Here is a 57,671-nt window from a genome sequence, read left to right as displayed (position 1 = left end):
CAATCTTGCTCTGTACCATTAAATTGAATTTTACCGTCAGGAGCATTGTGCACAGAATATTTTTTTGCGCCTTTATTATCACGTAAAACGTGAGGTGTAACGTGAGAGCCTTTGTTCGCAGTAATTGCTACAGCCATCGCAAGTTGTAATGGGGTAGCAGTAAATGCGCCTTGTCCAATACTCACAGAAATCGTTTCACCTTTTAACCATTTCGATTTACGTGTACGCATTTTCCATTCTGGACTTGGATATAAGCCTGTGCTTTCACTTGGTAAATCTACACCTGTTTTTGCGCCGAAGCCAAATTGTCGCATCCAGTCATTCATTTTTTCGATACCCATACGATAAGATAGGATATAGAAATAGGTATCACAGGATACAACTTCAGCTTTGTGTAAATTTACAGCACCATGACCTGTCTTTTTATGATCACGGAAGCGGTGGCTATCTCCTGGTAAATTAAAATAACCAGGATCAGAAATTGCTGTGCCCCAATCGACAAGTCCGTAATGAATTCCGCCAAGTCCGAACATCGGTTTAATTGTCGAACCCGGTGGATAAACGCCTTGTACGGCACGGTTATAAAGTGGTTGGTCTAAGTTGTCACGTAAACCACTATAATCTTTTGAACTGATGCCTGTAACAAATAAATTTGGATTAAAACTTGGGCTAGATACCAGTGCTAAAATTTCTCCAGTTCGAGGATCCATGGCTACAATTGCACCACGACGATCTGCCAACTGTTGAGCTGCAATGGTTTGAAGACCATAATCTATCGATAAATAAAGATCATTTCCGCGCGTTGGGTTTTGACGACCTAAATGACGGAGTACATTACCATGTGCATCGGCTTCAACGGATTCATAACCTGGTGTTCCATGTAATAACTCTTCATAGCTTTTTTCTGCACCAATTTTTCCAATCAGGTTGGTACCTGCATATAAATCTTTATCAATAGATTTTAATTCTTTGTCATTAATTCGCCCCACATAACCGATCACATGGGCAAACAATTCGCCATGAGGATAGTAACGTGTCATTTGTGTTTCAATTTTCACACCCGGGAAGTCGTATTTAACTTCGCTGAATTTCGCAATATCTGCCTCAGTCAGATTTAACTTGATGGCAATTCTTTCCGTTTTACGTGCAGTTTTTACGCGACTTTTAAAACGATCGACATCTTCTTGGGTTAAGCTCAGTACTGGAATTAAACGTGCAATGGTTCCATCAATATCTGTGACATCTGTACGACTGAGTGTTGCTGTAAAAACAGGATAATTATCCGCTAAGAGTACGCCATTACGATCATAAATATAACCACGTGCGGGTGGAAGAGGCTGTAAACGAATTCGGTTTTTATCAGAGGCTGTTGTAAAGTCGTCGTAATGAATAATCTGTAAATATGCATAACGGCAAATTAATAAAAGTAGAAAAGTAGCGACGACAAATATAGCAAAGAAGATTCGACCCTTGTAAATGCGCTTTTCTTGCTGCATGTTTTTTAAAGGAAAGTGCTGTTTCATAGGGTGTCGACTTAAATTAGAAGGGAGAAAATATAAAAGGCGCACTATTTTAACGTAAGTTGCATGATCATACTGTAGTATTTTCAATACATCATCTGAATGATGATGCGACAGTTTTTGACTTTGCAGACATTAAAATTGTAGGGACTTGTATATTAGATGCAAAATAATTCTGTTAAAGTCTGAAGCTGTTTGAAATAGGATTGTCCAAGATACACTCTTAGGGAAAATGGAGAAAATAATGAAAAAATCTTACCTTTTACTAGCGGTTTTAGCATTCAACGGCGTTGTCCATGCTGAAGAAAATCCATATATGCCTGAAGCAAAATTAAAAGGGGCAAAAGACGTAGCAACTTGGAATATTGGTGCTGGTTTTACTAAAAAATTACTACATGCCAATCTTGAATGGGTAAATCCCTACGGTATTGCTTATGCAAAAATAGGCGCTTTTTTAAATGATGATAATGAACCTGGTGCGCAAATTGGCTTTCGTTATCCATATTATTTAACAGGTACAGATAAAAATGGTTATTACCTTGGTCTTTATGCTGGTCATATAGATAGTAAAAACTATGGCGGTAAACAAAAAGGGAATTTAGGTGTTGGTACTGATTTAGCATTTGTTTGGTTAAATAGTGATCGAATTAGTACGTTTAGTGTGGGAGCGGGACTGCGTGACAAGATAGAAGATGGAAATGGGAATACTGTTAAAAAAGTAGAGCCCCTTTTTCAGATTTCTTACACGTTAAGTTTTGGCTTATAGGGGCGTGACTGATTGTTCATTCTTTTATAAGTCTAAATGTATCAATAATTCTGAGAGTCATGCATGTTTGATTACGTCAATGAATTGTGGCAGATTTTTTTAAATCGGCCTGACCATCTGGCGGTCCTAAGTATTATTCCAGTGACAGCCCTAGTAACATGGGCTCATGTATGGATGGCTTTAAAAATGGTGTTTTACCCAATTAATTTTTGGGGATTCCATTTAGGACCATTACCTGTAGGTTGGCAGGGGATTGTGCCGCGTAAAGCAGGGCGTATTTCGGGCATCATTACCGATAATACATTATCTAAGTTGGGTTCATTGCGTGAGTTTTTAGAGGCAATGGATCCAGAAGATATGGCAATGATCATTGGTGAGCAAGTTGGTTTTGAGCTTGAACACTTAATTGATGAAGTCATGGTTGATCGTAATGCTGTGTTGTGGGAGAACTTACCATACTCGATTAAACGTCGAATTTATGTGCAAGCCCATAAACAGTTGCCAAATACATTAAAAGAACTTGTGACTGAGCTGACCATGAACGTCGAGTCACTTGTGGACATGCGGGAAATGGTGGTCAGCCAAATGGAAGGTGATCGCCGTTTAATGGTACGTATGTTCCTTAAAGTTGGTCAGAAAGAAATTAATTTTATTTGGCATATCAGTGCGTTAATTGGAATGTTCTTTGGGATTTTCCAAATGATCGTTTGGTTTGTGGTACCTTGGCATTGGACCGTTCCTTTTTGGGCATCAATCTGGGGCTTTTTAACCAACTGGATTGCGATTTGGATGGTATTTAACCCAATTGAACCGCATTATATCCGTTACCCACAGATTTTTCGTTTGACCAAAGACCGTAAGTTTCCATGGGTCGTTCCTGTGCTAAGGATTGGTACATATAACGTTCAAGGTGCATTTATGAAACGCCAAGAGGAAGTTTCAGATGTATTTGCAAGCGTGGTAACTGAAGATTTAATTACTCTGAAATCCATCATGACTGAAATGATGTATGGTAGTAAAAAAGATAAAACTCGTCGGATTGTCAAGCGCCATATTAATGAAATTATGGAAACTCCATTGGTCAGAACTTCACTGCAACTTTCATTAGGGCCAAGAGAATATGCTAGACTCAAGACCGACTTGATTGATCGCTCAATTGAAATTACTATGGGTCCAGTATGTGACCCAGCTCTGAATGCAAGTCGTGCGCAGAAGATCTTTCAAATGTTTAGAGACCGCATCCGTGAACTAACACCGAAAGAGTTCCAGAATTTATTGCGACCTGCGTTCCAAGAAGATGAGTGGATCCTAATTGTATTGGGTGGTGTGACTGGTTTTTTTGCAGGTTTAATCCACTTATTTGTTGCTTTCTTATAATTAATTTGATGTTGGTTGAGCAATAAATCTGTATCATATTGCTCAATTTAAGATTTATTGTTTTTAAATGAGGATGTTCTTTTATGCGCATTATTTTACTCGGACCACCTGGGGCAGGTAAAGGTACTCAAGCTCAGTTGATCTGTAAGCGCTACAATATCCCACAAATTTCAACCGGTGATATGCTCCGTGCTGCAATTCGTGAAGGAACTGAACTAGGTCTTAAAGCGAAAAGTGTTATGGAGTCTGGTGGTTTAGTATCAGACGAACTCATTATTGGTTTGGTTCAAGAGCGTATTGCTCAACCAGATTGTGTGAACGGTTGTATTTTTGACGGTTTCCCACGTACGATTCCACAAGCTGAAGCTTTGGAAACGGCGGGTATTTCAATTGATCATGTGATCGAAATTGATGTTCCTGATGAAGAGATTGTTCAACGTCTTTCAGGTCGTCGTCAGCACCCAGCTTCTGGTCGTGTTTATCACCTTGTTTATAATCCACCTAAAGTAGAAGGTAAGGATGATGAAACTGGTGAAGACTTGGTACAACGTCCAGATGATCAAGAAGAAACGATTCGTAAGCGTTTAGGTTCATATCATAGTGAAACTGAACAATTAGTAGGTTTTTATCAAGGTCGTGCTGCTTCAGGTGAAGATGCACCAACTTATGATAAATTGAATGGCTTACGTGCAATCGAAGACGTTCAAAAAGAATTATTTGCTATTTTAGATAAATAATTTAGTTTTGATAGAACTGTCTTATGTAGCCATAAGACAGTTTTTTTATACCTATAATTATCTACGACATAAAATGTCGCTATGTCAGATTAAATGATATAAAAACTAAACAAAAAACGTTATATTCTATTCAAGCGTACAATTTAAAAATACTGAAACTTAGAATTATTTTAAAGGGTTAACTATGTTGCTGACGATTCAATCTGATCAAGTCGAGCAAATTATTCCAGACGCAAGTTCGGCAAAATCAGCCAAGAAACTCGCAAAATTTGAAGCATGGAACAATATCTCGGGTTCGACTGATCAGTGGATTTGGGGAGAAATTCAGGGTAGTGCGATTTATCAAAGCGCAGTTTTTTTACCTGAACTTAAATGCGAATGTAGTTGTCCAAGTTTTAAACGACCTTGTAAACATGCTTTAGCATTATTGTTTGTCTATACCGAGTATCAAGATAAATTTACTGTGCAATCAGATGAACAAAGCATACCTGATCGAGTACAAAAATGGCGAGATAAAAAAACTAAAACACTTGAGAAGAAAGAAAACAAGATTGATAAACCGATTGATGAAGAAGCACGTGCGAAACGCCAATTGGCACGTGAGAAAAAAATGGATGCAGGCATTGAGGCATTACAAACATGGTTGAATGATATTGTCACGATGGGACTTGGGAGATTACGTCAGCAACAACATGAAAAGTTCCGCGATATTCAAAGTCGTTTGGTCGATGCTCAAGTTGCAGGTTTAGTTAGTTATTTAGATGAGTTTTCGAGTGCGCTATATCAAAGTAATTGGCAAATGCAGAGTTCATTTTGGTTAGCTAAATTACAAACAGCCGTTCATTTATGGCAAAACCGTCAACAGCTCAAACCAGAACTATATGAAGAACTAAAACAGCTTTTTGGTGTGAATTTACCCACTGATGCGTGGGATAACATATCTGCTCAGATACTTCATATTTATGCCTTAGGACAAGTAACTCAGGAGTTGGTCAATACCCGTGGACGTTATCGTCGTCAATGGCTGTGGGATAGTCAAAATTTACGCGACTATTTGCTATTAGATTTTGAAATTCCACCTTATTCGAACTTTGGCTTAACGTTGCCTTTCCAGAAACAACTGGCTCTAAATGCCAAACTTTATCCAGTGGTAAGCCAACAACGTCTTCGTTTAGAAGATAATTTAATGTCATTCAATGATTTGAGCCTAACGCTGGTTGCGCCAAAAGGCTTTGAAAATTTTGATCAAGCATTTACTCAATATGCGAATGGATTAAAACAATATCCTTTGCAGCTAGTACGATTTTTCTGGCTAGAGCAATTGCGTTTGGTCAAGCAGGATAAAGTAATTTATTTGGTCGATCAGGATCAAAAAATGTGTGAAATTGAGATTAAACAATTTGTTGAGTTATGGTTTTTAGTGGGGAATGAGCCATTTAGTGCAGGCGTTGAATGGAATGGATTGCAACTTAAACTGGTGAGTATTTGGCAAGGAGGGCACTTTGAATGTCTTTAAGCACATCATACAGTGAGTTTAATCAGCAGTTATTACTCAAACTGACGCTAGGGCAGCAGTTTAAACAGACTGTAAAAGTACCAAATGAATTGCAAGTCTATGCACCTAAACAGATTGATTCAGCTCAAGATTTATTAGTCTTGAATCAATATTGGGTGCTCATGCAACAAGCAGGTTATCAAGCACAAGGTGTACCTGAAACCTTACAAAAGAATATTGCTGAGATTGATCAGATAGAAAATGAAAAGCAATTGGATAATCAACTTGTGCAAATTTTGAAATGGGTTGTTGCACAAGAGTCGCCATTTTTATATCAAGATTGGGTTATTCAAATTTTCAAACTTGCTCAACTACAGCAGCGAGTGATTCCTCGTTATTTGGTGTTGAAAGTTCTACCACTGTGTCGAAACCCGGTGTTATTGGCATCAGTCTTACCTGAGTTTGCATTTCAGGGCGATGTGACAACACGTTTGGATGATGCAAAAAGGGTGTGGAAATATGTGAAACAACAAGACGCAGCACCATTGATTCGTCAATTACAGAAATCAAAAAGTAGCGAATGGTCTTTGTTGATGAGCCAGTTATGCGGTCAATTGCCGAACTTTATTCATCAACATATAGCAGAGTTTTGGTCACAATCGATTCAGAGAAATCATTTGCAAAGTCATGCTGAAAGTCTTGTGATGTATAACATGCCAGTGACTCAATTTGAAGCTTTATACCAGCATGTAAAAACATTAGAACCACAGAATGCAGCGACAGTAAGTAGTAATGCTGCATTAGCTTTCTATTTATATTATCAAGATAATGCACTGTACAACGAAGTTATGGCGTTAATGCGTGTATGTTTGAGCTACGATGCCCAAGCTGAAAAAGTTAAATTCAACATTAACTTAGATCAAGATGATGCACTCAATGATTATGGCTTTTTTGATCGAGAAGCTAATTTGGTTGAAAGTCGTAAAAGTTTAAAAACAGCTTACCAAAGTGCTCAAGTCGAGCAAGCTTATCAGGCATTTTGTGCAAGTTCACAGGGCGTACTTTATCTCAAAAGAATTTTAATCCAATTGCCACTTGCGTATTGGTTAGAATTATTTGGTACTTGGGATCATTTACTTTCATTGCATTCACAGCAAAAAGATTCACTTTGGAGTGCGTTTATTATGTGTTGTTATCGAGAGCAACGACATGATTTAGCTTTATGGTTTTACCAACATCAAGTCAAATGGTGTGAAGCTGTAACGACATCAAGTGGGAACATGTTTGAACGTGAGTTACTCTTTACTTTGCTAGACCGAGAACCAGCAACTGGATTGTTATTAAAGCAACTTGAATCCCATTACCAAAATCAAGATTTAGAACATTTTTGGTTGTTGTTTCAGCGTGCTAAAGCGCTGCATGATGTTCAAAATATCTCAGAAATGGCAGTCGTATTATTACAACATGCATATGCGAACTTAGATTTGCAGCAGGATCAGAAGAAATTTGCATTATTAAAAGAGCAGGCTCAATGGTTGATTTTGCAAGCTTATCCAATCGACATCAGTAGTTTACAAGCTCTTTTTTCTATTTCTGAATGGAAACAGCTCATTCAATTGAATCAGTACAAACAAAAATTTATTGCTTAATGATCAATAAATCATAAATTAGGATAATCAACATGTCTCAACAAGTTTTACGTGCGCGTGCAGAACAACAGTTTTCTCATGAATTAGATGCATTAAAAGCACATGACAGTTTAGTAAAACCTCCACAATGGCAACTTTCGCCTAAAGCAGTCGTAGATTACTTATTGGGTACAACACTGCCAGATGGAACAGAAATTTCACCAAAATATATTGGTAATCGCCGTTTGATGGAAATTGCTGTTGCGACATTGGCGACTGATCGTGCCTTGTTGTTATTAGGCGTACCAGGCACAGCAAAATCATGGGTATCAGAACATTTAGCAGCGGCGATTTCAGGTAATAGTGCTTTATTGATTCAAGGTACGGCAGGTACGAGCGAAGATACTCTACGTTATAGTTGGAATTATGCCCAACTTTTATCCAAAGGTCCGAGTGAAGATGCTTTGGTGAAAAGCCCGATGTTACGTGCGATGCAAGAAGGCAAGATCGCACGTGTGGAGGAACTGACTCGTATTCCTGCCGATGTCCAAGATACGTTGATTACTTTACTTTCAGAGAAAAATTTACCTGTTCCTGAGTTGGGAATTGAGTATCAAGCGGTACAAGGTTTTAGTGTGATTGCCACCGCCAATAATCGTGATAAAGGGGTGAATGAACTCTCTTCTGCTCTCAAGCGTCGTTTTAATACGGTAATTTTACCGCCGCCTGCTACCATTGCTGAGGAAGTGGAAATCGTACAAAAACGTGTTCAATCTTTGGGCAAGAGTTTACAACTACCTGAGATTCAGCCTTTGGATGCTCAAATTCAAAAACTGGTGACGATTTTTAGAGAGCTGCGTCATGGGCAAACCTTAGATGGCAAGCAAAAACTCAAAACCACCACGGGAACTTTATCAACGGCTGAAGCCATTTCAGTGATGAGTCATGGTTGGGTGATGGCAGGGCATTTTGGTTCGGGCAATCTCACTGATCATGAGTTGGCGGCAGGTCTGCAAGGTGCGGTATTAAAAGATCCTGTGCAAGATATCGTACCTTGGAAAGAATATGTTGAAACGGTGATTAAACAACGTGAGGGTTGGCAAGACCTGTATCGTGCTTGTCGTGATTTAGAATAAAACCAAATAATAAAAACCTCATCCCAATCTTCTCCTTGAAAGGGAGAAGTTGTGATCGGAATAAAGGATAAAAAATGCTGCATATTCTCGGTATTCGTCATCATGGGCCTGGTTCGGCGCGTAGTGTCTGTAATGCTTTGGCTTCGATTCAACCTGATTGTATTTTGATTGAAGGGCCACCTGATGCCAATGCAATCATTGCTCAATTGCAACATGCAGATTTTAAGCCGCCTGTGGCGTTGTTGTTGAATACCCCTGTACAAAAAGAAGTGCGATCACAGGCAGTGTTCTATCCTTTTGCTGAATTTTCGCCTGAGTGGCAAGCTTTGCAATATGCGTTGCGTCAGCAAATTGCAGTAGAGTTTATGGATCTGCCTTTGCAACATCGTTTTGCGTTGGAAAAACAATGGGCAGAGCAACGTTTACAGCAAGCTTCAGCAGACGAGCAAGAGATTGAGTCTAATCAGCAAGGTGATGTTGAGCCAGAACAGAATTTGGAGCAGCATTATCTTTCGATTCGCCGAGATCCAATTCAATTACTGGCAGAGCAGGCAGGCTATCAAGACAGCGAACGTTTTTGGGAGCATTTGGTCGAGCAGCAGCCACACACTGGACAAATGTTTGCCGCAATTAGCGATGCCATGTCAGCTTTACGTGATTATTTGCTAAGCCAGCAACCTGAAAATTATAGTAGTGAAGACCAACTGCTGGAGCAGTATCGCGAAGCCTACATGCGCAAAGTGATCAAGCAGGCACAAAAGCAAGGCTACCAAAATATTGTGGTGATTTGTGGTGCATGGCATGCACCTGTATTGGCGGATTTAAAAGCGCAAAATAAAGCAGATACCGCCTTGCTCAAAGGCTTACCTAAAGTCAAAGTTGATGCTGCATGGATTGCATGGACACATGGGCGTTTGAGCAGGGACAATGGCTATGGTGCAGGTGTACAAGCGGTTGGATGGTATACCCATCTTTGGAAGCATTACCAACAAGCCTTAGATGCAGAGGTTGATGGTGAAAAAATTACGATTGATTGGTTAAGCAAATTTGCCCATGCCTTACGCCAAGCAGGTCATGATGCTTCTAGTGCTCAGATTATTGACGCGGTACAACTGATTCAATCTTTATTGCAATTACGTGGACGACGTATTCCTGATTTGGAAGATTTATTTGAGGCAATTCGTTCGGTCTTAAATCACGGCTTAGATATTCCGCAACCGATTTTAGCTAAATTGCTTGAAGACGAGCAATTGGGGCAAGTGCCTGATGAGTTGATTGAGTTGCCCATTCAAAAAGACTTTTTACAGCAAGTGAAGCATTTTCGCCTGAAACTCGAAGCACCGCATCGTGACATTAGTCTGGATTTACGTGAAGCCTTCGACTTGGCAAAAAGTCAATTTTTACATTGCGTGAAATTACTGGGTCTCGCTTGGGCAGAGTTAGTTGGTGCAGGCTCAAAGCAAGGTAACTTTAAAGAAGTTTGGCAGTTGTCTTGGCAGCCTGAAACTAGTTTATATCTGAATGAAATGTCGTTGTGGGGAAATAGCATTCAGCTTGCCACACAAAGTTATGTCGAACATCAGATTAGACAATGTGAAGATGTGGCGCAAATTGCACAACTGATTGAGAATATTTTATTGTCTGGTTTGGATCAAAGCTTAAATTTGGCTTTGGATAAATTGAATGAGCTCACCACTCAGCATCAAGACCCAAGCATTATTTTGGCAACATTAAAGCCGCTTATTACGGCAATTCGTTATGGCAGTGTGCGTCAATTTTCAATGCAACATTTACATCAAGTGGTAGAACATTTAGCGATTCGTTTGATGTTGAGTTTGCCAAGTTATTGTGTACAACTGAATGCCGAAATGGCTCAGCAATTTGCCCAACAACTACAAAATTTATATGAGCTTTTAGAACAATTACAACAAGATGAATTGTTACGGCTCTGGCAAGAGACCTTACATCAGTTATTGCAGTTGGAACATATGCAAGGTTATTTGCATGGTTGTTGTGTGCGTTTAGCTCGAGAACAGCAGTTGATTGATGTGGAGCAAACACAGGGATTTCTATCTCGTGCTTTATCGCTTGGGCAGACGGCGGATTATAGTGCAGCTTGGTTTGAAGGTTTCTTGACCCATCAAGCTTTGTTATTGATTCATGAGCAAAGTCTTTGGGACACCGTGAGCCAATGGGTCAACCAATTACAAGAGCAGCAATTCATTGAGTTATTGCCAATTTTGGCCAGAACAGCTTCAAGTTTTAGCCCTGCTGAAGCACAGCAATTAATTCAGAAAGTGACGCAGAAAGCGACCGCAGTCAAACAGGAGGTCGGTACTTTAGATATTGCACGTGCTCAAAAGGTATTAGATGAAATTTACGTATACTTACAGCCTGTTGCTGTCGAGGTTTAAGTGATGAATATGAATGAAGAACTGATCACTTTAGAGCAACCTGATCTTGCGGAACAAGAACGACGTTGGCGATTAATTTTAGGGCAAGTCCCCAATTCGACCTCGCATTTACCGAATTGGTCGGTGCAAGATACCAAAATGCAAGAATGTCTGAATGAGCTTTATCAGGCACAACAGCCTAATCGCCGTGGTGGTTTGGGGCATTCTAGTCCTAGAGTGGCACAATGGTTGGGGGATATTCGCCAGTATTTCCCATCTTCTGTGGTAAAAGTTATTCAAAAAGATGCTTTAGAGCGTTTGAATTTACAACAAATGTTGTTAGAGCCTGAATTGTTGGCAAGTGTAGAAGTCGATATTCATTTAGTTTCTACCTTAATTTCACTCAATCATTTGATGCCTGAAAAAACCAAAGAAACCGCGCGCATCGTGGTACGTCAGTTGGTAGAACAGCTTGAAAACCGTCTAAAACAACCATTACAGCAAGCGATTCGAGGCAGTATTAATCGCTCAGCGCATACACGCCGTCCTAAACGCACGCAAGACATTAACTGGAAGCGCACCATTCAGTCCAATTTGAAACATTGGCAGGAAGATTTTAAAACGATTGTCCCACATGAGTTACATGGGCATCCACGTCAACAAACGGCTTTAAAAGACATTGTACTCTGTGTTGATCAGAGTGGATCGATGGCACCTTCCGTGATTTATTCCAGTGTTTTTGCGGCAGTGATGGCAAGTATTCGTGCAGTCAGTACACAAATGATCGTGTTTGATACGGAGCTAGCCGATTTAACCCCTTTGCTCGAAGATCCTGTGGATGTGTTGTTCGGCACACAGTTGGGTGGGGGAACCGATATTGCGAAAGCAATTAAATACTGTCGTAGTAAAATCACTCGCCCAGAAGATACCATTTTTATTCTTATCAGTGATTTGTGTGAAGGTGGAGATGCTAAGCAAATGCTCAAGCAAGTGGCTGAAATGCTAGATAGTGGGGTACAAGTGATTACGCTACTGGCATTGTCTGATGACGGCGCACCTTGGTACGATACTCAACATGCACAGATCTTTGCGGATATGGGGATTCCAACGTTTGCTTGCACACCTGATCAATTTCCAGAACTCATGGCAACTGCAATTGAAAAACGAGATATTCATGCATGGTATGCAACCCAGCAAAATCTGACATAATAGAACATGAAGATGAAGTTTCGGTATGCAAGTCGAAACGTGTGAGCTGATTGAGGATACTTCGTTGCTGAAAATTATTTTGATTGTGGTGGTAATTTTAAGTTTAGCTTTACTGTTGTTTTTATTGTATCAAAGTCAAAAAATGCTGCGTCATGTGCAGAAACAACAGGCTTTGGAAAATAAGAAAAATGGTCGAGAACGTCAGCTACACCCCAAATTACAGCAGCGTAAAAAACCTCAGGATTAACTGAGGTTTTTTGTTGGAATTGTTTTTACTGCTCCAAATTCAAAACGATCAGGCCAGTTGCAGACATCGGATACGATACATTCAGCACATTTAGGTTTACGTGCTATACAACAATAACGTCCATGCAAGATCAGCCAATGATGAGCATCGATAATAAATTCTTTAGGAATAACCTTAATTAATCGATCTTCGACTTCTAAAACATTTTTACCTACTGCCAAACCAGTACGATTGCCAACACGGAAAATATGGGTATCGACTGCCATGGTAGGGTGGCCAAAGGCGGTATTGAGCACGACGTTTGCCGTTTTACGCCCTACACCTGGTAAAGCTTCTAGTTCTTTTCGCGTTTCTGGAATTTGTCCTTGATATTGGTCAACTAAAATCTGACAAGTTTTGATCACATTTTCAGCTTTAGCGTTATATAAGCCAATCGTCTTAATATATTCTTTTAAGCCATCAACCCCAAGATTTAAAATAGCTTGTGCAGTATTCGCAACGGCATAGAGTTTATCAGTGGCTTTGTTGACACTGACATCGGTTGCTTGCGCAGAAAGTAAAACAGCAATCAGTAACTCAAAAGGAGAGTTATAGTTCAGCTCAGTTTGGGGATGTGGTCTTTGCGTACGTAAACGTTCAAAAAAGGTCTGAATTTGTTTTTTGGTCATATTTTTGACAGGCATTTAGATTCCCTGTAATTCATTTAAACGTTGTTGTAAATCAAGTAATTGTGTTTGCTTGGATTCATCTGCACGTACACTTAACTGCTTTTCTAACTTTTTGATTTGCGTTCTAATTTTCGCAAGTTCAATTGTCGTTTTTGCATCTAATGCAGGATTTTCTTTTGGTTTATCCATGAGTGTGATCAAGGGTACATTGTTAAGTGCTTGAGAAAATTGAGCAAAAAATTCGGTATCAATTTCAGCACGAACAATCGGTCCTTTACGACTCAAACGACGTTTTTCTTCTCGTTGAATATGCGCATAGTAACGATGTCTTAGATCATCTTGTTCAAGGGTACGTTGTTGAACTGTAGGTAATGGATTGGAATCTTCGACCAGATCAATACAATCTACAGGACAGGGTGGAATACATAACTCACAACCTGTACATAGATCAGTCAAGATACTATGCATTAATTTTCCGCTACCGATAATGGCATCAACAGGGCAGGCACTAATACATTTAGTACACCCGATACATTCATCTTCACGAATTATCGCTTTCATTTGTTGCGGTCGACCATCTGCTTGAATATCCCAAACACTCGGTTCCGCAATCATTGTTGGTCTTTTTAATAATGCTGCAAGTGCATCTGCAACGGGTTGCCCACCAGGAACGCATTTGTTTGCATCTTCACCTTCCACGATCGACTTCGCATAAGGTAAACAACCATCACGATGTCCACATAAACCACATTGCGTTTGTGGTAAAAGTTGGTCTACTTGAACGATAAGAGAGAGTTGTTGTGCTGAAACTGACATGAAAGAAGATAGGATAAAAACAATGTCGTTATTATAGCAAAGAATAGTTTAATCGGCGGCAATCGTTGCTTAAATCTACTTTTTATAGATTTTTATTTTTGCAATTTTATAGTGCTAATATTGTTTTATTTTAGTGCTAAATCTTGTATTTCGAATGATTTCTAATGCCTTATTACTAGGTTAAATGCTTATTTAAGCTATTTTTTTTGAATATTTATTATAAAAATAATGAATATTTTTTAAATTAAGATATTGATTTAAAATAATAAAAAATATTATTTATGAAGATTGGGTTGAGAGTTGATCATAAAGGGTATTAAATGTGTTTAATATTCTATTTTGGTGCATTTTTTGCACTGAATTAAATCACTATCTGGGGGTGAGAGTTGAAATACGATAGCTTAAATGATTTCTTGGAGTATGTTAAAGCTAGAGATCCATATCAACCTGAGTTTTTACAAGCAGTAGAAGACGTCATGACGAGTTTATGGCCTTTTATACAGAAAAATCCTAAATATGCTCAATACGGTTTGTTAGAGCGTTTGGTTGAGCCTGAACGTGTTATTCAGTTTCGTGTATCGTGGATGGATGACCAAGGTCAAACCCATGTGAATCGAGCTTTTCGGATTCAATTTAATTCAGCGATTGGGCCATTTAAAGGTGGCATGCGTTTTCATCCTTCAGTAAATTTATCGATTTTAAAATTTTTGGGTTTTGAGCAAACTTTTAAAAATGCATTAACGACTCTCCCTATGGGGGGCGGTAAAGGTGGTTCAGACTTTGATCCAAAAGGAAAGTCAGAAGCTGAAATTATGCGTTTTTGCCAAGCGTTAATGTTGGAGTTATATCGTCATTTAGGATCAGATACTGATATTCCAGCAGGTGATATCGGGGTTGGTGGTCGTGAAGTAGGCTTCATGGCGGGGATGATGAAAAAGCTGAGTAATGATACGGCTTGTGTTTTTACGGGCAAAGGTATTTCTTTTGGCGGAAGTTTAATGCGTCCAGAAGCGACGGGTTATGGCACTGTTTATTTTGCTGAAGAAATGCTGAAAACTCGTGGTGATAGCTTTGCAGGAAAAACGGTTTCGATTTCGGGTTCGGGAAATGTAGCGCAATTTGCCGCTGAAAAAGCTATGTTTTTGGGTGCAAAAGTGGTGACTCTGTCAGATTCGAATGGCACTGTTTTTGTAAAAAATGGTTTTACTGATGCATTACTTGCCGAAGTGATGGAGCTGAAAAATATCAAGCGTGGACGTATTTCAGAGTTTGCATCGAAGCATGGTTTTGAATATTTTGACGGTAAAACCCCTTGGCATATTCCTGTTGATATCGCATTACCTTGTGCCACTCAAAATGAGCTAGGTGCAGAAGATGCAAAATTATTACTAGAAAATGGTGTGATGTGTGTTGCAGAAGGAGCCAACATGCCATCTACCTTGGACGCAGTTGAACAATTTATCGCAGCTAAGATTTTGTATGCACCAGGTAAAGCATCAAATGCGGGCGGAGTTGCAACTTCTGGTCTTGAGATGTCTCAAAATGCGTTACGTTTTGGTTGGACACATGGTGAAGTTGATGAACGCTTACATGCCATCATGAAAGATATTCATGCCAATTGCTTAAAATATGGAACCAAAGAAGATGGTACTGTCAATTATGTTGATGGTGCGAATATTGCTGGTTTCGTCAAAGTAGCAGATGCCATTCTTGCGCAGGGTATTTATTAAGGGTCTCCTAAACTCCCGCTTTAATGAAGAGGGGATTTCCATAAAAAAATCCGATGTTGAAACATCGGATTTTTTTAACTGGCTAAAATTATGGTTTTTTCACGATTTCTTGTTCAACCATCATATCTAACACATCTGCATTACTTGATTGATCGGCAGCAGGGTTTTTAATTTCGAAACGTTTAACTCGAACGATCACACGTTGGTCTGGATTATGTTCAAAACCTTCGATTTGACTATAGTAAAGTGACCAATTTTTATCAGCGTATGTTTTGATGCCTTTATCGTCATATTTAATTTCACGAACTTGCATACAAGTTTGTGGTACTACACCCGTACATGATTTAGTTTGTGGTGAAATTTCGAGGAAAACGATTTTAGCTTCAGACTGGTATTTTGCTTCAGCTGTCATTTTACCAAGGAACGTATATTTTTGACTTTTACTATCAGTTATCGTCAAGATCGCTTGATCATTTGGGGTACTGAGTGTGAAAGGAACTTTTTTCTCACTAAAAATATCAGCAGATAAGCGTTCTTGTTGCATTAAATCATCCGCACACGCCATCATTGTTGATGCCAGTGGTGAGGTTACAATGGTATTACCTTCAACTTTCCAGGTCCCGCCTTGATTATTACAACCAGTTTGAATAGATAATCGTTGATTATCATCGAAAGATAAAACTAAAGGTTTTGATGCTTTTGAACCTTGATAAGTCCAATTGTATTCAGTTAAATTTTTTGCTGCTGTTGTATTAATTTGAGAAATAACATTATCAGTTACATTTTGTACAGTTTGGCACGCCATCAAAGAAAGCGGTAATAAGGCAAGAACTAAATATTTAATTTTCATAGTCAAACAACAGTAAATAAATAACAGTCATTAGCTTAAAGTATCCTTAAAAAAATAAAATGTAATCAGTTTATGGATTAAGTTCGTTAAATATATCTATTTGTAAATTTTAAGAAAATTGATTAGGGAAATGGCTTACCCAAATATAAGTAAGCCATTTGAAAAGTCTGATGCTTGGTTTTTAATCAAAACGATAAATATCCATACCTAATGATCCCATTGAAAAACTACTATGCACAATACTAAAACGATGACCTGTTCCCATTGCAAAGAATAATGGTGCAAAATGTTCAAGGGTAGGATGATTTCGTTGCACGTAGGGTAAAGATGGCCAGTCAAGTACAGCGTCATAATCTTGATGATTCAGTTTACTAACTACACTATTCCGAAATGTGCTTGCCCATATTGGAACTTCAGCATCTGCATGCCATGAAAGTTCAGAGAGATTATGGGTAATGCTACCAGAGCCAATTAATAAAATTTGTTGTTCACGTAAAGGTGCTAAAACTTGCCCGATTTTGTAAATCTGGTCAGCATTCATTTCGATGGGTAAGGAAATTTCAATCACAGGAATATCTGCTTCTGGATACATATGCAATAAAGGCATCCATACACCGTGATCTCGTGGTCGTGTGCTATTTGCATGTGCAGGAATATCTGCTTCTGCAAATAGAGTCAGTATTTCCTCAGCAAGTTTTGGAGCGCCCGCAGCAGGATAACGGATCTCATAAAGTTCAGGGGGGAAACCACGAAAATCATGCCACGTTTGAGCTCGAGTTGATGTACTTACTTCTAGCGCTTGGCTTTCCCAATGAGCAGACATCACAATAATTGCTTGGGGTTTTGGTAAATTATTGCTTAAACGATGCAATGCGGGACCCACTTGTTCAGGATCAAGTGCAAGCATGGGAGAACCATGAGAAATAAATAACCCGGGTAAAGTCTGGAAATTCATAGATAAGCACCTGATTGGAAATACATCATTATCGTGACAAATTCATGAGAACAATGACAGCCCTTAAACATCAACAGATTGTTCTATAATCAGAACAATTTTAAGCACGATGATAAGGATGATTATGATTGATACTCATCGCTCTATAAAGTTGTTCAATCAGTAGAATACGAACCATGGGATGTGGCATGGTCAATTTAGAAAGAGACCAATGCCAAGCTGCTGCTTTACGAACTGCGTCTGAATGTCCATCAGGACCACCAATCGCAAGAGCAATATCATTGCCTTCAAGCATCCATTGTTTCATGGTATCTGCCAGTTTTTCTGTACTGAGTTCTCGACCACCTACTTCTAAGGCAATTAACGTTTCATTGGGTTTAAGTGCATTTAAAATACTATCACCTTCAATTTGACAATATTTTAAAATATCTGCTTCGGAATCATTTTTGCCTCGTTTTGCCATCGGGAGTTCAATCACTTGAGTTTGTACAAAAGGTTGAATGCGTTTGAAATAGTCTTCAAATCCAGTTAAAACCCAAGCAGGCATTTTTTGCCCGATAGTCAGAATACGAATTTTCATAGAATAAATAGATCGAGAAATTACGCCTATTATAAACAGTGTTCTTTATCGATAGTGATCAGCAAGAAAGGGAATAGTCGCTGAAAGTGTATTTATTGATTACGTTGTATAAAAAACGCAGCTCAAAATTGCGTTTGAGCTGCGATCAAAGTGTCATCAGTCTGGAGTTCGGATGACACTAAAAAATAAGTTCACTGAGTCAAGCTTCATCTTTATTTTTATCGACTCTATTTTATTATGCAATATATTGGTTGTTTTTCAACCAAATTATGTAACAAAAAAAGAGAGCCGAAGCTCTCTTTAATTTTCATCTACTTACTTGTTTAATGGCGCGCAGCCTTTGCTTCTTCTACTGGTTTAACAATAGGCGTTTTAGGTAAAGGCTTCGGCGTATCCGTTAATGCTAAAGGTAAGATCTCATCAATGCTTTTTACAGCTTTGATTTCTAAGCCTTCTTTGACATTGTCAGGAATCTCAGCCAAGTCACGAACGTTATCTTGTGGAATAAAAACTAATTTAATTCCACCACGGTGAGCTGCAAGAAGTTTTTCTTTTAGACCACCAATACGCATCGCACGACCACCTAGACTCGTTTCACCTGTCATCGCAATGTCTGGACGAATCGCAATACCAGTAAATGCTGATACAAGCGCAGTTGTGAGTGCTAGACCAGCAGATGGACCATCTTTTGGCGTTGCACCTTCAGGTAAGTGAACATGGACATCAGTTTCATCAAAACGTGATGCTTCAATACCTAATTCATCAGCACGAGTACGAACTACAGTCATTGCAGCAGTAATCGATTCTTTCATCACATCACCGAGCGAACCCGTCGTAATGAATTTACCTTTACCTTTCATAGCTGCAACTTCAATAGTAAGCAATTCACCACCTACCGAAGTCCAAGCTAAACCATTTACACGACCGACTTGTGCTTCATCTTCAGCCATACCAAAGTCAAATTTGTGCGGACCTAGGTATTCAGGAAGATTGGCAGAAGTGACATCAACTTGTAAGTTTTTAGACTTCTTGCTAACGGCTTCTTTCACCACTTTACGTGCAATTTTAGACACTTCACGCTCTAGGCTACGGACACCCGCTTCACGTGTATAACGTTGTACGATGTCACGGATTGCTTCTTCGTGAACAGTCAATTCTTTTGCACGTAGACCATTGTTCTTAATCGCTTTTGGAACAAGGTAACGTTCAGCAATATTTACTTTCTCATCTTCGGTATAACCCGGTAGACGAATGACTTCCATACGGTCAAGCAATGCTTCAGGAATATTCATGCTGTTAGCCGTACAGATGAACATGACTTCTGAAAGATCAAGATCAAGATCTAAATAATGATCGTTGAACTTACTGTTTTGTGATGGATCAAGTACTTCCAATAATGCTGATGCAGGATCGCCACGGTAGTCTTGTGCCATCTTGTCAATTTCATCGAGCAAGAATAATGGATTCTTCACGCCAACTTTTGTTAAAGATTGTACAATTTTACCTGGCATCGCACCAATATAAGTACGACGGTGACCACGGATCTCAGCTTCATCACGTACACCACCAAGCGCCATGCGAACAAACTCACGACCTGTTGCTTTAGCAACAGACTCACCAAGTGATGTTTTACCCACACCTGGAGGACCAACTAGACAAAGAATAGGACCACGGAGTTTTTTCACACGAGATTGCACTGCAAGATATTCAACAATACGATCTTTGACGTCATCTAAGCCGTAATGATCTGTATCAAGAATTTCCTGTGCTTTCGCTAAGTTAATGCTGACTTTGCTCGCCTTATTCCAAGGTGTATCTAAAATGACTTCTAGATAGTTACGAACAACGGCAGCTTCGCTTGATGCAGGTTGCATCGCTTTCAGTTTGCGAAACTCGGCTTCAGCTTTTTTGCGTACATGTTCAGGCAAATCTGCTTCAGCAAGACGTTTTTCAATTTCCGCAACGTCATCTTCAGCACCGCCGTTCATATCAGAAAGTTCACGTTGAATAACTTTCATTTTTTCATTTAGAAAGTATTCTCGTTGATTCTTTTCCATCTGACGTTTAACACTGTCATGCAACGTTTGTTCAATTTGCTGTTCAGCAGATTGATTCATCAAGTAGCTCATCAACTCTTGCAAATGCGCTTCAAACTCGTCGTGCTCTAAAAATTTTTGTTTCACTTCGATATTTAAAGGTACACGAGTTGCAACAAAGAACATTAATTGTAATAAGTCTTCGATTTTATTTGCTGCTGCAACAAGTTCACGTGCATTACGTAATTTCGCTTCAGCATATTGAGCGAATAGGGTACGCAATTCGTTTAAGCGAGTTGCTTGAGCTTCCTTATCCAATGGTAATGTAATTGGACTGAGACTGTGCTCGGCAGTCAAGTATTCTTCACCATCAATGATACGCTCTAATTTAGAACGATGCAGACCTTCAATCAGTACTTTAATGCAGTTTTCATCATTTTCATGATTTACGACTTGTACGATTTTAGCCACAGTTCCATATTGATAGAGGTTATCGTGATCAATTTCTTCTGTAAGCGAATCTTTTTGCGCAACTACAAATACTAAATTGTCACCGTTACGAGCCACATCCACTGCATTGATCGATTTTTCACGACCCACAAATAGCGCAATTTGCATGTGTGGATAGACCACAACATCACGCAATGCTAAGAGTGGTAATACACTTGGAACCTGTGGCTCTAAGCTTGATTCATTATTTAAAATATATTCAGACATGGGCACTCCTAATGAGTGACAACGGTGTTGCCATGTTTTTTATAGTGATGTGCATTTCAAAAATTACAAGGGTTTTTACTTAGAAAATATTAAAAAAAGACTAAATTGGTTGGTTTTTTTCTAAAAAATATTAGAACGATAAGGTTAAGGCTTGAAAATATAGAATTTTTTAGGTGTTAGTAAGCCATGAATCGGTTGATCCCATTTTTGTTTGGGTAAAGTTTGATCAATATATTGAAATGTATGAGCGAGACCCAAACGAAAAGGTCGATGCGGCGCACTTGACAAAGTACGATCATAAAAACCACCTCCCATGCCGATTCTTGTCCCTAAGTGATCACAGGCAAGTAAAGGCATAATTAAAATATCCAAAATGGAAATATGATGACCGCGACTTGCCATGGGTTCTTTCATCCCGAGTGGATGATGGGAAAAGCGTTTATTTAAATATTGACTGGAGCTGATTTTTACCCATACAAGTTCTTGATTCATCGTGCAGATCATGGGGAGGTAAACGAGTTTTTTGTGTTTAAAACAAAGTTGAATGAGTTTGTGAGTGTGCACTTCGCCAAAAGCATGAAGATATAATCCAACGCTTTTTGCAAACTTGAATTGAGGTATTGATCTGAGGCGATTTAAAGCGTCTTGCTCACTTTTTTTATGTTCAAAGCGATTCACTCGTTTTCTTTTTAAACGAATATCTTTTCTGAGTACATGTAAATCACTATTCATCGTATTCAAAATATAACAAAGCCTCGAGAATCATACTTGATTTAAGTGTGCTTAAGCATCTAAATAAATTGAAGCTCTAATCTTGTTGGTCAGTTCTGGATTCTGACAATTCAAAGTAATCACACAGCTGTAGCACTAGACTTAATCAGTGTGCTGTCAAAAATAAGAATAAAATAACAAATTTTGGTTTTATGTGGCAAAAATATCACAAATTGCGTAAAAAGTGCTCTATAATCTTGCTGTGAAAATTGCAAATACTTGGTTATTTCACATATTTAAACAATTAAAAGGAATATTTTAGCGCTATGAATGAATGGGGTGTTTTATTTCATTCGTTACGATATTCACTGTGTCACTTTATAAAAATATTGAAAAGACCATAGGGTAATGTTTAGAGGGAAAAAGTATGTTTGATTCAAAAAATGTAATTGTCTTAGATCAAATGCTTATCTTAACTAAAGAAGGTAAAAATGATTTGGTTTATCACAATGATACGCTGTTGAAAGTAATGATGATCTCTAATCAGCATCTCATCGTCGCCGATGATTACCAAACCAGTTTCTTATTGAAACAGAAGGATGAAAATGTGATTTGGTCATTTATTTAATGTTATGTACTTTTTTTGATGAGTATTGATTCAACTGTCTAGATTGATTGATGGAATTTATTGTTTGAGTTCCATCAATATTGGGCAACATTCATTTTCTGTCGTTTTACACTCGTCTAACCATGTGGAAAGTCTTTGCTTAAGACCCATAAGTTCCTGAATTCTTTCATCGATCTTGCTCAATCGTTGTTCAATAACATGTCTCACTTGGATGCGATCTTCTAAATTCAATGTGAGTAATTCTTTAATTTCATTCAGTTGTAATCCAGCATCCTTCGCTTTCTGAATAAAGCTCAAGGTCTCTAAGTCTTGCTGATTATAATATCGGTAACTTTGAGTACTCTCAGGTATTCGCATTAAGCCTATACGTTGATAATAACGAATGGTTTCGACATTAACGTGGCAGGATTTTGCTAGTTTTCCGATTGTAAGGTTCATTTTCTCATACCTTTGTTGGGATAGTGAAAAAGCACTTGACTCTGTACCTAGGTACAGACTTTATCCTAGTCCTATCGACAAAGAAAAGATAGGTGTCGTCATGACTCAACAACCATCTTCATGCTGTTCTAAAAATGAAGTACCGCTTGTGTACGAATATATTGATCCTGTTTGTGGTATGACAGTCGCTGAAAATTCGCAGCACTATTTTGATTATCTAGGTATCCGCTATTTATTCTGTTCAGCAGGTTGCCAACAGAAATTCAGCTCAAAACCTGAAAATTATTTAAAATCAGATCAAGATCTAAAATTAATATCATCTTGCTGTGCTAAGCAGTCTCAACAAAAAGTAGGTTCATGTTGTGAAAGTGAATCAGAGCAAGCTATTGAATTAGCTCAAACATCTTCTTGTTGTAAGCCTAAGCCAACGAAGCAAAAACTAAGTTCATGTTGTGGCCCTAAACCAGAAGTAGCATCTATTCAAGATGAAGCTAAAAAATCTTCTTCTTGTTGTGGTGGAAAGCATGATCATTCAAGTGAAAGCAATTTAGTTGATACAGAGATTGATCCTGTTTGTGGTATGTCAGTCAAAACCACGACAGATTTAAAAACAGATTATCAAGGTAAAACCTATTATTTTTGTAACCCATCTTGCTTAGATAAATTTAAAAATGATCCTGAATTTTATCTAATTCCCGCTGATCAGCGTCCAGTTCCCGAGGGAGCAATGGACATGGATTATACCTGTCCAATGGATCCTGAAATTGTACAAAAAGGGCCAGGAACTTGCCCAATTTGTGGGATGGCACTTGAGCCGATGCAACCCACTTTGGATGATGGACCAAATCCTGAGTTAGTAGATTTTAGTCGACGTTTTTGGACTACATCACCTTTGAGTTTGTTGGTGATGATCTTGGCCATGGGTTCACATGTTCATGCCTTTATTTCGCCACATATTCAGCCGTGGATTGAGCTTCTTTTAAGTTTGCCTGTGGTGTTATGGGCGGGTTATCCCATTTTACAACGTTGCTGGGTGTCTTATAAAACAGGACATCTGAATATGTGGAGTTTGATTGGTGTTGGGGTACTTGCAGCATTTATTTATAGTGTGATTGCAACCATTTTCCCATCACTCATTCCAGTTGAGGCGAAAACAGAGCATGGTGTCGCTGTGTATTTTGAAGCAGCTTGTATGATTGTTTCATTGAGCTTGTTGGGTCAAATTTTAGAACTAAAAGCACGCTCACAAACAGCAAATTCATTAAAAGCTTTACTTCGTTTACAACCTGCTAAAGCGAAACTTGTGCAGCATGATCAAGTTGTTGACGTGGATATAGCGATGGTCAAACAAGGTGATATTTTGCAAATATCATCGGGTGAGCAAATTCCATTAGATGGTCTAGTCGTTGATGGAAAGACCTATGTTGATGAATCCATGATGACGGGTGAGCCTGTTCCTGTGGAAAAGGAAAAAGATGACCGAGTGATTGGCGGGACAATTAATCAACAAGGCGCTATTCGAATCCAAACCACTGCTGTGGGTACGAACACGACATTAGCCAAAATGATCCAAACTGTCGCTGATGCGCAACGCTCCAAAGCACCATTGCAACGAATTGCAGATGTGGTTGCAAAATATTTTGTGATCGCCGTACTCAGTATCAGTGTGCTGACTTTTATTGCGTGGATGGTATTTGGGAAAGCACAGTTTGATTTGGCTTTAATGTGTGCAGTCGCTGTTTTGATTATTGCTTGTCCATGTGCTCTTGGCTTGGCAACGCCAATGTCAGTGATGGCAACCACGGGTCGAGCAGCTCAAAAAGGTGTGCTGTTTAAAGATGCAGAAGCAATTGAAGCCTTAAGCAAGGTCAATACCCTGATTATTGATAAAACAGGAACATTGACCGAGGGTAAGCCAAGTTTAAAAGAGATTCGGTCTTTATCTGAAGCGTATAGCCAGACACAAATTGAGTTATGGATTGCATCAATTGAACAATATTCGACACATCCAATTGCACAGACATTAACTAAACTGGTTGATCCAAATCAATTGCTCAATGTTTCTGATTTTGAAGATGTCACAGGCTTTGGTGTGAAAGGAAACATTGATCACCAGACCCTGTATATTGGCAGTCAGAAGCTTATTGAACAGTTGGCGTTGACCTTAGATGCTGATTTAATCCATGAGTTGGATCAAAAACGTGCACAAGGCGATGTGTTTAGTTTTTTGATGTCAGAACAAGAAGTGATTGCCTATATTTCGATTCATGATGCAATCAAACAAAATGCCAAAACTTTGATTGATCAACTACATGCTGATGGAATTGAAGTAATTATGGCAACTGGTGATCATCAGAAAAATGCAAATATGGTTGCAGATGCTTTAGGTATTAAAACAGTCTATGCCAATCTTGATCCTAAGCAAAAACTTGAAATTGTGAAACAAGCACAAGCTCAGGGAAAAATTGTGGCAATGGCTGGCGACGGTATCAACGATGCACCAGCACTGGCGCAGGCGAATGTTGGTATTGCGATGGGAACAGGAACAGATATTGCCAAGCAAACAGCGCAAGTGACTTTAGTTAAAGGGGACATTCAAGGGGTTGCACAAGCAGTTCATATGGCAAAATTAGGGGTAAAAAATATGAAGCAAAATCTTGCATTCTCTTTTGTTTATAATGGATTAGGTGTGCCTGTTGCAGCAGGTTTATTTTATCCACTAACAGGATTATTGCTCACACCAATGTTTGCTGCTATAGCAATGTCATTAAGCTCGCTCTCTGTTGTGGTGAATGCTTTACGTTTGAATAAATCATAATTCATTTTAAGAAAAATAAAGCCCCTATTCTCATAAATTGAGAGTAGGGGCCTTATTTTGACCCAACTGACATCATCAAAATGATAGTTTATTAAAAAATACTTGAGGTGAAATCATTATTGTTATAATTAAAAAAATTGCTCCAGAGATGCCGCTGCATGGTCGTTACCCTGAACCCGATGAGTTCAAGGTGGAGGTGACGCATACTTACTGGGTTTCCTACTCGGGGTAGGCATACACTCAAAATATACAGGACACATCCATAAATTTAAGTATCGGCAGGGGACTAGACGTACTGGCGAACACCCTAGAGACAGTTTTAGTATAACTGATCTTTACACGATGACAATCGCTACTTGTAAAGATAATTATTAATTGATGAGGCTTTGTGCAATTTTACTCAACAGTTTGTTCGACATCTTCCAAGATGGTTTGAAGTAGGCGTTCACAGTGAGCATATTCCTGCAAAGATTTATTCAAACTAAACACATCTTGTGCCATCTGTAACGCAACCATAATGACTAACTTATTGTGTTCTACACGAGGAGCGTTACGTCGCATATCCTGAAACTTTTGATTCAGTAGTTCAGCTGCACGCTCTAATTCTTCACGTTTATCTTCAGTGGTATTTAAGCGAAAAGTCTGTTCAATTAAACGAAGTTCTACTGTCACTTGTTCACTCATGATCAGTTTTCCTCTTGTGTTTCAGCATTTGGGTGGGCAAGTTGCTGAATCTCTTGTGCATGTTGATCCTGTGCTGTACCAAGAACAGCCAGACGCTGGATAATCGCCTCAACTTTAGATTTTGCCAACTCATTTTTTTGTAGCAAGCGATCACGATCTTGTTGTAAATCTTGAATTTCTTGCTGACTATGACGTTGCTGTGCTTGTAACTTCTCTTTATTTACACGTAAGTCATTACGCTCAGCTAAAATCTCTTGGAAGCGGTTTTTTAAATCAGTGGTACTTTTCTCTAAGCGGCTATAACGTTCCGCTAAAGTTGTTGCATCGGTATTCAGTTGTTTAAATTGATCTTGTAACTGGGTGAGTTGTTCAGTTAAGTTATCAACTTCTTCCTGCTTTTGCGTGATGATGCTATTTTTCTGCACAACTTGTGCATGATGATCAGTTTCAGCGAGTTGTTTAGCCTCAGTAAGCGAAGTATTCTCTCGCTCTAAATGATGTAAGCGTGTTTTTAAAACACCAATATGCGCTTGTAGACGCTGTAATTGTTCTAACATAACGAAGGTCGCACAGAGTTGCAATCAAAGGTAATATATACAGCAGTATAGAGATTGGATAAACGAATGCAAGACGATATTTCAGGTTGGACGGAATGGAATGCCCATTTTGATGGGATTGAAGAAATTTCAAGCCCAAGTGAGTTACACGGTTTACTCACAGGTATAGTTTGTGTCACACAAGCGCCAACCACCGATGAATGGTCACAAATTTTAAATACCCTCAACGTGCCAGCTTTACAGCCAGAAGCACTCGAAAGTTTAACGGATGAAGCAGAAGATGTTGCTCATGCTTTGTCAGATGATGAATTAGATTATTTGCCTATGCTTCCAGATGATAGCCATTTGCTTGTAGATCGTGTGCAAGCTTTAGCTGATTGGTGCGCAGGCGTAGTCCTCGGTTTTGGTTTGGCTTCAGGTCATATTCGTGGTGAAGAACAAGAGCTGATTGAACATTTACAAGATGTTGCAGCAGTTGAGTTTGAAGACTCTGATAATGATGAAGAAGGCGAAGAAAGCTATCAGGAATTGTATGAGTTTGTACGCCTGATTCCTGTGAGCTTGTCGATTGGCCGTAAAAAGATTGCTGTAGCCGAAAGTTCATTATTGCAAAACTTTCATGCCAAAAGCAGAAATCAAGATAATCAGGCGACTGATCCGCAAACGGTTGTCGAAATGTTCACCCCACATCGTCCGAGTTAAGGCGGTTTTAAATCTCCCTAAATCCCTCTTTATAAAAGAGGGACTTTCTAGCTGTAGGATAATATGAAATTAACTCAAGCTGATTTTAAACAACGTCGTGATCTTCTTGCTAAACAAATAGGCAGCAATAGCATTGCAATTATTGCGACTCGAGCAGAAATGTATCGTAATCGCGATGCGGATTATAAATATCGTGCAGACAGTAGTTTTTATTATCTGACTGGATTCGCCGAGCCAGAAGCGGTTGCAATCATTGAAACTTTTGAAGAAGGTGAGGAATATAGCTATAGCTTGTTCTGCCGTGAACGTAATCGTGAAATGGAAATCTGGAATGGCTATCGTGCTGGAATTGATGGTGCGATTGAAATCTATGATGCAGATGAAGCGTATGCAATTGATCTGCTCGATGAAGAAATTATCGACAAGTTGTTAAATAAACAGCGTCTTTACTATCGTATTGGCCAAAATGCGGAATTTGATGCACGTGTCAGCCAATGGATTCAAAAGGCAGATGCACAACAGCGTCGTGGTGGTGCCGCACCCGCTGAAGTGGTTCAGTTAGACCGTATTGTTGATGAAATGCGCTTGAAAAAATCAGCAAAAGAAATTGAATTGATGCAGATCGCATCTAATATCAGTGCAGAGGCGCATACCCGTGCCATGCAAACCGTTAAACCGAATGTGATGGAGTATGCACTTGAAGCAGAACTCAATTATATATTTGGTAAAAATGGTTGTGTACCTGCTTATAACAGCATTGTCGGTGGTGGTGAAAATGCTTGTATCTTGCATTATGTTGAAAATAACAAGCCTTTAAAAGACGGTGATTTAGTTTTGATTGATGCTGCATGTGAATATGAGTTTTATGCATCGGATATTACGCGGACTTTCCCTGTAAATGGCAAATTTAGTCCTGAACAGAAAGCACTTTATAATATTGTTTTAGATGCTCAATTGGCTGCCATTGATGCAACTCGTATTGGCAATCACTATAAATATCCACATGAAGTGGCTGTCAAGATTTTAACTCAAGGTTTGGTTGATCTTGGGTTGCTGAGTGGCAATGTGGATGAGTTGGTTCAGAGTGAAGCATTCCGTCAATTCTTTATGCATGGTACAGGTCATTGGCTCGGTATGGACGTGCATGATGTCGGTGCGTACAAGACTGGCGAAGATTGGCGTGCTTATGAAGCAGGTATGGTCGTGACGGTTGAACCAGGTTTGTATATTGCACCAGATGATGAAACAGTTGATGCAAAATGGCGGGGTATCGGCATTCGTATCGAGGATGATATTGTTGTGACTGAAAGTGGTCCATTGGTTTTGACCAAAAATGTAGTGAAAACTGTTGAAGAAATTGAGCAATTAATGGCTAGTTAAGTCAGAAATATTGATCTAAAGGTTTATTCTAGGATAAGCCTTTTTTATTTGTCGAATTAAAATAAAACACAGACCAAACAAAGTACAAATTCCATTGCTGATTTAAGTTAGAGTAAGATAGTCTCCAAACATCAAGTCATGAAAAACTGATAAGGAATAATATTATGCAGCAACAAGTCATCATTGTCGGTGGGGGTATGGTTGGACTCAGCCTTGCCTTAATGTTGGCAAAATCTAATATCGCAGTAAAGTTATTAGAAGCTGTGAAATATCCAAATTACGATGACGAGAACGCTTCCCCTTATCATTCTAGCTTTGATGCGCGTAACACCGCATTGTCACGCCGCAGCGTACAGATTTATCAAAAATTAGGTTTGTGGGATGCTTTACAGCAACATGCCACACCAATTCTACAAGTGCATATCACCGAGCAAGGCAGCTTTGGTAAGGCACGCCTAGTTGCAGAACAAGAAAAAGTAGAAAGCTTTGGACAAGTGATTGAAAACGCATGGTTGGGTCGTGTGTTGCTGACCCAAGTTCGTCAACAGGCTTTGATTGAGTTGATTGATGGTGTGCAAGTCACCTCACTCACACAAGATGCAGACCAAGTCCAAATTGAAGCGATGCGTAACGGTGAATATATCCATTCCTTAAAATCCAAGTTGGTGATTGCTGCTGATGGTCGTGATTCATTTTGTCGCCAAGCCATTGGGGTAGGTGTCGATGAACATGATTATGATCAAGTCGCCATCGTCACCACCGTACAAACCTCGAAACCACATCAACAAGTCGGTTTTGAGCGCTTTAGTGCGTTGGGGCCGTTAGCACTGTTGCCGTTACCGGGTGAATACCGTCGTTCAGTGGTATGGCCTGTAAAAAAGGGCACTGAAGCAGAATGGTTGGGTGAAGAAAATGATCAACATTTCCTTGATGCCTTACAGGAAACCTATGGTGATCGTGCAGGTAAGTTTGAAAAAACGGGTAAGCGCTTTAGCTATCCACTGGCTCAGGTCTTGGCACATAAGCAGGTCGTTGGGCGTGTGGTATTAATGGGTAATGCCGCACATACCATCCATCCAGTGGCAGGGCAAGGTTTTAACCTATGTCTACGTGATGCAGACGTGTTGGTTCGTTTCTTGATGGAACAATTGGCGAAGTCCGATGATATTGGTGCTCCAGAAAATTTATTGGCTTATGAACAAGCACGCTTAACTGATCAGCAAAGGGTGATTAAGTTCTGTGATTCAGTGGTACGTGGTTTTAGTAATCAAAACCCAATTCTCAAGTTATTACGTAATACTGGACTGATTGCATTTGATGTGATTCCGGGTGTTAAACCCTTGGTTGCTAACTATGCGATGGGATTAAAAGCATGAGTGAGCTGTTAGATGTTGTGATTGTTGGCGGTGGTTTGGTTGGTGGTCTAACCGCTTTATTGCTAGCCCAAGGTGGGGTGCAAGCGACGGTGCTTGATGCTGCACCTGTGCTAGATCAAGAAAAGACATTGGCAGTCATGAATCCTCGAGTATTGGCACTGAGTCAGGCGACGATTCACTTACTTAAAACAGTCGATGTTTGGGATGATTTAGCACGTCAAGTGCCCTATTCAGGCATGCAAGTCTGGAATAAAAATGGCTATGGTGAAATTAATTTTGGCCATGCATCTGAACAGCCACCTCAATCAGATCAGGCTTTGGGTTCGATGGTTGAGCCAAGTGTCTTGAATGTTGCGATTCAACAAAAAATGTTGCAGCAGCTTAAAGACTATCGCACTCAAGTCAAAGTCATACGGATTGAGCAGATTCCACAAGGTTGGTCAATTCAATTGGCGGATGGCACAGCACTAAAAACCAAGTTGCTGATTGGTGCAGATGGTGCGAACTCTTTTGTTCGTGAGCAAGCCTATATCGATTTAGATGTACTGGATTACAAACAGGCTGCCATCAGTTGCGCGATTAAAACCACACAACCGAATCAATATGTGGCTCGTCAAATTTTCCTACCGACAGGTCCACTGGCATATTTACCAATGGCGAGTTTGGATGCACAAGAGAATGGCTATTGGCAGTCGATTGTCTGGACTTTACCCGATGATTATGCCGATGAATATTCAGCACTCAGCGATCAAGCGTTTATGCAACTATTGACTCAAGAAAGTCTGCAAATGTTGGGAGAAGTGGTTGCGGTTCGTTCTAGAGCACAGTTTCCACTAAAAGCTCGTGCAGCGCAGCGTTATATTAAATCTGGTTTAGCCTTGATTGGCGATGCAGCACATGTGATTCATCCTTTGGCTGGTCAAGGTGTAAATATTGGCTGTCTAGATGCTGCGGTATTGTGTGATGTTCTACTGCACGATTTAAAACGTGGTGTGTGGGCCAATGAGCAAACTTTATTGCGTTATGAACACCAACGTAAAGGTCAGAATGATGCCATGATGCACAGTATGTCCGCGATTGGTTGGTTGGAAAGTTCAGAATTATTTCCGTTTGTTTGGGCACGGAACTTTGGTCTAAAACAAGTTGAACAATACGATTGGTTTAAAGATCGCTTTATGCGACAAGCGAATGGATTAGGGGCTTTACAGCACACTCGTTATGCTTGCTAAAAAACAGTAGATATTTTTTAAACAATCATTTATAAATCAGAGTGAATTTGGTTATAAAAAGCACAATTTAATGAATATTTTGCTTTGATAAATGAGAAGAGCTTGTTAAATTTCATCAAGTTCTGATGACCAAATAACGATGATGAGAGTTTAGTCATTGTGGGGAGAGTAATATGACGGAAATGAATGATTACGACGAAAACACTGAAGATTCTGCGGTAGACGATGAAGAAGCGAAAGCTGCAGAAAGTGGTGCGGATAGCGAAGAGTCAAGTGCCAATGACGCAGATTTGGCTGAAGCAGAAACCTTAACAGTGACTGCTAAACAGAAACAACGCCAAGCTCTAGAAGATGAGGTTGCCGCGTTTCTGGCACGTGGTGGACGCATTACTGAAGTTCCGCCAGGTGAGACTCACGAATAAGCTGAAAAGATTTAAAAGCATCACGACTGTGGTGCTTTTTGATATTGATGTGATTTGTGTCCACATTACAGTGCTTTAAGAATCCCACATTGTGCATTCTGGAGAGTATTGATGCCTTATCCATTCCATGAAGGCAGCAATATGCGTTTGGTATGCTTATTTCTTGTTTCTGGAAAGATGCTGTAAATAGAATTCAATATCTTCCTCTCGATAGCCCAGCAATTGACCAATTCTTCGCTCAAGCTCTGGTACAAATCCTGCTTTCGGTTGATTGAGGGATAGTTCAATGACCGATATCAATTCATCCACTTGCTCTATTGCAACATCCTTATAAATAAGAATATTTTCCATTTGTATATTGGGGATGCGAGTTGTAGTGGCCTTGGTTCGGGATTTTAAAATGCCTGATTCAAGATAAGGCAAAAACTCATCAGGAATGCCTTCATAAAAAAAGGCAATTGGTTTTTCACCAGAAAGCAGCAATTCAAGTTCTCTGCCTTCATGGGGACCTAACATGGGTAATGAGTCTATAGCCATTTCCTACGTATCTTTTTAAGTCTTATTTATTATCTTGAGTCAATTCCAAAGCACGTTGATAAGCCACTTTCTTTTTGATACCTGTCAAATCAGCAGCCAATTGAGATGCTGCCTTGACTGATAAATCTTTTAATAAGCGTTTTAGCAACTCATCCAATTTATCTTGCTCCATATCTTTTTCAGCAGTGGCACCACCCACCACAACTACAATTTCACCTTTCTCTTGGTTGTGATCATTTTCAATAAAAGTGACCAACTCTTTTAAAGTCATTTTTTTAATAGTTTCAAAGGTCTTTGTGATTTCACGAGCAAAACCTACAGGTCGATCTTCACCAAATACCTCAGCCATATTTTTTACACTGTCTAAAATACGATGTGGCGCTTCATAGAAAATGAGTGTTTGTGTCTCATCTTTTAGTTTTTCAAGTTGGCTAATTCGTTGTGAAGCCTTTGACGGTAAGAAACCTTCAAAACTAAAGCGATCACTTGGTAAACCTACAGCACTCAATGCTGCAATTGCAGCACAGGCACCTGGTACTGGAATGACGCGGATCTTATGTTCTTGTGCTGCGCGTACTAACTTAAATCCAGGGTCACTAATTAACGGTGTTCCTGCATCACTAATCAGAGCAATACTTTCACCATTTAACATTCTTTGTATAAGTTGATCAATTTTGTTACTTTCATTGTGATCATGGCACGCTGTTAACGGTGTTGAGATATTATAGTGTTTAAATAATTGAGCAGATTGACGAGTGTCTTCTGCCGCAACCACCGATACAGACTTTAAAATATCAATCGCACGAAAGGTCATGTCATCTAAGTGCCCAATCGGGGTTGCTACAACAAATAATTGAGCACTCATAAAAAGTAACTCCCTCATGTATTACAAAAAATATTGTTTGCTGCTAGGTTTGGCAGCGCTTGTAAGTCCTGTATATGCGGACATACTCGTGATTCTACCTGAATCGGGTACGATGGCGCGAGCGAGTCAAAGCATTAAATCATCGTTTTCAAAAAGATCGCATCAAAAAGCTTTTTATCGTTCGAGAAACAGGAACTGAGTCAGCAACAGAACTTTTGCTTTCTGCGCTAAAGGATCAATTTTCATCAGAATAGAATTTGTTGATGAAGTACCACAAAAACGATCAAGTAAAGAAGGGGTATTATTGTTAGGGAGTCAACATTGGTTGGAACAATTAGGTACATTACCCGAAAAGAATATTTACGTCACACCGATGAGTATTGAGCAGGGACAATCTATTCCAATTGGTTTAAGTTTTTGTGATACACCCGCGTTATATAATGGGCAATGGGCAGATTTCATCGAAGCCTATAAGAAACAACCAGAAACAATGGCATTTCAACGTTTATTAGCTTTTGGAGGAGATGCGTGGAGCATCAGTCAACAGTTCTTGGAGCAAACTGGACAGGTGCAGTTCTCTTTTGTTGGGCGCACAGGTGCAATTGAGTTAAAAGACCGTAAAATCTACAGGCAGCCATATTGTTACAGGCAGCAGAAAAATAGCATTGAAATTTTAAAATAAGATATGGGCACAATGGAACAACACAAACATCTTTTGGGACAATGGGCAGAACAGACGGCATTGCTATTTTTACAGTCCCAGCAGTATCAATATGTCAATAAAAACTACCATTCACGTTTTGGAGAAATTGACCTGATTGTCAAACGTGGAAATGAGCTGGTTTTTGTGGAGGTGAAAGCCCGTTCCGCAGGCAGTTATGCAGGGGCCTGTGAAGTGATTTCGTATTCACAGCAACGTAAGATTATTAAGACGGCGCAGTTCTTTTTACAAAGATATCCCAATTATTACAATTTTGACTGTCGTTTTGATGTGATCTGTTTTGATTTTCCACAGAAACTTGCAAAAACAGTACAACCAGATTTTTCAAAATTGAAGTATGATCAGCAATGGATTAAACATGCGTTTACTTTGGATTGAGATACGGTTGAGTCATTTCAAGACAAGTGCAGTAGATTGAACAAGTTAGTGGATAGGGAGTCTTGCCAAGTGTTGAAACGTTTAACGATGACGTTGGTTTGCGTTGCAAGTTTATCGGGATGTGCGAGTTTTATTTCTGGTGGAACAGGATCGGCGCCTGTTGGTACAAGCAGTGGTGAACGTAGTCTAGGGCAGGTTTTTATTGATTCTTCAATCAAGCGTACTGCAAATATCAACCTATACAAACTAGACCATCGCTTTAAGCAGTCACGCATCAATATTGAAAGTTTTCATAGTAATGTTTTATTAACAGGGCAAGTTCCTGATCCTTATTTGAAACAATTAGCAGAAGACAATTTAAGAGCGATGAGTGATGTAAAAGCTGTGCATAATTACATTACTGTTGGTGATAAAGTAAATTACAACACGATTATGCAGGACTCTACTGTGACTGCAAATACTCGTGGTTTGCTAATGAGAGCGCCTGTTGTATCTGACAGTAAAGTATTAGTTCATACTGAAAATGGCATCCTTTATGTGATGGGGCGTTTAAATACTGCTGAGATAAGAGACTTAGATGATGTCTTACAAAAAGTTGGTAATGTGAGTAAAATCGTGACACTGATTGATAATATTGATCAACCATCGGGAACGGTAGCAAGTGCTACAGCAGCAACACCGATGATTGGTGGTGCTTCAACACAACCTTTAGTTGAAACTCCAGTTGCAATTGATCCTGATCAGACTGAACCAGCGACTATTACTCCGACTAAACCCTAATCTATGAAGCAACTTATTCAACAAGTACAAGAAAATGTTATACGGGCGAAAAACTTTTATCAGGAATTTCGCCTGTATGATTTAGCAAGCTATTCGATGAATTATCTGACGCCAAAGGATACTTTTGAAAAAGAAGAACATCTTGCTTATGGATTAAAAGCCAGAAATCGACTGGATCTTTATCGAACCAAGAATCCAAAGAAACAAAAACCTTTGATTGTTTTTGTACATGGTGGATCATGGCAACATGGTAATAAGAGAGATTATTTATTCATTGGCGAAACCTTTGCTCGAGAAGGTTTTGATGTTGCTGTTATTAATTATCAACTCGCTCCAGAGAATATCTTTCCAGCATTTGTCGATGATCTAGCGCAAGCGATTCATTATTTGAATCAAAATAAAGTTAAATTGAATATTTCAACCGATAACATCATTTTGATGGGACATTCTGCGGGTGCCTTTAATGTGATGTCTGTGGTGTATTCTGCTCAGCCTCAGCAATTTAAATATACAGATAATATTAAGGCAATTGTGGGTTTGGCTGGCCCGTATCATTTTGACTATAAAGATGATCCTTTATCTGAACATGCATTTGATCCAAAAATATCGTACCAACAAGTGATGCCGTATTATTTTATTAATCCGAATAAGATTAAACATTATCTATTGATGGCTGAGAATGATCAGTTGGTTGGTAATCATAATAGTTTTGATCTTGATAAGGCATTGAGAGAAAAGGGTAATCATAGCCATGTGATGATTATTCCTAAGACTGGACATATTACCATTGTGGCGACTTTGGCCAGTTTTGTAAGTCATTACTTCAAAACCAAGCGAACGATTTTGCATTTCTTAGATGAAGCTTTAGAAGATTAAATAAAAAAAGCATCTTGATTAAGATGCTTTTTTATTCTCAACGATTTGCATAATCATTGCATGTGCAATACTACCTTTAAATGGAATTTCAGGTAGTTGATCAAACTTAAAGAATTGAGCCTCGCTAATTTCTTCCACTTGTAATTGAATATCACCTGAATCATATTCAGCATGAAAAGCAATCATTAAATTACTTGGAAATGGCCACGGTTGGCTCGACATATAACGAATATTTTTTAGTTTTAAACCGACTTCTTCAAAAGCCTCTCGTTGCACAGCTTCTTCTAATGTTTCTCCGACTTCAACAAATCCGGCAATTAGCCCGTACATATTACTTTTATTATGCGCCGATTTCGCAAGTAAGATTTCATCATCACCTTTGGTAATGATTGTAATAATACAAGGCTGAACGCGAGGATATTGATGATAGCCACAAGCAGGGCAAACCATTGCGTATTCTTTGGCGTGAATTTCAGTCATATGACCGCAATGGCTACAGAATTTATGATTACGTCGCCATTCTAATAGTTGGACTGCTCGACTGGCTTGAAGAAATTCTGTAGTTGACCATGACTGAATCAGTTCACGGATTGGAACGAGCTGATAGCCATCGGGAATGGCTTCATTTTCAAGTAGATCACGCGCAATAACGTGATCATTATGATTCAAGGGTAAATCACTTGCTAACTTTTCAACTTCTGGCAGTTGAAGATTTTGGTCGACTAGCAGTTTTTGGTGTTGAAAAATATAAGCAAGTGATAGTTGAGTCATTATGCGGCTATGTTTTGTAATTGCTGACTGCTTGATAATGCCACATCAAACATAGATTGCAATACAGGTTGCTTATTGTTTAGGTTATCAACGAGTAAATCTAAACCAGCAACAACATTTAGAATGCAGTTGATTTGCTCAGCATCAATCGCTTCGTTCTGATTCAAACGATGCTGTGCAAAATGTGCTGCACCTAACAGTGCAGTTTGTTGAGCAGAGCTACCTAAAAATAACGCAGCGCCTGATAACTCATTCAGATATACAGGAAGGGCTTCTAATGTATTAGATGTTGGATCTTGTACATACGAACTTAAGGTTTGAGTCAATGTTTCAATCAAAGTCTTAGTTTCAGTCAACAATGCTCGATGAGCTTCATCTAAGCGATCTAAAGAAATTTGCATATTGTTGACGCGTAATTGTAAACGACTGGAAGTGTAATTACGCTCTAAGATACCGATTGAATTCATCGATGCCAAAATGCTATTCATTAACTGTTGAATAGAAGTTGCATCAGTTAATGTATTCGGTTGACTCAATTTTTCAGCTTGCTGAGTTAATTCTTTAGCTGCTTCATTTAAGTTAAGTACCTTAAATACATTAGAAAGTTGAGTTAACTTTTGCTGTAGTTCTTGGGTTTTTTCAGCCGACATATTTTGATGGTTATACTCAATTTCATTACGAATTTGAGCCATTTCATTTGTTATTAATTGACTGATTGTATGTACCGTTTCATAGTCAGGACCGTATAAATGACGACTCAAAACTTGAAGTTGAGTATCACTAAGTAATTCATCACCAATGTTCAATTGTTGACGAATATGTTGTGATAAATCATCTTCTTGACTGATGCAGATCGTCAAAATATCTGCCAAATCAGCAATACTGTTTTGATAAGTTGTTGGTTGAGCCAAGAATTTTGCAATATTCGTTTCGATTTGAATAAGGGTACGTAAACGTGCTTCTGTAATCAAAATCTCATCAATATGTCCTAAGCCTACATTGACCAATTGCCAATATTGTTGGCTCGGTAGATTGTTGGCTAAACCTGCAAGGTAAACACCAACGAGTTTAATTCCTTGTAAATCGAGAGGAGATTCACTTTGTTTAATCAGCTTGTTTAAGCATAATTTATAAAGTTGGTGGATATACTTCGATTGTTCCAAACTTGGTGCTTGTGGCAAATTAAAGTTTGGTGTCATGAAATCCAGTAACGGTTGAAGCGTTTGACCTTCTTTGGTAATTGGCTTGCCTAAAGCTTTCTCCAAGCGATTAAGCGTATCAATTAAGAACTGAGGTACTTTGACTTCACGTAAACAAATAAACTCAATATAGCGTTTTAACATCGTTGTACCTTCACTGAGAGCAACGATATCGCTAGTTTTAATTTGTTGCGGTTGAGCCATGATTTGACGCATAAGCTCAGCTGAATATTGAGTGATTTGTGCTAAATGAGGCATATCAATTAATGCAAGTACTTGTGTGCACTGTTCGAACTGATTAAGTGCATCATCAATACCAAAAGGCAATGCTTGTTCTTCGGCAAGCGTATTGACCGCTGTCTCCACCAATTTAATCGAATTGTCGATCTCATTTTTTATTATTAATAATGCAGTTGGGTCGAAATGAATCGAGGTTTGGTAAGACATATGACCTACACCTTTCCTAAGTTGTTATATCCATGAACCTCCTAGAATAGGAGGCAAAATCATTAACAGTTAATATAACTTAAGTTTGAAAACTTGAAATACAAAAAATTACGCTCAACAGCAAATTTATTTTGCAAAAAGGCAAGCGCTTCCATGTTTTTGCTCAAATTGTTTGACCCAAGTCTCATGTTCATTTAGTTCATGTTCTGATGGATAGATAATTGGTAAATCTACTTCGATACGAGAACGTGTGGTTTTATTTGGGTTTTGTTCATTTTGTGAAAGGGCATCCATATCAAAAGAAACTTGTCCACCCGTCATTGCGAGATAAACATCAGCCAAAATTTCAGCATCGAGTAACGCACCATGGAAGGTACGATCACGTGCAGGAATTTCATAACGGCGAACTAAAGCGTCTAAAGAGTTCTTTTGCCCAGGATGTTTATTTTTAGCTAAAGCCAGTGTATCTGTAACTTCGCAAACATCTGATAATAATGGCAGACCAACACGTTTGAACTCCATATTTAGGAAGTTCATATCGAATGTCGCGTTATGCGCAATAATTTCAGCGCCTTGTAAAAAATTAAACAGTGTGTCGGCTATTTCTGCGTATTTAGGTTTATCTTGCAAAAACTCGTCGCTGATACCGTGAATATCCTCAGAGTCACCTACAGGTTTTTCTGGATTGATATAAATATGAATTGAGCTTCCCGTAAGTTTACGATTGATCATTTCAATCGCACCAACCTCAATAATACGGTCACCATCTTGGAAATAGAAACCTGTAGTTTCGGTATCCAGAATAAGTTGGCGAGGGCCTTGTAAGTGTACTTTTGCCTCAGTAATAACAATCTGAGGGTGAACTGTCGTTGATGATGTATTTGGGCTTATTGAGTGACTCATTACAGCTACATCAGGCTTAATTTCCTCGATACTGATCTCTTCGACTTCTTCAACCAAGTTATCAATATCTTCATCAAGGTCGAGACCAAATGGGTCATCTAATAACCAGTCAGATTCAGGCTTTTTTGTATCAGCGTTAGCCTGCACGAGAGATTTCATTTGTTGAGCCGTTTGTTCGGCACCGAGATTGGCCAATTGATCAGCCATTTCATTACCAGCATGTCCAGCATGCCCTTTGATCCAATTCCATTCAATTTTTCGGTTAGCGCAAACAGCATCCAACTTTTTCCATAAATCAGGATTTTTAACATCTTTCCAATTTTTCTTTTTCCAACCATGAATCCATTCAGTAATACCTTGTTTAACGTAATTGGAATCAGTCCAAATAATCAGATGTGCGTCTGTAGGGCAAAAACTTACACCTTCAATCGCAGCTTGCAGTTCCATTCTGTTATTGGTTGTTTCAGGTTCTCCGCCACAAAGTTTATGTTCACCTTGTTCGGTAATGATATATGCACCCCAACCACCTAAACCTGGATTGCCTTTACATGCGCCATCAACATAAAGTGTGATTGTTTGAGACATAGTTAAACCTAAAGTTAAAAGTTTGTGTTGTATTACGAGATTACATTCATAAAAAATGATGTTTTATTTGAATGTATATGGCTAGAGTTTAGCACTCTAGCTAGATAAGTTATATTTTAAAGCTTAATTCTGGTGTTGAGCGGTTACAAAACTCATATTTTTTAATTTCTTGTAACATTTCCATGCAAATCACGTTAAATTATTGCCTTGTCTAAGTGACATGCTTTACTACAATGGCAAATCAAAGAAATAAACTAGCGTGAGTTGACTGGAAGTTTTTATGTATAAATCGAACACATTGGTGCTGCAAACATCTGCAACATCATTATTCAAAATCACTGTACTCACTTCTGCTCTAACTGCGTTGGGAATCACGACAGGTTGTTCCTCAACACCACAATCAAACAAAGTATCATCATCTAAGCAAGTTGGTTCAGGTTATTTAGATGCAAGTAGTTTAGATTCTTTAGAAGATTTATTATCAGCTACCGATATGCGCGCTGTTGAAGGTGATCGTTTATTGGTACTGAAACACGGTGATGTGTGGAAGCGAATGACGGTTGGATTCAAAATGGATTTAAACCATTGGGATTCTCGTATTGAAGCACAACGTAGTTGGTTTATTTCTCGTCAACCATATTTAGATCGCTTAAGCGCGCGTGCCAGTCGTTATTTGTATCATACGGTTAAAGAAGCTGAACGCCGTGGTATGCCAACCGAATTGGCTTTACTTCCTGTTATTGAAAGTTCTTACGATCCAGCTGCAACCAGTAGTGCAGCAGCAGCGGGTTTATGGCAATTTATCCCAAGCACGGGGCGTATTTATGGTTTGCAGCAAACCAGTCTATATGATGGTCGCCGTGATGTGGTTGAGTCGACACGTGCTGCTTATGAGTTTTTAGGTAGTTTATATAATCAATTTGGTTCATGGGAATTGGCATTAGCCGCTTATAACGCAGGACCGGGTCGTATTCAACAGGCGATTAACCGTAACCGTGCAGCAGGATTACCAACAGATTACTGGTCATTAAAACTTCCGCAAGAAACCATGAACTATGTTCCACGCTTCTTGGCGGTTGCTCAAATTATTAAAAATCCAAGTGCCTATGGCGTAAGTTTGCCGCCTATCGCAAACCGTCCACACTTCCGTGAAGTTGGTTTGGCTGCACCTTTGGATATGAATCAAATTGCTTCAATTACAGGCTTAAGCCGTGCGGAATTGTATGCTTTGAACCCTGCTCATCGCGGTGAAACCGTTGATCCAATGAGCCCAATGCGTATTTTAATTCCTGCAGATTTAAGTCCGTCAGTCGATGCGAAATTACGTTCTGGAAAAGTAAGTTCAGGTGGTTTCTGGGTAAGCAATAGCCAACCACCTGCAATGAATAACAATACATCTAATGTCGCTACTACCACAGTTCGAACCAATATCAACACAGGTCAGACGATTACACCGTCAACTAAGACACCACCGCCTTTAACGGCAAGTAATACAGTAGTAACGCGCCCAACAACATCAACGCTGACTAAAACCAATACACCACGAGGTTCTGATGCATTAGCTTCATTTGCTGCTGCTGCCGATGTACCTAGTGCCCCGCGTATTCCCGTTGCGATTACACCAGCGGAAAATGTAAAGCCAATTAAGATTGAGCCACCGATTTCGGTTAAAGAGCGTGAACAAATTATTGCCGCTGTAAAAGAAACCGGCGAGAAGAAAACAGTTACTCAAGTATTAGAACCACAAGCGACACAAGCAGAAAAAGACCAAGTCGTTGCTGAAATTAAAGCAATTGCACCTCAAGGTACAGAAATTGTCGATCCATTTGATGGCAAGATTAAATTAACAGCAATTCAAACTAGCCAATCTGTTGCTGATCAGAAAGGCGTTGAGGTCAGCAAGGGCTTTGCTTATCCAAAAAACTTAGTTGAAGATGCAGCGACAGCAAATAGTGAAGATGCCAAACGCAATCAAGGAAAGCCGTATATTAAAACGGATACTGATGTTGTTGTGGTTGCACCGAAAGGAAAACGTAGCACTTATGTCGTGTTACCAGGCGATACCTTGGCTTTGATTGCACAAAAAAATGGTGTCAATTGGCGTGATATCGCAACGTGGAACCAGATTGATCCGACTGGAACCTTATTTGTAGGTGCAAGCCTGTATTTATATGACGCAAAACCACAGGTTGTTGAGGCTGCAAAAGTCGTTGAACGTAAACCTGAGAGTTATGTCGTACAATCAGGGGATAATCTTACCAATTTAGCAACCCGTTTTGATTTAACTTTAAAACAGTTAGCAGACTATAATAATTTATCCGTGACAGATAATTTATTTGTTGGCCAAAAACTAACGCTCAAAGAACCAAAAAACAATCCACGGAACACTCAATTAAACGCGCCACAACAGTCAGCGCGCACTGTCGAAAATAAAGCAACGACGATGCAAAAGGTTGCCACAAAATCGTATACAGTGAAGCGTGGGGAATATTTAAAACTGATTGCTGATCGTTATGCTTTATCCAATCAAGAATTGGCTGATTTAACTTCTGGTTTGACTGCAAGCAGCAATTTATTTGTTGGGCAAAAAATTAACGTACCGCTGCATGAGGTTTCAAAAACAGAAGAAACTGTTGAACCTAAAAGTACGGTTAAATATGAAAATGTAACAGCATCAAGTAACTATAAGACAGAGTCCTATATTGTACAGCGTGGGGATACTTTATCGAGTATCGCAACAAAATCTAAAATTACATTGAGTGAATTGGCTGAACTGAATAACTTCAAAGCCAACAAAAGTGTTCGTTTAGGGCAAGTTTTAAAAGTGCCAGCAGGTTCAACGATTCCTGAGCAATATGTCGTGCAATCTGGTGATAGTCTTAATGCGATCGCAAATAAATATCAGCTTACTGTGAATTATATTGCTGATCTAAATGGTTTGGAGCGCACAGCAGGTGTTCGCGTTGGACAAAAGCTAAAACTCACAGGTGATGCACCAAGCAAAAATAATCTCAGTGCAAATAGCAAGTTAAAAGAGAAAGAGCGTGAAGAAACTGCACCAGATGTTTATACCGTAAAATCAGGTGATACTTTAAGCAACATCGCGAGTCGTTATTATTTACAAATAGATTATGTAACTGCTTTAAATGGTCTATCTCGTGGTAGTAGTGTTCGTGTTGGGCAAAAGCTAAAACTTACGGGTGATGTACCAAAAGCTGAATCAGCAAAATCTGAAAATAGTAAAAACAGTGCTAAGTCTACACCAAGCAAGAATACTGAAAAATATACGGTGAAGGCGGGTGAGTCTCTAAATAGTATTGCGAACCGTTTTGGACTGTCTGGTCGTGAATTGGCTGAGTTAAATGATTTGAAAGCCAATGCAAGTTTGCAACGTGGTCAAAGTATTTTAGTTCCTAAAACAGTGACTGAATACAAAGTAAAACGTGGTGATACTTTGATTGGTCTAGCAAGTAAATATGGTATGGACACCAGCGCACTTGCTGAAATGAATGATTTCACTCCAAGTACACAACTACGTATTGGTGATGTGATTAAAGTTCCAAATCTGTAATTAGGAATGAATCAATTTGTTTTAGTTAAAAGGCTTAGTCTATTCTGTGGGCTAAGCCTTTTTGCTCAGTTCGCATGCGCTACTATGCAGACGACACCTTATTTAGCCATGCATGTTCAACCCAAATATGCAAAGTTAAATGCGATGCCTTATGCCAATCCGAATGCACCTAAAGGGGGAATGCTCAGTCAATCTAGTTTAGGCACATTCGATAATTTAAATAGCATGAATGGCAAAGGGAGTTCTACGGAAGGTGTAAATTATCTTTTTGATAGTTTGATGGATCGTGCTTTAGATGAGCCACGCGTCATGTACCCATTATTAGCTGAAAAAGTGAGTTACGATCCTGATCATCTTAAAGATGTGATCTTTCATTTAAACCCTCAAGCCCGTTTTAACAATGGTCAGCCCTTGACCGCAGAAGATGTTAAATTCACCTTTGACACTTACCAAACCAAAGCCAATTTAGGCTTTCAAATGTATTTGTCTGATTTAGCAAAAACAGAAGTGATTTCTAAGTATCAGATCAAATTTATTTTTAAGTCCAAGAATAATGTGGAAATGCCACTGATTTTGGCGAGTCTACCGATCTACTCAAAATTGGATTGGAAAAATAAAGATTTTACACGTGTGACATTGCAACCGATTGTAGGTTCAGGACCTTATATTGTTGAGCGAATTGATGCAGGGCGGAGTATCACTTATAAACGCAGTCCAAACTATTGGGCTAAGGATTTGCCAGTCAATAAAGGGCGTTATAATTTTGATCGACTCAAATATGTGTATTATCGAAATTTAGATGTTAGTTTTGAGGGTTTTAAATCTCGCCAATTTAATTTATATGAAGAAAAAAATATTCGTAATTGGATGACAGCTTATCATTTTCCCGCCGTGCAAGCAGGTCAGATCAAAAAATACAAAGCACGTTTGGGGACACCGCTCGATATTCAAAGCTTTGTATTTAATATTCGTCGTTCACCACTAAATGATATTCATCTTCGTAAAGCCCTTACGTATGCTTATGATTTTGAATGGCAAAATAAAGCTTTATTCTTTAATCAAAATCAGCGTTTACAAAGCTATTTCGATAATACTGATCTGGCTGCAACAGGTCGACCCAGCGCCGCAGAATTAAAAGTCTTGGAACCTTTCTTCGCTCAACTAAATCCAGTCATACGACAAGGTGTGTTAGCAGATTGGCATTATCCTGTTTCTGATGGTAGTGGTTTCAATCGGCAGAATTTATTGGTTGCACAAAAGATTTTAAAAGATGCTGGCTATGTGATTCGTCGTAATCAATTATATGATCGGCAGGGTAAAGCGGTTCGTATTGAATTATTAATGCAGCAAGAAAATCCACAACGTGAGTTGATGCCTTTTGTGCGTAATTTGAATCGTTTGGGAATCCAAGTTAACCTCAGACAGGTGGATGTTCCGCAATATGTGGAGCGAATCCGTCATCAGGATTTCGATATGATGATGTTGAAATTGCCACAGACCTTGACACCCGGTAAAGAGCAAGCCCAGTTTTGGGGGAGTGCTGCTGCGGATGAAGCAGGAAATTATAACTATTCAGGGATAAAGAACCCTGCAATTGATCAAATGATTAACAAAATTGTCGCCGCAAAAAACCGAGAAGAAGTCGTCTTGTATACTCATCTCCTCGATCGTTTATTGCGTGCAGGGTATTATCAAATTCTGACGTATGGTAAACCTGAGCGATGGTTTGCTTATTGGGATATGTATCAGCAACCGAAAATAAAACCGAAACTTTCTGTAGGATGGGAATATTGGTGGGTGGATGGTGCAAAGGCTAAGAAGCTCGATCAACCAATACGAAAATCTGACTTAAAATAATGAAGGATCTTATGAGATGGTTCCCTATATTCTGAAAAGAATGTTATTGATGATCCCGACCTTATTTTTCATTGTGTTGATTAACTTTATTATTGTCCAAATTGCGCCAGGTGGACCTGTCGAACAAGCCATCCAACAGATACAAAATGCACAGGGTTTAGGTACAGGAGCAAGCGCTTCATCTAGCCTAAGTAACTTGGCGCAATATCAGGGCGCACGTGGGCTCAGTCCTGAAATGATTGATAAAATTAAAGCACAGTATGGTTTTGATCGTCCTGCACATGAGCGTTTCTGGTTGATGATCAAAGGCTATTTAACATTTGATTTTGGTACAAGCTTTTTTAAAGATAAACCTGTTACGCAATTGCTTTATGAAAAACTGCCTGTCACTTTGTCTCTAGGGTTGTGGAGTACTTTTCTGATTTATTTGATCGCAATTCCCTTAGGTATAAAGAAAGCCAAAAATAATGGTTTGCTGTTTGATCAATCGACTTCGTTGTTGCTGGCGGTGAGTTATGCCATTCCATCTTTTGTTTTTGCGATTTTGCTCATCGTTTTTTTTGCAGGTGGGAGTTATCTACAGTGGTTTCCATTACAAGGACTAGTTTCTGAAAACTTTAATCAGTTAAGTTTTTTCGCCAAAATAAAAGACTATCTATGGCACATGAGTTTGCCGATTCTGAGTATGGTATTAGGGAGTTTTGCTGCACGAACCTATCTGACCAAATATTCTTTTGTAGAAGAATTAAAGAAACCGTATGTTCTGACGGCACGATCAAAAGGTTTAAATGATAATCAGGTACTTTATGGGCATGTTTTTCGTAATGCCATTTTAGTGGTGGTTGCAGCTTTGCCCGAAGCATTGGTGGGTATTTTCTTCGTCGGTAACTTATTTATCGAGATCATTTTTAATCTCGATGGGATTGGTTTATTGGGCTTTGAAGCAATCACCCAACGTGATTATCCTGTAATTTTTGGAACTTTGTTCTTATTTACCTTATTTGGAATGATTTTACGTTTAATTGGTGATTTGCTTTACCAAATGATTGATCCTCGGATTGATTTTGAAGCGAGGGGTGGAAAATGATGTCACCTCTGATGCGCGCACGATTTCACCGTTTTAGACAAAATAAATTGGGCGTTCGTTGTCTCATTCTATTTTTAATCATTTTTATTTTGTCATTATTTGCTGAGATTATTGCTAACGACAAACCTTTGTTGGTTCGTTATCAGCAGTCTTTTTATTTTCCTATTTTTAAAGACTATCCAGAAACCACGTTTGGTGGTGTCTTTGAAACGGCAACAGATTATCAAGACCCTGCGGTAAAACAACTAATTCAAAATCAGGGCTGGATGATTTCTCCACCCGTTGCATTTTCTTATCAGTCACCAAATCTTTCGCTTACTGTACCAGTTCCCTCCAAACCGAGTTCACAAAACTGGCTTGGAACGGATGATCAGGGACGAGATGTATTTGCTCGTATTCTCTACGGTTTGCGTGTTTCTCTCCTATTTGGCTTTGCTCTGACACTTTGTTCCGCCGTGATTGGTGTTATTGTCGGTGCAATTCAGGGCTATTACGGTGGTTGGATCGATTTAATTGGGCAACGTGTCTTAGAAGTATGGGGGGGGTTACCTATGCTTTTTATCGTCATGATTTTGGTCAGTATGTTTAGCCCTAGTGTCTATTGGTTGTTTTTGATCATGTTGTTGTTTGGTTGGACAGAATTAGTGGGTTTAGTCAGAGCAGAGTTTTTGCGTGCCCGAAATTTTGATTATGTTCGTGCAGCTCAAGCCTTGGGTGGTCGTGATCATCAAATTATTTTTAAGCATATTTTACCCAATGCCATGAGTTCTAGCTTGTCGCAAATACCTTTTATGTTGACCGCCAATATTATTGCTTTAACTGCATTAGATTTTCTGGGTTATGGTTTACCACCAGATGCTGCTTCACTTGGGGAGCTATTATTACAGGGTAAAAATAACCTAGATTCACCTTGGTTGGTACTTTCAGGATTCTTTACTTTAGCAATTGTACTTTCTTTACTGATTTATATTGGGGAGGCGGCGCGTGATGCATTCGACCCAAGACGATAATACGGTTTCAAATCCAGCTTTATTAAGAGTTAAGCAACTCAGCATTCACATTGAAACAGGACATCGTCTTGTGAAAGATTTGAGTTTTGATGTTTACCCTGCACAGACTGTTGCGATTGTGGGAGAAAGTGGGTCTGGTAAATCAATCAGTGCTTTGGCTTTATTGGGATTGTTACCTAATAATCTAACAGTACAAGGACAAGTTGAGTTTGCAAGTCAAGCGCTGTTGTCTTTAAGTCCAATTCAGTTACAGCAGCTTCGAGGCAAGCGGATTGCCATTATTTTTCAAGAACCAATGACTGCATTAAATCCTTTGCATCGTGTAGAAAAAATGATGGCTGAAAGCTTGATTTTGCAAGGTGTTTCTACAGTGGATATTCGACAACAGACGCTTTCTTTATTGCAGGATGTTGGGATTGCTGAAGCAGCGCAAATTCTTAAATGCTATCCACATGAGTTGTCGGGTGGGCAACGACAGCGTGTGATGTTGGCGATGGCTTTGGCTTTAGAGCCAGAGGTTTTGATTGCGGATGAACCAACAACAGCTTTGGATGTGGTTTTACAGACGCAAATTTTAGCTTTATTAAAAAAACTACAACAGCAACGAAACATGGCGATGATTTTGATTAGCCATGATTTAAATCTGGTTAAGCAATATACAGATCATGTGGTCGTGCTGAATCAAGGTCAGGTAGAAGAGCAGGGTAGTACGACTGAAATTTTTACACATCCCAAAACTGCATATACACGAAATTTACTCAATCACGACTTTGGACAAGCTCTATCGCTAACGCCGAGCGAGACATTACTTGAACTAAAAAATGTCACGGTCAAATATCCTATCAAACGTGGTTTATTGAACCAAATTAAAGCGTATAAGGTCGCAGCGGACTCAATACATTTCAATTTGTCCAAAGGCGAGGCTTTGGGTATTGTTGGTGAGAGTGGTTCGGGAAAATCATCATTGGCTTTAGCGATTGCACGTTTGATTTCAAGTGAAGGCGAAATTTGCTTGCAGTTTCAAAACTTAAATCAACTCAATCAAAAACAACTTCGCCCCCTACGCCGTGATTTTCAAATTGTATTTCAAGATCCATTTAGTAGCCTAAATCCTCGGATGTCTGTTGAACAAATTATTGCGGAAGGGCTTCACCTTCAAAATATTACTAAGCAACGATCTGATGAGGAAATTGATGACGTTTTAACGAAAGTTGAACTCTCTTTGGAGGATAAAAACAAATATCCGCATCAACTTTCAGGTGGTCAACGACAAAGGGTCGCACTGGCACGCGCTTTAGTTTTAAAACCGAAGCTGATTATTCTAGATGAACCAACTTCTGCCTTGGATCGAGTAACACAACGTTCAATCATTGCGTTGTTGCGTCGTTTACAGCAACAGGAGCAGATTAGTTATTTATTTATCAGTCATGACTTGCAAGTCATTAAAGCCTTGTGCCAAAAAGTCATGGTGATGCATCATGCGAAAGTATTGGAATATCAAGCAACATCACTTTTATTTAGTCAGCCTCAAACAGCGTATACCCGTCAATTGATTGCCGCAAGCGAATATTAGCATTGAAATTAAATTGACATATGATATTGTCAGTTTATCGGAAGAACGCTTGACAGTTACAATAATCAGATTAAATTAGAGCAAATACTCTAATGAGGACAGAGGATGACCATGAGTCAGATTGCAGACAGTATTCAAATTCGTAATACCACATTTAAAAACCGTATTATAAAAGGGGCAATGAGTGAAGCACTTGCTAATCACGAAGGGCAGCCAAATGAATTGCACATAGGCTTGTATGAGGCTTGGGCAAAAGGTGGTTTAGGTTGTGCGATTACAGGCAATGTGATGGTCAATATTGCTGCCAAAAATGAGCCTGGCGTGGTTGCGATTGAAACTGAACGTGACTTAGCAAAATTAAAGCAATGGGCTGATGTTGGTAAAAAATATGGCATGGTGCAGTTGATTCAATTGTCTCACCCTGGTCGCCAATGTCCAAAAGGTTTGAATAAAGAAACTGTTGCGCCATCGGCAGTTCCTTTTAGTCCAATGCTTGCAGCAATGTTTGGAACTCCTCGAGAACTTAAACATGAAGAAATCTTAGATATTATTCAACGTTTTGCAACAGCCGCAGCAGTGTGTGAAAAAGCAGGATTTGAAGGTGTGCAGCTTCATGGCGCTCATGATTATCTGATTAGCCAGTTCCTATCTCCATTAACCAATAAACGTACCGATCAATGGGGTGGTTCGATTGAGAATCGTATGCGTTTCTTGGTGGAAATTTATAAGGCTGTCCGTGCTGCAACATCAGAAAACTTTATTATTTCTGTGAAACTTAATTCAGCTGATTTCCAACGTGGTGGAATCACAGAAGAAGATGTCATTACTGTATTCAAAACCATTGATGAAGCTGGTATTGATATTATCGAAATCTCAGGTGGTACCTATGAAGCACCTGCAATGGCAGGTGCTAAAGCTGAATCACGTAAAGCCAGTACCATTGCACGAGAAGCGTATTTCTTAGAATTTGCTGAAAAAATTCGTCAGCATGTGGCGTGCAAATTGATGGTAACGGGTGGTTTCCGTACAGTAGCAGGAATGAATGCAGCACTTCAAAGTGGTGCATGTGATTTTATTGGTATTGCTCGACCACTTGCAGTGGAAACGGATCTTACTGATCGTTTAATTGCAGGCAATGATGTACGTTATGCCGTGAATAAAATTAAAACAGGGATTCCTTTTGTCGATAAAATGGCAATCATGGAAATTATTTGGTATGCGGCACAATTTAAAGCGATTGGGCAGGGTAAAAAACCAAATCCTAAATTGTCACCTTTAATTGTGTTTTTAAATTATGCAAAAGGCAATATTAAGGCTGTTGTTAAAGGTCGAGTGAATTCGCGTAAATCGGCATAACTGAATTACCACGCCATCGTCCAATAAGATTGAAACGTAGAAGCAGACCATTGTCCTTTGATTAAAGATTTTTTAAAGGCTGGTCTGTTTTCTATTTGAGCTAAATAACGCTGTATATGTTTACATTGATGGTTGTTTTGTGCGCAAGCCAATAATGGAAACCACATCAAAATATCTGCAACCGTAAATTGATCCCCAACAAACCATAAATGATCTTTTAAATAGTTATCAATCATGGTTATTTGTTGCTGTAACGATGGATTTAAATAGCCTTGATCAAATCCATATTTTAAAAATTTTGAAACGAAGCGAACAGGAAATGGTGTACGTTGTACAATTTGGTGAAAAATTTGTTTGAGCAATAGCTCTGGAATAAATGTGGCTTCACAATAATTTTTCCAATAATAAAAACTTTGAAGTTGTGATCCTAATAATTTAGTTTGCCCTAATTGGGGATATAGATAAGACAAGTAATCAATAATCGCTGAAGTTTCGGCTAAGATAAAAATTTGCTCTCGATTTATTATTTCAACAGCAGGAAATTTCGATAATTGATGCGGTGAATTTTTCTTTTGATCTGTGTTTGAATGGTGGTTGATGACTAACTCGTAGGGAAGTCCTAATTCTTCTAAAAACCAAACGATGCGCTGAGAACGTGAATTTTGTAAGTGGAATAAACGGATTTGCATATTAGGTTTAAATTTATGGTTTTGATCTATTTTTAGTATAGGGTAGAAAATATGCTAAGAATAATAAAATAGATTTTTCAAAATAATTATTTTGTAGCAGCTCTATTTATAAAGAACCAATAAAAAAAGCCACTGTCTTAAAGATGCAGTGGCTTTTTTGAATTTGGCGTCCCTACGGGGATTCGAACCCCGGTTACCGCCGTGAAAGGGCGATGTCCTAGGCCTCTAGACGATAGGGACTTCTTGAGGTGGGTGTATATTAGGGCTCTGTCACTAAACTGTCAAGAAGATGAGGAGACAGTTTGTTCAAAATATAGCAAAACAGTTCAGCCGTCTTTTGAGTATCGTACAATGCAGAATGAGCCTCTTTGCCATCAAACTCGATGCCAGCTTGAATACAAGCACGTGCTAGTACTGTTTGACCAAACATGACGGCACTCAAAGTTACGGTATCAAATACCGAAAAGCTGTGAAAAGGATTCTGATTTTTTGTACCAGATCGAGCAATTGCAGCTTGTAAAAAACCTAAGTCAAAGTGAGCATTATGTCCTACCAATACTGCATGGGTACAATGCTGTGCTTTGCGGACTTCCGTGAGTGATTTAAAAATACGACGTAAAGCTGTCCGCTCATCTTCGGCCATCGCAACACGCATCGGATTAAAAGGATCAATTCCAATGAAGTCTAATGAGCGACGATCTAAGTTTGCACCTTCAAAAGGATTGATGTGTGCATGGAATGATGGGCCAGGTATGAACTGACCTTGCTCATCATAGATAATCGGGATACAAGCAATTTCAAGTAATGCGTCAGTCTGGGAATTAAAACCTGCTGTTTCAACATCAACAACAACAGGTAAGAATCCACGAAAACGCTGACCAATAACAGGAGCTTTGTTTTCTTCTTGTGTCACACTTTTCTCCATTGCAGTGTTTTACCTGCATGAAGTGGAATGATTTTTTGATCTTCTAGATAATCAAAAGATTCAGCAACCGTATTTTCTTCTTTCACTAAAGTGATAGTTGAAGTATTACGTGGTAAGCCATAGAAGTCAGCACCGAACATACTTGCGAAACCTTCTAAACGCTCTAACTTACCCACTTGATCAAAGGCTTGTGCATAAAGTTCAATTGCATTTGGTGCACTATAGCAACCCGCACAACCACATGCATTCTCTTTAGCATTCTGAGCATGTGGTGCACTGTCAGTACCCAAGAAGAATTTTGGATTACCACTAGTTGCAACTTCTAATAATGTGGTTTGATGTGTTTGACGCTTTAAAATTGGCAAACAATAAAAGTGAGGTTTCACACCACCGACCAACATGTCATTACGGTTAAAGAGCAAGTGTTGCGGTGTAATCGTTGCGGCAACATTACGATCTTGTTCAAGTACAAAATTTGCAGCATCACTTGTCGTAATATGTTCTAACACAACTTTTAATTTTGGGAACTGCTTTAATAAAGGCGATAAAATTTCGTCAAGGAAGCGTTTTTCACGATCAAAAATATCGACATGGTTGTGAGTAACTTCGCCATGTAACAACAACGGAACTTGGTGTTCTTCAAGTTGTTCAATCACTGCATAGACTTTACGAATATCGCTAACGCCATTATCCGAATTTGTCGTTGCGCCAGCGGGGTAGAGTTTGATCGCATTTACATATTCGGATTCTTTGATTTTAAGAACTTCTTGAGGTGAAGTGAAATCTGTAAAATAAAGAACCATACGCGGATCAAAATGTAGTCCTTCTGGAACATGAGCGAGAATACGATCTCGATATGCCAAAGCTTCTTCTACAGTTTTGACTGGTGGAACTAAGTTCGGCATACAGATCGCGCGTGCAAATTGTTTCGCAAGATCTGGAACAGTACGTTTTAAAGCTAATCCATCACGCAAGTGAGCGTGCCAATCATCTGGCTGTAAAAGTGTAATCGTATTCAAGGTGTACTTCAGGCTTAAAAAATAATATAAATAATAATGCATATAGTGCGAAAATGGTAACTACAATTATGGATAAGTAGTTACGCAAAGCGCATGAAAATATGAGAAATTGTGTTATTTTTATGCTGGACAAGAATACAGCATTATAAGAAGAGTGAGAGGGATGGAAAATCAATATGATATTAAGCAGTTATGTAAAGAAAAAGAAGATCTAGAACAGTTAGTCATTTCACATTCTAGAACCAAGAAAACACAAAAAAATTTGCCTACCCAACTCGAAAATGAGTTTTGGCAATTTAATATTGATCGAACTAGAATCAATGCGATTCAGTTCTTTGGTCAAGGGGTAATTACATATGCGATTTTTGTACTTTTGATTTTACCGTCGAATTTGTTGGTCATTCGAGCAAGCACCCATTTCATTTTAGATTTTGTATATAGCATTTTAAGCTTGGTTGTTGTCGCGGCAGCACTATTTTTATTTTGGGCATTTTCTCGTTTTAGACGGCTTAACCCATTATTTTATCCTGCAACCTGTGTGATTGTATTTTGTACAATTGTCATTCCCTCATTGTTAATGATGAGTATTTCTAATCTGGTGCTACAAAACCAGTCGATGGTGTTGATTGCATTCTTATATATGCTGGGTTTTATTTTGAGTGGGCTTAAACCCAAACATATGTTATGGATTGGTTCTTCAGCAGCAATTGTGATCTTATTGTCTTTATACTTTCTCAAAGTACCCTGTGATTTTTTAATGCTAGGGCGTACGTTTATAGGAAGTCTATTGTTGGGTTTTTCGATTAGTGTAATGCTCACCTCTAAGGACAGAAAATTATTTCTAAAAACTAAAATATCTGAAATTGATGAGAGAATTCTACGCTTACAAGCATCTGAACTTTTACATTTAAGCCAACATGACGAGTTAACAAAAGTTTCGAATAGACGTACATTTGAAGAAATGTTTAGTTATTACTATGAACTCGCATGTAAAGAAAGTAAGGCCATGTCCGTATTATTTATAGATATTGATTATTTTAAAAATTATAACGATTTTTATGGTCATCAGATGGGGGATCAAGTTATTTCCGCGATTGCGAAAATGATTAAAAGCTCAATTCGGCACATGGATTTCATTGCACGTTATGGGGGCGAGGAATTTGTGGTGCTTTTACCAGAAACATCTGCTCAAGGTGCATATGCTGTAGCAACCAATATTTATCGAGCGATTGATCGGCAGATGATTCAACATGAAAAATCACTAGTTTCTAATCATGTGACCATTAGTTTGGGTATTACGGTGTTTAATGGAAACCCTAAAATTAGTCAAGATTCGGTGATTCATACTGCGGATAAAGCGCTATATAGAGCGAAACAACTTGGACGTAATCAGATTTACTATCAACCACTTCCGAGTGTTGAGTAAAGAATACAAAAACCGAATACCACAAGTATCCGGTTTTTGTATTGAACAATCTAAATTATTCGAGGAATTTAACGGTAACGCCAGAGCGTACTTTTCCACCGAGGTCATTGGCATCCCAGTTGGTAAGACGGATACAACCGTGTGATGCTGTCTTGGAAATTAATGATGGGTTTGGCGTACCATGAATACCAAAGGATTTTTTACTTAAACCAATCCAGATATTGCCCACAGGTGCATTTGGGCCTGGTGGTAAGGTCAGTGGTTTAAGGTTTTTTCCTTGAATAAAGTTTGATGGCGAATAGCTGTAGTATGGATTTTTCGCAACACCGACTACTTTATAGGTACCTGTTGGAGAAGGCGTGTCAGAACTACCAATTGTCGCAGGAAATGACGCAATCATCTGGTTACGGCTATTAAACAGATAAAGCTGTTTTGCGCCTTTATGCGCCACGATTAAATGGATGTCTTCAGGCAAGTCGTTACGGACATTGGCAACAACAATTTTTTCACCTGCTTTCTTAAAGGTTGCAGTTGGATTTAATTTTTTGAGGAAACCTTCATCCATATGAAACTTTTCGCCCAACATCTCTGTTACACTCGTGTAGTACAAACCTTTCATTTTTGCTTGTAATGCATAGTCAGAAGGGATTGAATTTGCGTAAGGACCTTTTAAATCTGCATCCGTAATCGTGTATTCAACATAAGTTGGTTTAGTTTGTTGAGCGACTAAAGCATCCCAAGTTTCTTTAGTCAATTGACCTGTTGGTGTAAGGCCATTCATTTGTTGAAATGAAGCAATTGCTTTTAGTGTATTTTTACCATTTGAGCCATCAATTGCGCCTGGTGAGGCGTGAGCATTATTCAACATCACATGCGCACGTGCATATACAGGAAATTGACCTTTACCAATATTTTCATACCAGTCAGCTGTATTCAAACTGTCTAAAGTCCATGAAACTTTGACAGCTGGTGCTGTTGTAGTCGTGGTATCGGGTGCATTTTCTAGTTTTTGAGACACTGCCGAAGCAGCTCCCGTATTGACTTGTGGCTCAGAAGCAGCTTGAACAGCAACACTTGATGCGGATTGAGCCATTACAGTCGATGCAGCAGAACGCTCGATAGATAGTGGATCAATAGGATCTTGAACTGGAGCTGAAATTTTTTTTGGATTTAATGGTTGCTCAGTTGTTGGGGCAGCAAAAGCAACATTAGCAAGAATACAACTTAAACTCATAGCGAGTAATGAGCGAACAAACATGTAATTCAACCTTAAGAATTATTCATATTGAGATATAAGATATTGCAAGTATTACAGAAAATAGAACAGCTTGCAGTAGCAGTTTTGTGTCCAAGTAAAAAAAATAGTTGAAGTCTGATTTGTTGTATGGGTTTTCACTTATAAATTCGAGGTTAACTTTGCTATGATGCACTCAACATGAAAAAATTTAGAGATTGGTAATGACAACGTTGAAAAATGATCGTTTTTTACGAGCTTTATTACGTGAACCTGTAGACACCACACCCGTTTGGATGATGCGTCAAGCAGGGCGTTATTTACCAGAATATCGTGAAACTCGTGCTCAGGCAGGCGATTTCTTATCTCTATGTAAAAATACTGAATTTGCCTGCGAAGTAACATTACAACCGTTACGCCGCTATGAGCTTGATGCTGCGATTTTATTTTCCGATATTTTGACTATACCTGATGCTTTAGGTTTAGGTTTGTATTTTGAAACAGGTGAAGGGCCAAAGTTTCATAAAACAGTGCGCACTGAACAAGATGTGGCGAATTTACCTAAACTAAATTCTAAATCAGATCTCGCTTATGTCATGAATGCAGTTTCAACGATTCGATCTGCTTTAAATGGACAAGTGCCGCTGATTGGTTTTTCGGGCAGCCCTTGGACCTTAGCAACCTATATGGTTGAAGGTGGTTCAAGTAAAGAATTCCGCTTCATTAAGAATATGATGTATGCACAGCCAGAAATACTACATGCTTTACTTGATCATCTTGCTGATTCAGTGATTGATTATCTGAATGCTCAAATTGATGCAGGCGCTCAAGCGATTCAAATTTTTGATAGTTGGGGTGGTGCGCTAGCGCATAAAGAATATGTTGAATTCTCATTGAATTACATGACCAAGATTATTGCAGGATTACAACGTGAAAAGGATGGTCAACGTATTCCGATTATTGTGTTCACAAAAGGTGGTGGTCAGTGGTTGGAGACAATGTTGACCACAGGCGCTGATGCGTTTGGCCTAGATTGGACTACACCGCTTTATACTGCACGTGATGTGGTCGCAGGGCGTGCTGCTTTACAAGGGAATTTAGATCCTGCTGTGCTTTATGGTTCAGCTGCTTCAATTGAAAAATCTGTGAAAGCGATGTTGGATGATGCGTATGCCAATGGTGAAAAAACAGGGTATATCGCAAACTTAGGTCATGGTATTACCCAATGGGTCGATCCAGCACAGCCTAAGATTTTTGTAGATACTGTTCATGAATACAGTACTAAATATTTAGGTTGATATTTTTAATCATTTCAAAGTAAACGCGCTAGGATCAGTTTTGTGCAGTTGATTGTATTACCGCTCAACTTTATCTTTAAGGCAGCTTCGGCTGCCTTATTTGGGTTGTTGCTTTTGATTGCATTTGCAGTCACCGCACCGATGGGAAGTCATGAACATTGGGGATTTTTTCGTTACGATTATTTGTTGTTTTATGCACTGATTATTCAAGCCTGTCTGATTTATTTAAAGCTCGAATCGTGGGCAGAAGCGAAAGTGATTGCTTTATTCCATCTCATGGCGATGGGAATGGAAATATTTTTGACCCATCCAGCGATTGCCTCATGGCAATATCCTCAACCAGCCATATTTAAATTACTGACTGTGCCATTGTTTGCAGGGTTTATGTATTCAGCAGTGGGTAGTTTTTTTGCTCGGTCTTTGCGACTCTATAATGTTTCATTCGAGAATTTGCCGAATTTTGGCAATATGCTGTGTTTAGCAGTGTTGTCTTACCTTAATTTTATGACCAAGTTTTTTATTCCTGACTATCGAATGGTTTTATTTGTTTGGAGTATTATTATTTTTTGGAAGACCAAACTTTATTTTCAATTACAACAGCATCAGTTTAAAGTTCCGATGTTACCTGTACTATTGGTGCTTGCATTCTTGATTTGGATTGCAGAAAACATTAGTACATTTTGGCTTTGTTGCACAAAGATTTGAAATGCAAAGCGCCCCTAATTGAGCCAAATTTAAGGCGTAACTTGGGTAAGTGGT

General features: G+C 39.0%; 47 protein-coding genes, 1 tRNA gene, 1 other RNA gene and 3 pseudogenes (1 of these 52 running past the window's edge). 30 read left to right on the top strand and 22 right to left on the bottom strand.

The genetic code is table 11. The annotated features are described in order from the left end of the window. Positions 1–1,523 carry the 5' portion of a penicillin-binding protein 2 gene (gene mrdA, locus NO346_RS06785; protein WP_256414695.1) on the bottom strand. 475 nt of this gene lie to the left of the window's left edge, so the window shows 1,523 of its 1,998 coding nt (coding positions 1–1,523); it begins with the start codon at positions 1,521–1,523; its stop codon lies off the left edge, out of view. Positions 1,524–1,764: 241 nt separating this feature from the next. Between mrdA and NO346_RS06780 the strand changes: the two genes are divergently transcribed. From NO346_RS06780 to NO346_RS06740, 9 genes are all read left to right on the top strand, one after another. After that, positions 1,765–2,286, top strand: a complete 522-nt coding sequence (locus tag NO346_RS06780; protein WP_256414694.1) for a hypothetical protein — start codon at positions 1,765–1,767, stop codon at positions 2,284–2,286. A gap of 63 nt (positions 2,287–2,349) precedes the next feature. Continuing rightward, complete coding sequence (locus tag NO346_RS06775; protein WP_256414693.1) at positions 2,350–3,663, top strand: hypothetical protein; 1,314 nt, start codon at positions 2,350–2,352, stop codon at positions 3,661–3,663. 83 nt (positions 3,664–3,746) lie between these two features. Beyond that, positions 3,747–4,400, top strand: coding sequence for an adenylate kinase (adk, locus tag NO346_RS06770; protein WP_005157893.1), 654 nt, complete (start codon positions 3,747–3,749; stop codon positions 4,398–4,400). A 184-nt stretch (positions 4,401–4,584) separates the two neighbouring features. Next, the gene (locus NO346_RS06765; protein WP_178882566.1) at positions 4,585–5,916 is read left to right on the top strand and encodes an SWIM zinc finger domain-containing protein; all 1,332 of its coding nucleotides are present in this window, start codon (positions 4,585–4,587) and stop codon (positions 5,914–5,916) included. After that, on the top strand, positions 5,907–7,544 hold the full coding sequence (locus tag NO346_RS06760) for a hypothetical protein (protein ID WP_256414692.1): 1,638 nt from the start codon (positions 5,907–5,909) through the stop codon (positions 7,542–7,544). Before NO346_RS06765 ends, NO346_RS06760 begins: the two co-directional genes overlap by 10 nt. Positions 7,545–7,576: 32 nt before the next feature. Next, positions 7,577–8,659: an AAA family ATPase gene (locus tag NO346_RS06755; protein WP_005157888.1), complete on the top strand. Its 1,083-nt coding sequence runs from the start codon at positions 7,577–7,579 to the stop codon at positions 8,657–8,659. A 74-nt stretch (positions 8,660–8,733) separates the two neighbouring features. Further along, entirely contained in the window at positions 8,734–11,073 is a 2,340-nt protein-coding gene (locus NO346_RS06750; protein WP_256414691.1) for a DUF5682 family protein, read from the top strand. 3 nt (positions 11,074–11,076) lie between these two features. Then, positions 11,077–12,261, top strand: a complete 1,185-nt coding sequence (locus NO346_RS06745; protein WP_256414690.1) for a VWA domain-containing protein — start codon at positions 11,077–11,079, stop codon at positions 12,259–12,261. 64 nt (positions 12,262–12,325) lie between these two features. Beyond that, positions 12,326–12,508, top strand: coding sequence for a hypothetical protein (locus NO346_RS06740; RefSeq protein WP_034602651.1), 183 nt, complete (start codon positions 12,326–12,328; stop codon positions 12,506–12,508). On the opposite strand, the gene nth is transcribed toward NO346_RS06740, so the two are convergent. Together nth and NO346_RS06730 are read right to left on the bottom strand one after the other, a co-directional pair. After that, positions 12,505–13,191 (bottom strand): endonuclease III, encoded by a 687-nt coding sequence (gene nth, locus NO346_RS06735; protein ID WP_087543785.1) that lies wholly within the window; start codon positions 13,189–13,191, stop codon positions 12,505–12,507. The genes NO346_RS06740 and nth overlap by 4 nt on opposite strands. Further along, complete coding sequence (locus tag NO346_RS06730) at positions 13,192–13,992, bottom strand: RnfABCDGE type electron transport complex subunit B (RefSeq protein WP_256414689.1); 801 nt, start codon at positions 13,990–13,992, stop codon at positions 13,192–13,194. Positions 13,993–14,338: 346 nt separating this feature from the next. Between NO346_RS06730 and gdhA the strand changes: the two are divergent. Then, a pseudogene (gene gdhA, locus NO346_RS06725) lies at positions 14,339–15,722 on the top strand (NADP-specific glutamate dehydrogenase). Positions 15,723–15,810: 88 nt separating this feature from the next. On the opposite strand, the gene NO346_RS06720 reads toward gdhA, so the two are convergent. From NO346_RS06720 to NO346_RS06700, 5 genes are all read right to left on the bottom strand, one after another. Beyond that, positions 15,811–16,572, bottom strand: a complete 762-nt coding sequence (locus tag NO346_RS06720) for an META and DUF4377 domain-containing protein (protein WP_256414687.1) — start codon at positions 16,570–16,572, stop codon at positions 15,811–15,813. 181 nt (positions 16,573–16,753) lie between these two features. After that, complete coding sequence (locus tag NO346_RS06715; RefSeq protein ID WP_004663192.1) at positions 16,754–17,527, bottom strand: class III extradiol ring-cleavage dioxygenase; 774 nt, start codon at positions 17,525–17,527, stop codon at positions 16,754–16,756. A gap of 100 nt (positions 17,528–17,627) precedes the next feature. Then, positions 17,628–18,107 carry a 23S rRNA (pseudouridine(1915)-N(3))-methyltransferase RlmH gene (gene rlmH / locus NO346_RS06710; protein WP_004663191.1) on the bottom strand — a complete coding sequence of 160 codons (480 nt, stop codon included), beginning with the start codon at positions 18,105–18,107 and terminating at the stop codon, positions 17,628–17,630. Between the two features lie 323 nt (positions 18,108–18,430). Next, a complete protein-coding gene (gene lon, locus NO346_RS06705) occupies positions 18,431–20,860 on the bottom strand; it encodes an endopeptidase La (protein ID WP_256414686.1) in 2,430 nt (809 codons plus the stop codon). 144 nt (positions 20,861–21,004) lie between these two features. After that, positions 21,005–21,592: a 5-formyltetrahydrofolate cyclo-ligase gene (locus NO346_RS06700; protein WP_256414685.1), complete on the bottom strand. Its 588-nt coding sequence runs from the start codon at positions 21,590–21,592 to the stop codon at positions 21,005–21,007. A 406-nt stretch (positions 21,593–21,998) separates the two neighbouring features. Here NO346_RS06700 and NO346_RS06695 point away from each other — a divergent pair, with 406 nt between their 5' ends. Further along, positions 21,999–22,199, top strand: coding sequence for a hypothetical protein (locus tag NO346_RS06695; RefSeq protein ID WP_004663186.1), 201 nt, complete (start codon positions 21,999–22,001; stop codon positions 22,197–22,199). 57 nt (positions 22,200–22,256) lie between these two features. Here NO346_RS06695 and NO346_RS06690 read toward each other — a convergent pair whose 3' ends face one another. Beyond that, the gene (locus tag NO346_RS06690) at positions 22,257–22,637 is read right to left on the bottom strand and encodes a MerR family transcriptional regulator (RefSeq protein WP_256414684.1); all 381 of its coding nucleotides are present in this window, start codon (positions 22,635–22,637) and stop codon (positions 22,257–22,259) included. Positions 22,638–22,737: 100 nt separating this feature from the next. Here NO346_RS06690 and NO346_RS06685 point away from each other — a divergent pair, with 100 nt between their 5' ends. Next, on the top strand, positions 22,738–25,455 hold the full coding sequence (locus tag NO346_RS06685) for a heavy metal translocating P-type ATPase (RefSeq protein WP_256414683.1): 2,718 nt from the start codon (positions 22,738–22,740) through the stop codon (positions 25,453–25,455). Between the two features lie 135 nt (positions 25,456–25,590). Here NO346_RS06685 and ssrS read toward each other — a convergent pair. The 3 genes from ssrS to NO346_RS06670 all read right to left on the bottom strand — a co-directional run bounded on the left by ssrS (position 25,591) and on the right by NO346_RS06670 (position 26,696). Beyond that, positions 25,591–25,772, bottom strand: a non-coding RNA gene (gene ssrS / locus NO346_RS06680) — 6S RNA. Between the two features lie 79 nt (positions 25,773–25,851). Then, positions 25,852–26,139: a cell division protein ZapA gene (locus tag NO346_RS06675; protein ID WP_004912439.1), complete on the bottom strand. Its 288-nt coding sequence runs from the start codon at positions 26,137–26,139 to the stop codon at positions 25,852–25,854. A gap of 2 nt (positions 26,140–26,141) precedes the next feature. Continuing rightward, on the bottom strand, positions 26,142–26,696 hold the full coding sequence (locus NO346_RS06670; RefSeq protein ID WP_256414682.1) for a hypothetical protein: 555 nt from the start codon (positions 26,694–26,696) through the stop codon (positions 26,142–26,144). 66 nt (positions 26,697–26,762) lie between these two features. Between NO346_RS06670 and NO346_RS06665 the strand changes: the two genes are divergently transcribed. The 5 genes from NO346_RS06665 to NO346_RS06645 all read left to right on the top strand — a co-directional run bounded on the left by NO346_RS06665 (position 26,763) and on the right by NO346_RS06645 (position 31,805). Further along, entirely contained in the window at positions 26,763–27,398 is a 636-nt protein-coding gene (locus NO346_RS06665) for a UPF0149 family protein (RefSeq protein WP_256414681.1), read from the top strand. Between the two features lie 63 nt (positions 27,399–27,461). Continuing rightward, positions 27,462–28,778: a Xaa-Pro aminopeptidase gene (gene pepP / locus NO346_RS06660; protein WP_256414680.1), complete on the top strand. Its 1,317-nt coding sequence runs from the start codon at positions 27,462–27,464 to the stop codon at positions 28,776–28,778. 164 nt (positions 28,779–28,942) lie between these two features. Continuing rightward, entirely contained in the window at positions 28,943–30,154 is a 1,212-nt protein-coding gene (gene ubiH, locus NO346_RS06655) for a 2-octaprenyl-6-methoxyphenyl hydroxylase (protein WP_256414679.1), read from the top strand. After that, positions 30,151–31,383 carry an FAD-dependent monooxygenase gene (locus tag NO346_RS06650; RefSeq protein ID WP_256414678.1) on the top strand — a complete coding sequence of 411 codons (1,233 nt, stop codon included), beginning with the start codon at positions 30,151–30,153 and terminating at the stop codon, positions 31,381–31,383. The genes ubiH and NO346_RS06650 overlap by 4 nt, the downstream gene beginning before the upstream one ends. Before the next feature lie 173 nt (positions 31,384–31,556). Continuing rightward, positions 31,557–31,805: a hypothetical protein gene (locus tag NO346_RS06645; protein WP_004663162.1), complete on the top strand. Its 249-nt coding sequence runs from the start codon at positions 31,557–31,559 to the stop codon at positions 31,803–31,805. A gap of 156 nt (positions 31,806–31,961) precedes the next feature. On the opposite strand, the gene NO346_RS06640 is transcribed toward NO346_RS06645, so the two are convergent. Both NO346_RS06640 and rsmI read right to left on the bottom strand, forming a co-directional pair. Then, positions 31,962–32,342 carry a hemin receptor gene (locus NO346_RS06640; RefSeq protein ID WP_087546663.1) on the bottom strand — a complete coding sequence of 127 codons (381 nt, stop codon included), beginning with the start codon at positions 32,340–32,342 and terminating at the stop codon, positions 31,962–31,964. Positions 32,343–32,364: 22 nt separating this feature from the next. Continuing rightward, the gene (gene rsmI, locus NO346_RS06635; RefSeq protein ID WP_256414676.1) at positions 32,365–33,207 is read right to left on the bottom strand and encodes a 16S rRNA (cytidine(1402)-2'-O)-methyltransferase; all 843 of its coding nucleotides are present in this window, start codon (positions 33,205–33,207) and stop codon (positions 32,365–32,367) included. Positions 33,208–33,223: 16 nt separating this feature from the next. Here rsmI and NO346_RS06630 point away from each other — a divergent pair. The 4 genes and pseudogenes from NO346_RS06630 (at position 33,224) to NO346_RS06615 (ending at position 35,962) form a co-directional block, all read left to right on the top strand. After that, positions 33,224–33,889 (top strand): annotated as a pseudogene (locus tag NO346_RS06630) (hypothetical protein). Positions 33,890–33,901: 12 nt separating this feature from the next. Then, the gene (locus tag NO346_RS06625; protein ID WP_087536259.1) at positions 33,902–34,306 is read left to right on the top strand and encodes a YraN family protein; all 405 of its coding nucleotides are present in this window, start codon (positions 33,902–33,904) and stop codon (positions 34,304–34,306) included. A gap of 69 nt (positions 34,307–34,375) precedes the next feature. Next, complete coding sequence (locus NO346_RS06620) at positions 34,376–35,086, top strand: BON domain-containing protein (protein ID WP_178882579.1); 711 nt, start codon at positions 34,376–34,378, stop codon at positions 35,084–35,086. A gap of 3 nt (positions 35,087–35,089) precedes the next feature. After that, positions 35,090–35,962: an alpha/beta hydrolase gene (locus tag NO346_RS06615; RefSeq protein ID WP_087546665.1), complete on the top strand. Its 873-nt coding sequence runs from the start codon at positions 35,090–35,092 to the stop codon at positions 35,960–35,962. Between the two features lie 18 nt (positions 35,963–35,980). Here NO346_RS06615 and nudC read toward each other — a convergent pair whose 3' ends face one another. The 3 genes from nudC to dnaQ all read right to left on the bottom strand — a co-directional run bounded on the left by nudC (position 35,981) and on the right by dnaQ (position 39,867). Next, positions 35,981–36,733, bottom strand: a complete 753-nt coding sequence (gene nudC, locus NO346_RS06610; protein ID WP_005157794.1) for an NAD(+) diphosphatase — start codon at positions 36,731–36,733, stop codon at positions 35,981–35,983. Next, positions 36,733–38,379 carry a perilipin family protein gene (locus NO346_RS06605; protein ID WP_256414675.1) on the bottom strand — a complete coding sequence of 549 codons (1,647 nt, stop codon included), beginning with the start codon at positions 38,377–38,379 and terminating at the stop codon, positions 36,733–36,735. The genes nudC and NO346_RS06605 overlap by 1 nt, the downstream gene beginning before the upstream one ends. 126 nt (positions 38,380–38,505) lie before the next feature. Next, positions 38,506–39,867, bottom strand: a complete 1,362-nt coding sequence (gene dnaQ, locus NO346_RS06600) for a DNA polymerase III subunit epsilon (protein ID WP_256414674.1) — start codon at positions 39,865–39,867, stop codon at positions 38,506–38,508. 280 nt (positions 39,868–40,147) lie between these two features. Here dnaQ and NO346_RS06595 point away from each other — a divergent pair, with 280 nt between their 5' ends. From NO346_RS06595 to NO346_RS06570, 6 genes are all read left to right on the top strand, one after another. Beyond that, positions 40,148–43,438: a LysM peptidoglycan-binding domain-containing protein gene (locus tag NO346_RS06595; RefSeq protein WP_256414673.1), complete on the top strand. Its 3,291-nt coding sequence runs from the start codon at positions 40,148–40,150 to the stop codon at positions 43,436–43,438. 6 nt (positions 43,439–43,444) lie between these two features. Further along, entirely contained in the window at positions 43,445–45,295 is a 1,851-nt protein-coding gene (locus NO346_RS06590) for an extracellular solute-binding protein (RefSeq protein ID WP_256414672.1), read from the top strand. Between the two features lie 16 nt (positions 45,296–45,311). Continuing rightward, entirely contained in the window at positions 45,312–46,382 is a 1,071-nt protein-coding gene (gene yejB / locus NO346_RS06585; protein ID WP_256414671.1) for a microcin C ABC transporter permease YejB, read from the top strand. Next, positions 46,382–47,392: an ABC transporter permease gene (locus NO346_RS06580; protein ID WP_256414709.1), complete on the top strand. Its 1,011-nt coding sequence runs from the start codon at positions 46,382–46,384 to the stop codon at positions 47,390–47,392. Before yejB ends, NO346_RS06580 begins: the two co-directional genes overlap by 1 nt. Beyond that, entirely contained in the window at positions 47,370–48,965 is a 1,596-nt protein-coding gene (locus NO346_RS06575; RefSeq protein WP_256414708.1) for an ABC transporter ATP-binding protein, read from the top strand. The genes NO346_RS06580 and NO346_RS06575 overlap by 23 nt, the downstream gene beginning before the upstream one ends. A gap of 111 nt (positions 48,966–49,076) precedes the next feature. After that, positions 49,077–50,321 (top strand): NADH:flavin oxidoreductase/NADH oxidase family protein, encoded by a 1,245-nt coding sequence (locus tag NO346_RS06570; RefSeq protein WP_256414670.1) that lies wholly within the window; start codon positions 49,077–49,079, stop codon positions 50,319–50,321. Between the two features lie 5 nt (positions 50,322–50,326). Here NO346_RS06570 and NO346_RS06565 read toward each other — a convergent pair whose 3' ends face one another. The 4 genes from NO346_RS06565 to pyrC form a co-directional block, all read right to left on the bottom strand. Further along, positions 50,327–51,010 carry a glutathione S-transferase gene (locus NO346_RS06565; protein ID WP_256414668.1) on the bottom strand — a complete coding sequence of 228 codons (684 nt, stop codon included), beginning with the start codon at positions 51,008–51,010 and terminating at the stop codon, positions 50,327–50,329. Positions 51,011–51,174: 164 nt separating this feature from the next. After that, positions 51,175–51,250 (bottom strand) — tRNA-Glu (locus NO346_RS06560). 19 nt (positions 51,251–51,269) lie between these two features. After that, positions 51,270–51,935: a ribonuclease T gene (rnt, locus tag NO346_RS06555; RefSeq protein WP_034601574.1), complete on the bottom strand. Its 666-nt coding sequence runs from the start codon at positions 51,933–51,935 to the stop codon at positions 51,270–51,272. Further along, positions 51,920–52,954 (bottom strand): dihydroorotase, encoded by a 1,035-nt coding sequence (gene pyrC, locus NO346_RS06550; RefSeq protein WP_034602647.1) that lies wholly within the window; start codon positions 52,952–52,954, stop codon positions 51,920–51,922. The genes rnt and pyrC overlap by 16 nt, the downstream gene beginning before the upstream one ends. Positions 52,955–53,117: 163 nt before the next feature. On the opposite strand from pyrC, the gene NO346_RS06545 reads away from it, so the two are divergent. Continuing rightward, entirely contained in the window at positions 53,118–54,380 is a 1,263-nt protein-coding gene (locus NO346_RS06545) for a GGDEF domain-containing protein (protein WP_256414667.1), read from the top strand. Positions 54,381–54,435: 55 nt separating this feature from the next. Here NO346_RS06545 and NO346_RS06540 read toward each other — a convergent pair whose 3' ends face one another. Further along, entirely contained in the window at positions 54,436–55,638 is a 1,203-nt protein-coding gene (locus NO346_RS06540; RefSeq protein WP_256414666.1) for a L,D-transpeptidase, read from the bottom strand. Positions 55,639–55,838: 200 nt separating this feature from the next. On the opposite strand from NO346_RS06540, the gene hemE reads away from it, so the two are divergent. After that, positions 55,839–56,912 carry a uroporphyrinogen decarboxylase gene (gene hemE, locus NO346_RS06535; protein WP_256414665.1) on the top strand — a complete coding sequence of 358 codons (1,074 nt, stop codon included), beginning with the start codon at positions 55,839–55,841 and terminating at the stop codon, positions 56,910–56,912. A gap of 42 nt (positions 56,913–56,954) precedes the next feature. Further along, positions 56,955–57,596: pseudogene (locus tag NO346_RS06530) on the top strand (DUF817 family protein); the annotation flags it as partial. Positions 57,597–57,671 lie beyond the last annotated feature (75 nt).

This window comes from Acinetobacter sp. 5862, from assembly GCF_024494585.1.
Classification (GTDB): domain Bacteria; phylum Pseudomonadota; class Gammaproteobacteria; order Pseudomonadales; family Moraxellaceae; genus Acinetobacter.
Note: the sequence above shows the minus strand (reverse complement) of the source record. Positions and strands in the feature narration are given on the sequence as shown.

Excerpts from the sequence above, each read along its gene's own strand:
- NO346_RS06665 (WP_256414681.1), top strand. The coding sequence starts at position 26,763 with ATGCAAGACGATATTTCAGGTTGGACGGAATGGAATGCCCATTTTGAT.
- NO346_RS06750 (WP_256414691.1), top strand. The coding sequence starts at position 8,734 with ATGCTGCATATTCTCGGTATTCGTCATCATGGGCCTGGTTCGGCGCGT.
- nth (WP_087543785.1), bottom strand. The coding sequence starts at position 13,191 with ATGCCTGTCAAAAATATGACCAAAAAACAAATTCAGACCTTTTTTGAA.
- NO346_RS06675 (WP_004912439.1), bottom strand. The coding sequence starts at position 26,139 with ATGAGTGAACAAGTGACAGTAGAACTTCGTTTAATTGAACAGACTTTT.
- NO346_RS06615 (WP_087546665.1), top strand. The coding sequence starts at position 35,090 with ATGAAGCAACTTATTCAACAAGTACAAGAAAATGTTATACGGGCGAAA.
- NO346_RS06690 (WP_256414684.1), bottom strand. The coding sequence starts at position 22,637 with ATGAACCTTACAATCGGAAAACTAGCAAAATCCTGCCACGTTAATGTC.
- lon (WP_256414686.1), bottom strand. The coding sequence starts at position 20,860 with ATGTCTGAATATATTTTAAATAATGAATCAAGCTTAGAGCCACAGGTT.
- dnaQ (WP_256414674.1), bottom strand. The coding sequence starts at position 39,867 with ATGTCTCAAACAATCACACTTTATGTTGATGGCGCATGTAAAGGCAAT.
- pepP (WP_256414680.1), top strand. The coding sequence starts at position 27,462 with ATGAAATTAACTCAAGCTGATTTTAAACAACGTCGTGATCTTCTTGCT.
- nudC (WP_005157794.1), bottom strand. The coding sequence starts at position 36,733 with ATGACTCAACTATCACTTGCTTATATTTTTCAACACCAAAAACTGCTA.
- NO346_RS06720 (WP_256414687.1), bottom strand. The coding sequence starts at position 16,572 with ATGAAAATTAAATATTTAGTTCTTGCCTTATTACCGCTTTCTTTGATG.
- NO346_RS06565 (WP_256414668.1), bottom strand. The coding sequence starts at position 51,010 with ATGCAAATCCGTTTATTCCACTTACAAAATTCACGTTCTCAGCGCATC.
- NO346_RS06540 (WP_256414666.1), bottom strand. The coding sequence starts at position 55,638 with ATGTTTGTTCGCTCATTACTCGCTATGAGTTTAAGTTGTATTCTTGCT.
- NO346_RS06640 (WP_087546663.1), bottom strand. The coding sequence starts at position 32,342 with ATGGCTATAGACTCATTACCCATGTTAGGTCCCCATGAAGGCAGAGAA.
- NO346_RS06775 (WP_256414693.1), top strand. The coding sequence starts at position 2,350 with ATGTTTGATTACGTCAATGAATTGTGGCAGATTTTTTTAAATCGGCCT.
- NO346_RS06575 (WP_256414708.1), top strand. The coding sequence starts at position 47,370 with ATGCATTCGACCCAAGACGATAATACGGTTTCAAATCCAGCTTTATTA.
- NO346_RS06650 (WP_256414678.1), top strand. The coding sequence starts at position 30,151 with ATGAGTGAGCTGTTAGATGTTGTGATTGTTGGCGGTGGTTTGGTTGGT.
- NO346_RS06605 (WP_256414675.1), bottom strand. The coding sequence starts at position 38,379 with ATGTCTTACCAAACCTCGATTCATTTCGACCCAACTGCATTATTAATA.
- NO346_RS06715 (WP_004663192.1), bottom strand. The coding sequence starts at position 17,527 with ATGAATTTCCAGACTTTACCCGGGTTATTTATTTCTCATGGTTCTCCC.
- NO346_RS06745 (WP_256414690.1), top strand. The coding sequence starts at position 11,077 with ATGAATATGAATGAAGAACTGATCACTTTAGAGCAACCTGATCTTGCG.
- NO346_RS06685 (WP_256414683.1), top strand. The coding sequence starts at position 22,738 with ATGACTCAACAACCATCTTCATGCTGTTCTAAAAATGAAGTACCGCTT.
- NO346_RS06580 (WP_256414709.1), top strand. The coding sequence starts at position 46,382 with ATGTCACCTCTGATGCGCGCACGATTTCACCGTTTTAGACAAAATAAA.
- NO346_RS06670 (WP_256414682.1), bottom strand. The coding sequence starts at position 26,696 with ATGTTAGAACAATTACAGCGTCTACAAGCGCATATTGGTGTTTTAAAA.
- rlmH (WP_004663191.1), bottom strand. The coding sequence starts at position 18,107 with ATGAAAATTCGTATTCTGACTATCGGGCAAAAAATGCCTGCTTGGGTT.
- NO346_RS06590 (WP_256414672.1), top strand. The coding sequence starts at position 43,445 with ATGAATCAATTTGTTTTAGTTAAAAGGCTTAGTCTATTCTGTGGGCTA.
- NO346_RS06730 (WP_256414689.1), bottom strand. The coding sequence starts at position 13,992 with ATGTCAGTTTCAGCACAACAACTCTCTCTTATCGTTCAAGTAGACCAA.
- NO346_RS06760 (WP_256414692.1), top strand. The coding sequence starts at position 5,907 with ATGTCTTTAAGCACATCATACAGTGAGTTTAATCAGCAGTTATTACTC.
- NO346_RS06765 (WP_178882566.1), top strand. The coding sequence starts at position 4,585 with ATGTTGCTGACGATTCAATCTGATCAAGTCGAGCAAATTATTCCAGAC.
- NO346_RS06545 (WP_256414667.1), top strand. The coding sequence starts at position 53,118 with ATGGAAAATCAATATGATATTAAGCAGTTATGTAAAGAAAAAGAAGAT.
- NO346_RS06570 (WP_256414670.1), top strand. The coding sequence starts at position 49,077 with ATGAGTCAGATTGCAGACAGTATTCAAATTCGTAATACCACATTTAAA.
- NO346_RS06695 (WP_004663186.1), top strand. The coding sequence starts at position 21,999 with ATGTTTGATTCAAAAAATGTAATTGTCTTAGATCAAATGCTTATCTTA.
- rnt (WP_034601574.1), bottom strand. The coding sequence starts at position 51,935 with ATGGAGAAAAGTGTGACACAAGAAGAAAACAAAGCTCCTGTTATTGGT.
- yejB (WP_256414671.1), top strand. The coding sequence starts at position 45,312 with ATGGTTCCCTATATTCTGAAAAGAATGTTATTGATGATCCCGACCTTA.
- NO346_RS06700 (WP_256414685.1), bottom strand. The coding sequence starts at position 21,592 with ATGAATAGTGATTTACATGTACTCAGAAAAGATATTCGTTTAAAAAGA.
- hemE (WP_256414665.1), top strand. The coding sequence starts at position 55,839 with ATGACAACGTTGAAAAATGATCGTTTTTTACGAGCTTTATTACGTGAA.
- NO346_RS06780 (WP_256414694.1), top strand. The coding sequence starts at position 1,765 with ATGAAAAAATCTTACCTTTTACTAGCGGTTTTAGCATTCAACGGCGTT.
- NO346_RS06595 (WP_256414673.1), top strand. The coding sequence starts at position 40,148 with ATGTATAAATCGAACACATTGGTGCTGCAAACATCTGCAACATCATTA.
- ubiH (WP_256414679.1), top strand. The coding sequence starts at position 28,943 with ATGCAGCAACAAGTCATCATTGTCGGTGGGGGTATGGTTGGACTCAGC.
- NO346_RS06755 (WP_005157888.1), top strand. The coding sequence starts at position 7,577 with ATGTCTCAACAAGTTTTACGTGCGCGTGCAGAACAACAGTTTTCTCAT.
- NO346_RS06625 (WP_087536259.1), top strand. The coding sequence starts at position 33,902 with ATGGAACAACACAAACATCTTTTGGGACAATGGGCAGAACAGACGGCA.
- adk (WP_005157893.1), top strand. The coding sequence starts at position 3,747 with ATGCGCATTATTTTACTCGGACCACCTGGGGCAGGTAAAGGTACTCAA.
- rsmI (WP_256414676.1), bottom strand. The coding sequence starts at position 33,207 with ATGAGTGCTCAATTATTTGTTGTAGCAACCCCGATTGGGCACTTAGAT.
- NO346_RS06645 (WP_004663162.1), top strand. The coding sequence starts at position 31,557 with ATGACGGAAATGAATGATTACGACGAAAACACTGAAGATTCTGCGGTA.